This window comes from Simiduia sp. (genome assembly GCF_058345725.1).
The window spans coordinates 1-45050 of sequence record NZ_JBTUOC010000027.1; the positions used below are offsets into that span (position 1 = coordinate 1).

The 45050-nt window shown below is 53.6% G+C and carries 44 protein-coding genes; 40 read left to right on the forward strand and 4 right to left on the reverse strand.

Annotation, left to right across the window (positions count from 1 at the left end):
• From fliF to ACW8F6_RS06210, 33 genes are all read left to right on the forward strand, one after another.
• Positions 1 to 1003 (forward strand): flagellar basal-body MS-ring/collar protein FliF (gene fliF, locus ACW8F6_RS06050; protein ID WP_491574956.1); only part of this gene is annotated, 1003 nt, incomplete at its 5' end.
• Positions 1000 to 2043: a flagellar motor switch protein FliG gene (fliG, locus tag ACW8F6_RS06055; RefSeq protein WP_491574957.1), complete on the forward strand. Its 1044-nt coding sequence runs from the start codon at positions 1000 to 1002 to the stop codon at positions 2041 to 2043. The genes fliF and fliG, both read left to right, overlap by 4 nt.
• A 29-nt stretch (positions 2044 to 2072) precedes the next feature.
• A complete protein-coding gene (locus ACW8F6_RS06060) occupies positions 2073 to 2936 on the forward strand; it encodes a FliH/SctL family protein (RefSeq protein ID WP_491574958.1) in 864 nt (287 codons plus the stop codon).
• Positions 2926 to 4293, forward strand: coding sequence for a flagellar protein export ATPase FliI (fliI, locus tag ACW8F6_RS06065; RefSeq protein ID WP_491574959.1), 1368 nt, complete (start codon positions 2926 to 2928; stop codon positions 4291 to 4293). The genes ACW8F6_RS06060 and fliI overlap by 11 nt, the downstream gene beginning before the upstream one ends.
• Positions 4290 to 4721, forward strand: coding sequence for a flagellar export protein FliJ (locus ACW8F6_RS06070; RefSeq protein ID WP_491574960.1), 432 nt, complete (start codon positions 4290 to 4292; stop codon positions 4719 to 4721). Before fliI ends, ACW8F6_RS06070 begins: the two co-directional genes overlap by 4 nt.
• Before the next feature lie 425 nt (positions 4722 to 5146).
• Positions 5147 to 5452, forward strand: a complete 306-nt coding sequence (locus ACW8F6_RS06075; RefSeq protein WP_491574961.1) for an STAS domain-containing protein — start codon at positions 5147 to 5149, stop codon at positions 5450 to 5452.
• A gap of 22 nt (positions 5453 to 5474) precedes the next feature.
• Positions 5475 to 7178: a SpoIIE family protein phosphatase gene (locus ACW8F6_RS06080; RefSeq protein ID WP_491574962.1), complete on the forward strand. Its 1704-nt coding sequence runs from the start codon at positions 5475 to 5477 to the stop codon at positions 7176 to 7178.
• 73 nt (positions 7179 to 7251) lie between these two features.
• Complete coding sequence (locus ACW8F6_RS06085) at positions 7252 to 7584, forward strand: Hpt domain-containing protein (protein ID WP_491574963.1); 333 nt, start codon at positions 7252 to 7254, stop codon at positions 7582 to 7584.
• Positions 7585 to 7802: 218 nt separating this feature from the next.
• Positions 7803 to 9224: a flagellar hook-length control protein FliK gene (locus tag ACW8F6_RS06090; protein ID WP_491574964.1), complete on the forward strand. Its 1422-nt coding sequence runs from the start codon at positions 7803 to 7805 to the stop codon at positions 9222 to 9224.
• Between the two features lie 228 nt (positions 9225 to 9452).
• Positions 9453 to 9974, forward strand: a complete 522-nt coding sequence (locus tag ACW8F6_RS06095; RefSeq protein ID WP_491574965.1) for a flagellar basal body-associated FliL family protein — start codon at positions 9453 to 9455, stop codon at positions 9972 to 9974.
• A 9-nt stretch (positions 9975 to 9983) separates the two neighbouring features.
• Positions 9984 to 10979: a flagellar motor switch protein FliM gene (gene fliM, locus ACW8F6_RS06100; protein ID WP_491574966.1), complete on the forward strand. Its 996-nt coding sequence runs from the start codon at positions 9984 to 9986 to the stop codon at positions 10977 to 10979.
• Positions 10980 to 11012: 33 nt separating this feature from the next.
• Complete coding sequence (fliN, locus tag ACW8F6_RS06105; protein WP_491574967.1) at positions 11013 to 11459, forward strand: flagellar motor switch protein FliN; 447 nt, start codon at positions 11013 to 11015, stop codon at positions 11457 to 11459.
• A gap of 3 nt (positions 11460 to 11462) precedes the next feature.
• Positions 11463 to 11942, forward strand: a complete 480-nt coding sequence (gene fliO, locus ACW8F6_RS06110; protein ID WP_491574968.1) for a flagellar biosynthetic protein FliO — start codon at positions 11463 to 11465, stop codon at positions 11940 to 11942.
• A gap of 35 nt (positions 11943 to 11977) precedes the next feature.
• Entirely contained in the window at positions 11978 to 12724 is a 747-nt protein-coding gene (fliP, locus tag ACW8F6_RS06115) for a flagellar type III secretion system pore protein FliP (RefSeq protein WP_491574998.1), read from the forward strand.
• Between the two features lies 1 nt (position 12725).
• Positions 12726 to 12995 carry a flagellar biosynthesis protein FliQ gene (fliQ, locus tag ACW8F6_RS06120; RefSeq protein WP_491574969.1) on the forward strand — a complete coding sequence of 90 codons (270 nt, stop codon included), beginning with the start codon at positions 12726 to 12728 and terminating at the stop codon, positions 12993 to 12995.
• Positions 12996 to 12999: 4 nt separating this feature from the next.
• Complete coding sequence (gene fliR, locus ACW8F6_RS06125) at positions 13000 to 13773, forward strand: flagellar biosynthetic protein FliR (RefSeq protein WP_491574970.1); 774 nt, start codon at positions 13000 to 13002, stop codon at positions 13771 to 13773.
• Between the two features lie 9 nt (positions 13774 to 13782).
• Entirely contained in the window at positions 13783 to 14919 is a 1137-nt protein-coding gene (flhB, locus tag ACW8F6_RS06130; protein ID WP_491574971.1) for a flagellar biosynthesis protein FlhB, read from the forward strand.
• 36 nt (positions 14920 to 14955) lie between these two features.
• Complete coding sequence (locus ACW8F6_RS06135) at positions 14956 to 16047, forward strand: SMP-30/gluconolactonase/LRE family protein (RefSeq protein ID WP_491574972.1); 1092 nt, start codon at positions 14956 to 14958, stop codon at positions 16045 to 16047.
• 77 nt (positions 16048 to 16124) lie between these two features.
• Complete coding sequence (gene flhA, locus ACW8F6_RS06140) at positions 16125 to 18299, forward strand: flagellar biosynthesis protein FlhA (protein WP_491574973.1); 2175 nt, start codon at positions 16125 to 16127, stop codon at positions 18297 to 18299.
• Between the two features lie 37 nt (positions 18300 to 18336).
• Positions 18337 to 19725, forward strand: coding sequence for a flagellar biosynthesis GTPase FlhF (gene flhF / locus ACW8F6_RS06145; protein ID WP_491574974.1), 1389 nt, complete (start codon positions 18337 to 18339; stop codon positions 19723 to 19725).
• A 45-nt stretch (positions 19726 to 19770) separates the two neighbouring features.
• Positions 19771 to 20595 (forward strand): MinD/ParA family protein, encoded by an 825-nt coding sequence (locus ACW8F6_RS06150; RefSeq protein ID WP_491574975.1) that lies wholly within the window; start codon positions 19771 to 19773, stop codon positions 20593 to 20595.
• 2 nt (positions 20596 to 20597) lie between these two features.
• Positions 20598 to 21350 (forward strand): RNA polymerase sigma factor FliA, encoded by a 753-nt coding sequence (locus tag ACW8F6_RS06155; RefSeq protein ID WP_491574976.1) that lies wholly within the window; start codon positions 20598 to 20600, stop codon positions 21348 to 21350.
• A gap of 107 nt (positions 21351 to 21457) precedes the next feature.
• Entirely contained in the window at positions 21458 to 21841 is a 384-nt protein-coding gene (cheY, locus tag ACW8F6_RS06160; protein ID WP_253361504.1) for a chemotaxis response regulator CheY, read from the forward strand.
• 24 nt (positions 21842 to 21865) lie between these two features.
• On the forward strand, positions 21866 to 22639 hold the full coding sequence (locus tag ACW8F6_RS06165; RefSeq protein WP_491574977.1) for a protein phosphatase CheZ: 774 nt from the start codon (positions 21866 to 21868) through the stop codon (positions 22637 to 22639).
• Between the two features lie 31 nt (positions 22640 to 22670).
• A complete protein-coding gene (locus ACW8F6_RS06170) occupies positions 22671 to 24920 on the forward strand; it encodes a chemotaxis protein CheA (protein ID WP_491574978.1) in 2250 nt (749 codons plus the stop codon).
• Positions 24921 to 24995: 75 nt separating this feature from the next.
• Complete coding sequence (locus tag ACW8F6_RS06175; RefSeq protein ID WP_491574979.1) at positions 24996 to 26015, forward strand: protein-glutamate methylesterase/protein-glutamine glutaminase; 1020 nt, start codon at positions 24996 to 24998, stop codon at positions 26013 to 26015.
• Positions 26016 to 26017: 2 nt separating this feature from the next.
• Positions 26018 to 26758 carry a flagellar motor protein gene (locus ACW8F6_RS06180; protein WP_491574980.1) on the forward strand — a complete coding sequence of 247 codons (741 nt, stop codon included), beginning with the start codon at positions 26018 to 26020 and terminating at the stop codon, positions 26756 to 26758.
• A gap of 17 nt (positions 26759 to 26775) precedes the next feature.
• Positions 26776 to 27786 (forward strand): flagellar motor protein MotD, encoded by a 1011-nt coding sequence (motD, locus tag ACW8F6_RS06185; RefSeq protein ID WP_491574981.1) that lies wholly within the window; start codon positions 26776 to 26778, stop codon positions 27784 to 27786.
• A 35-nt stretch (positions 27787 to 27821) separates the two neighbouring features.
• Positions 27822 to 28616 (forward strand): ParA family protein, encoded by a 795-nt coding sequence (locus ACW8F6_RS06190; protein ID WP_491574982.1) that lies wholly within the window; start codon positions 27822 to 27824, stop codon positions 28614 to 28616.
• Positions 28613 to 29695: a chemotaxis protein CheW gene (locus ACW8F6_RS06195; RefSeq protein WP_491574983.1), complete on the forward strand. Its 1083-nt coding sequence runs from the start codon at positions 28613 to 28615 to the stop codon at positions 29693 to 29695. Before ACW8F6_RS06190 ends, ACW8F6_RS06195 begins: the two co-directional genes overlap by 4 nt.
• A 92-nt stretch (positions 29696 to 29787) precedes the next feature.
• Complete coding sequence (locus tag ACW8F6_RS06200; RefSeq protein ID WP_491574984.1) at positions 29788 to 30273, forward strand: chemotaxis protein CheW; 486 nt, start codon at positions 29788 to 29790, stop codon at positions 30271 to 30273.
• A 43-nt stretch (positions 30274 to 30316) separates the two neighbouring features.
• The gene (locus tag ACW8F6_RS06205) at positions 30317 to 30751 is read left to right on the forward strand and encodes a DUF2802 domain-containing protein (protein ID WP_491574985.1); all 435 of its coding nucleotides are present in this window, start codon (positions 30317 to 30319) and stop codon (positions 30749 to 30751) included.
• A 2-nt stretch (positions 30752 to 30753) separates the two neighbouring features.
• Positions 30754 to 31314 (forward strand): hypothetical protein, encoded by a 561-nt coding sequence (locus ACW8F6_RS06210; RefSeq protein WP_491574986.1) that lies wholly within the window; start codon positions 30754 to 30756, stop codon positions 31312 to 31314.
• Positions 31315 to 31316: 2 nt separating this feature from the next.
• On the opposite strand, the gene ACW8F6_RS06215 is transcribed toward ACW8F6_RS06210, so the two are convergent.
• The 4 genes from ACW8F6_RS06215 to ACW8F6_RS06230 are packed head-to-tail and all read right to left on the reverse strand — an operon-like array spanning position 31317 to position 34814.
• On the reverse strand, positions 31317 to 32063 hold the full coding sequence (locus ACW8F6_RS06215; RefSeq protein ID WP_491574987.1) for a YciK family oxidoreductase: 747 nt from the start codon (positions 32061 to 32063) through the stop codon (positions 31317 to 31319).
• Positions 32064 to 32094: 31 nt separating this feature from the next.
• Positions 32095 to 32763 (reverse strand): HAD family hydrolase, encoded by a 669-nt coding sequence (locus ACW8F6_RS06220; RefSeq protein WP_491574988.1) that lies wholly within the window; start codon positions 32761 to 32763, stop codon positions 32095 to 32097.
• Positions 32756 to 33481 (reverse strand): bifunctional 2-polyprenyl-6-hydroxyphenol methylase/3-demethylubiquinol 3-O-methyltransferase UbiG, encoded by a 726-nt coding sequence (ubiG, locus tag ACW8F6_RS06225; protein WP_491574989.1) that lies wholly within the window; start codon positions 33479 to 33481, stop codon positions 32756 to 32758. Before ubiG ends, ACW8F6_RS06220 begins: the two co-directional genes overlap by 8 nt.
• Positions 33482 to 33485: 4 nt before the next feature.
• Entirely contained in the window at positions 33486 to 34814 is a 1329-nt protein-coding gene (locus ACW8F6_RS06230; RefSeq protein ID WP_491574990.1) for a TRZ/ATZ family hydrolase, read from the reverse strand.
• Positions 34815 to 35108: 294 nt separating this feature from the next.
• Here ACW8F6_RS06230 and gyrA point away from each other — a divergent pair, with 294 nt between their 5' ends.
• The 7 genes from gyrA (at position 35109) to ACW8F6_RS06265 (ending at position 44775) form a co-directional block, all read left to right on the forward strand.
• Entirely contained in the window at positions 35109 to 37676 is a 2568-nt protein-coding gene (gene gyrA, locus ACW8F6_RS06235; protein ID WP_491574991.1) for a DNA gyrase subunit A, read from the forward strand.
• Positions 37677 to 37693: 17 nt separating this feature from the next.
• Positions 37694 to 38815 carry a prephenate dehydratase gene (gene pheA, locus ACW8F6_RS06240; RefSeq protein WP_491574992.1) on the forward strand — a complete coding sequence of 374 codons (1122 nt, stop codon included), beginning with the start codon at positions 37694 to 37696 and terminating at the stop codon, positions 38813 to 38815.
• A 36-nt stretch (positions 38816 to 38851) separates the two neighbouring features.
• On the forward strand, positions 38852 to 39478 hold the full coding sequence (cysC, locus tag ACW8F6_RS06245) for an adenylyl-sulfate kinase (RefSeq protein WP_491574993.1): 627 nt from the start codon (positions 38852 to 38854) through the stop codon (positions 39476 to 39478).
• Positions 39471 to 41711 (forward strand): bifunctional prephenate dehydrogenase/3-phosphoshikimate 1-carboxyvinyltransferase, encoded by a 2241-nt coding sequence (locus ACW8F6_RS06250; protein ID WP_491574994.1) that lies wholly within the window; start codon positions 39471 to 39473, stop codon positions 41709 to 41711. The genes cysC and ACW8F6_RS06250 overlap by 8 nt, the downstream gene beginning before the upstream one ends.
• 114 nt (positions 41712 to 41825) lie before the next feature.
• A complete protein-coding gene (locus tag ACW8F6_RS06255; RefSeq protein WP_491574995.1) occupies positions 41826 to 43178 on the forward strand; it encodes a phosphohexomutase domain-containing protein in 1353 nt (450 codons plus the stop codon).
• Positions 43179 to 43320: 142 nt separating this feature from the next.
• A complete protein-coding gene (galU, locus tag ACW8F6_RS06260) occupies positions 43321 to 44217 on the forward strand; it encodes a UTP--glucose-1-phosphate uridylyltransferase GalU (protein ID WP_491574996.1) in 897 nt (298 codons plus the stop codon).
• Between the two features lie 240 nt (positions 44218 to 44457).
• Positions 44458 to 44775 (forward strand): ComEA family DNA-binding protein, encoded by a 318-nt coding sequence (locus tag ACW8F6_RS06265; protein ID WP_491574997.1) that lies wholly within the window; start codon positions 44458 to 44460, stop codon positions 44773 to 44775.
• Positions 44776 to 45050 lie beyond the last annotated feature (275 nt).

Below are 45050 nucleotides of genomic sequence, written 5' to 3' on the forward strand. Positions count from 1 at the left end.
GCTGAGCACGGGTGAAGAGGACCTTGAGCTTGTGATGGCCGGCAAGCAGCGCGCCTACACCCGTAAGCTTGAAGGCGACCTGGTCGCTCGTATTAACAGTATCCTCGAGCCCATCGTAGGGGCCGGGAAATACCGAGCGGAAGTGGCCGCAGAAGTGGATTTCACCCAGGTGGAGCAGGCCGACGAAATATTTAATCCCGATCTACCCGCCGTGCGCAGTGAGCAAACGCTCGATGAAACCCAAGTGGGTAACGGTGCGGTGGCCGGTATTCCCGGCGCGCTTACCAATCAGCCGCCGAACGACGGTGCAGCGCCCGAGCAGGCAGCGCCAGGTGGCGCCGCAGACGCGGGCGGCCAGCCGCGCCGGGCCAGTAAACAAGCCACGCGAAATTTTGAACTGGATAGAACCGTAAGCTATACCAAACACCAGTTGGGCAAGCTTAAAAGACTTACCGTTGCCGTGGTGGTAGACGATAAACTGGTGCCGGGTGAGAACGGTGCCGAGCGCAAGCTGTGGACGGAAAACGAACTAGAGCGCCTGTCGATTCTGGTGCGCGATGCGGTGGGTTACTCGGCCGCCCGTGGCGACAGTGTCAATGTCCTTAATTCGCCGTTTCTCGGTGTCGAAGATATCGAGATTGTCGAGCCGGAAATTTGGCAGCAGGAGTGGTTTTTAAGTCTGGCAAAGCAGCTGGTGGGACTAATCATTGTACTGGTGTTAATCACCGGACTACTGAGACCCGTATTAAAAAGCTTGGCGGTGTCAGGCCAAAAAGCGAAAGAACTCGAGAACGCCAAAGAAATGGCGGCACTGGAAGAGGCGGGCCTAAGCGGCTTTGAAAACCTCTCCGATGAAACCGTCACCCTGACTGGCGGAGATGGTTTGGCACTGCCTAGCCCCGAAGAGAGTTACGAGCAACAAATAAACATCATTAAAGGCTTAGTTGCCGAAGACCCGGGCCGCGTTGCGCAAGTTATCAAGCGTTGGGTAAATGAAGAATGAGTGATCAGAAAACCCCAGACAAGGCTCAGGGCGACCAAAAGCCAGTACTGAAGATGTCCAAGGTGGATCAGGCTGCCATTTTGCTGATGTCCATGGGCGAAGCCGATGCCGCGCAGGTGTTAAAACATATGGGCCCGAAAGAGGTGCAGCGCGTGGGCACCTCAATGTCGCACTTAAATAACATCCAGCAGTTTGAAGTAGAGGCGGTAATCTCCAACTTTTTAGACGAAGTGCGCACCTTGACGGGTTTGGGCATGGGGGCAGACGGCTATATTCGCAATATGTTGGTAAGCGCCTTGGGCGAAGATAAAGCCAACGGCCTGATCGATCGAATTCTTTTGGGCGGCAATACCACGGGGCTGGATACGCTCAAGTGGATGGAGTCGCGCTCTGTGGCAGACATTATTCGCAATGAGCATCCGCAAATTCAAGCCATTGTTATCGCTTACTTAGACAGCGACCAGTCCGCCGAAATTCTGGGCTATTTTCCCGATAAAGTACGTTTAGACATAATGATGCGGGTGGCGTCGCTCGATACCGTGCAACCCAGTGCACTGCAGGAACTCAACGATATTCTAGAGAAGCAGTTCTCGGGCAATGCGGGCTCTCAAACCAAGGCGATGGGCGGCGTGAAAGTGGCCGCAGAAATTATGAACAACCTCGAGAGCTCCATCGAAGCCGATTTGATGGAGTCCATCAAGGAAGTGGACGAAGACCTGGGTACGCAAATCCAAGATCTTATGTTTGTGTTCGACAATTTGCGCGATGTGGACGACCGCGGTATTCAGGCGCTGTTGCGCGAGGTGTCTTCGGAAATTCTTATTGTGGCACTCAAGGGCGCAGACGAAGCGCTGCAGGAAAAAATATTCAAAAATATGTCCAAGCGTGCTGCCGAATTACTGCGCGACGATCTGGAGGCGAAAGGGCCTGTGCGGGTTTCTGAAGTTGAAGGCGCCCAAAAAGAAATTCTTACCATTGCGCGTCGCATGGCCGATGCCGGCGAAATTATGCTGGGCGGTAGTGGCGACCAGATGATGTAGCGGCAAGTCAATTCTTTGGGCGTTAATTTATGAGCGGTGCCGGTAAAAATTACATCAGCGCAGAAGAAGCCGCCAGTGCTGTGGCCTGGCAGCTGCCGCAAGTGGGGCAGGGCCAACGCATCCCCTCCGCCGAGAAGGAGGCGCGCGAACGCGAGCAGCGCGAGGCGGAAAAAGCCAAGGAGTCCGTGGAAGATGTGGAGCCTTTAGCGCTGCCAAGCGCAGAGGAAATAGCCGCCGTGTTGGAGGCGGCGCGCGAGGATGGCTACCAAGAAGGCTACCAATCTGGTTTAGACCAGGGCCTTGAAGAAGGGCGGGCGAAAGGCATAGAGCAGGGATTGGCGCAATCCTTGGCAGAGTCAGAACGCCTGCAGGCTCAGCTGCGCACGCTCATAGAGGAATTGAGCGGGCCATCCACCGAGCGACTGGGCGCTCTGGCAGAGCTGCTGGTGACGCTGGTAAAACGGCTGACGCAAAAATTAGTGCACACCGAGCTGTCTGTTCCGAGCCCCCATATTGAAAACTTAGTGCAAGCCTGTATGCAGGAACTGCCGGCCTTAAAACCGGGAGTAAAGGCAATTATTACATTGCATCCCGATGACCTGGCTTATCTGCACGGGGAATCGCTAATGTCTGAGCTTATGGATCGCTGCGATTGGCGAACCGATGAAAGCCTGCAACAAGGAGGATGCAGTGTAACCACGCCCGCGAGCCAACTGGATGCGCGCACGGAAGTGCGCCTGGCGGCCGTGTTACAGGCCTTTGAGCAGGGCCAGCTCGCCACAGGCGAGGCGCCCGAGCCGAGTGCAACGGCCAGCCAGCAGGCGATCAGCGAAACAGAAGCCGAAAATAGCTCAGGGGCGCCTACGCCGCCGGATGATCCCCATGTGGAGTGAACTGCAGGCCCAGCTGGCCACGCTAATTCCCACCGACGATTCCCCCTATCTGCCGCCGTTGGAGGGAAAGTTAACGCGCGTGGTGGGTATGACCCTGGAGGCCGAAGGCATAGATGTTTCTGTCGGTCAGGCCTGTGAGCTCATGACCAGCGCGGGGCCGGTTTCTGCGGAAGTGGTGGGCTTTAGTGGCGACAAGGTGTTTCTCATGCCTATGGCCAAAGCGTCTAATTTGCGGGTGGGTACCCGCGTCAGACCCAGTGCCACCGGCAACGGTATTCTGGTGGGGCCCGGGCTGCTGGGGCGGGTGATTAATGCGCTGGGTCAGCCGTTGGATCGAAAAGGACCGCTCGCACAGGTGCACGTGTCTGAACTGGGTCAGCAAAGTATCAACCCCTTAGACCGCCACCCTATCAGCGAGCCGCTGGATGTGGGTATTCGGGCCATCAATGGCCTGCTCACGGTCGGTAAGGGGCAGCGTATTGGCCTGTTTGCAGGTAGCGGCGTCGGCAAGAGCGTGTTGTTGGGCATGATGACCCGCTTTACCGATGCCGATGTGGTGGTGGTTGGTTTGGTGGGCGAGCGCGGACGCGAGGTCAAGGAATTTGTGGATCACATCCTCGGCGAGGCGGGCCTTAGCCGCGCGGTGGTGGTGGCATCACCCGCAGACGATGCGCCTTTGCAAAGATTGCGCGCCTCACACCTGGCAACAGAGATTGCCGAATACTTTCGCGATCAGGGTCAGAGCGTTTTATTGCTAATGGACTCCTTGACGCGCTATGCCCAGGCACAGCGCGAAATTGCCCTCGCCATCGGCGAGCCTCCGGCTACTCGGGGCTATCCGCCATCAGTCTTCGCCCGCTTGCCTCAATTGGTAGAGCGCGCGGGTAACGGTGCCAAAGGGGGCGGCTCCATTACGGCGTTTTACACTGTGTTGACCGAGGGCGACGACCTGCAGGACCCAATCGCCGACTCGGCGCGCGCCATTCTGGACGGTCACATCGTATTGTCCAGAAAACTCGCCGATGAAGGGTTGTATCCGGCCATCGACGTGGAGGCCTCGATAAGCCGGGTTATGCCAAACGTTGTGACTCCGGAGCACTTGAAAATGGCCCAGCAATTTAAAGGGCTGCAATCGAATTACACGCAAAATCGGGATTTGGTGAGCATTGGAGCTTATCAGCAGGGCGCCGATCCCGCCCTCGATCGCGCGATTCAAAAGCAACCGCACATTAAGAATTATATCCGCCAATCATTGGGTGAGCCGGTGTCCTTTACCGCTGCCAACCAGCAGTTGATGCAATTGCTACAGGATGTGCCGGATAAGGGGCGGCCGCTCGACCCGCGCAATAGTCCATGAGCCGTCTAAAACGCGCAGCACTGGTTGCTCGGCTTGCCAAGCGCAAGGAAGATCAGGCGGCCGAATTGTTGCGACTTTGGCGGCAGCGAGTGACGGCGCAAAGCGATCAATTACAGGAGTTGCACCGCTATCAGCAAGCTTACTTGGATGCTGCCAGAGCGACGCAGCAAACACTCCACGAGCTGCAGGCCAATCGCCAGTTTTTAACCCAGCTGGACAAGGTGGTGACCGAGCAAACACAGCGGCTTGCGCAGATGGAACAACAATTTTCGGCTTATTGTCAGCAGTGGCGAAGCCTGCACCAGCGGCGCAAAATGCTAGAGAGCTATCAGGATCGATTAGCCGCGGAAGCGCAACAGGCGCTGGACCGCCAGTGGGATAAGTTGTGTGACGAGCTGGCGGCCAGACCCCGCACCACCGATCATTAATAGCACCTATCACCGCGACAAATCCGGTCAGTGCGATCTGCAATCCTATTTCGTTGACGAAACAGCTCCCGGCACCTTGGTCTAAGGGGGCACTGTTGCGGTGCACATCGTTTATCGCCCGATTGGAACGGGCTTGCCAGTCATTGGCGCTACCGGCGAGTGTGGCAACTTGGTTGATGAACCATTGGATTGAGACTCTGTCTATACGTACAAGCTTGGCCTATAGTCCACTAGCTGCAATAGACGGCGTATGGGCGGGCAGGTTAATAGGGCAAATACTGATAATGGGCTATGCTTGTTATTGCATTGGCTAGCCAGCTTTACTGGCGTCCAGCGGCCCTATCATTGTACGCTGTGGCCAGCCAAGTGAACGCAGTGGCGTTAAAACAACGTGGCGCAGTATTCGTTAGAACAAGGAAACATCTATGGGTATTCGTACCAGTTACTCTGCAGACACAAACTCACTGATCATTGCCGTTGAGGGGCGCTTTGATTTTTCGGCGCACCAAGAGTTTCGCGCTGCCTATGAAGAGGCCGACCCCCAGCCTCAGAGCTATTGCGTAGATATGAAAGACACCAATTACCTAGACAGCTCAGCCCTGGGTATGTTGCTGTTGTTGCGCGACCACGCCGGCGGCGATGGCGCGCAAATTACCATTGAAAATTGCAGCGCCGATGTAAAGAAAATCCTCACCATTTCAAATTTTGAACAACTATTCACAATCAAGTAATTAGCTAACCGGGTAAGCGTCTATGAACGCCGCGACAGCGCTGACGATTCTGATTGCAGACGACACCAAAACCGATCGCATGATCCTGGAAAGCATCGTCAAGAAAGAAGGGCACCAGGCGGTGAGCGCCGTCAACGGCAAAGAGGCCGTTGAAACCTTCAAGTCAGTGCGCCCGGATATCGTACTACTCGATGTGCTGATGCCAGAACTGGATGGCATTGGAGCGGCTCGCGCGATTAAGGCGCTGGCCGGTGACGAAATGGTACCGATCATCTTTCTCACCTCGCTCAACGACACTGATTCACTGGTCAGCTGCCTGGAGGCCGGCGGCGACGATTTCCTAACGAAGCCCTATAACCGGGTTATTCTGCAAGCCAAGATAAAAGCTTTTTCCCGCATGCGCGACATGCACTCCACGATGCGCAAACAGCGCAATCAAATCCAGCGCAATAATGACCACATGTTGCAAGAGCAGGCGGTGGCCAAGCAGGTGTTTGATAATATTGCCCACAGTGGGTGCTTGCACGCGAGCAATGTGCGCCACTTTATGTCGCCGTTGGCGGTGTTTAACGGCGATGTTTTGGTGGGGGCATTGCGCCCATCCGGCAGCATGTTGATTCTGCTAGGCGATTTTACCGGCCACGGGTTGCCTGCTGCCATAGGGGCCATGCCGTTGGCCTCTACCTTTTATGGCATGGCACACAAGGGCTTCTCGCTCACTGACATACTCAGGGAAATCAATCAAAAGCTGAAAACCACCTTGCCCGTTGGTTTGTTTTGTTGTGCCACCATGGTAGAGATGAATTTTCAACGCAATTACGTGCGAGTGTGGAATGGCGGGTTACCCGACTGTTTTATCTACCGCACGAAAACCGGCAAAGTGGAAATGGTGAAATCTAGCCACCTGCCGCTGGGTGTGGTGGGTGGGAAAGATTTTAAAGACGACACCTGTTTTATCGAACTAGACCCAGGTGATCGGTTGTTCCTCTGGTCCGACGGCATCCACGAAGCGCGTAATGACCAAGGCCAAATGTTTGGCGAGGCGCGACTGTTGGACGTGTTTGAGCGCGTCGATGCAAGCGATGCAATCTTTGACGAGATACTGCAATCGGTGCAGACCTTCGTGGGTGCAGGCGAGCGCGATGACGACCTCTCGCTGGTTGAGCTGTGTATGGCAATGCCTGACAACCTCGAGCAATTGCAGGAATCCTACGGGGCCACTGCTGCGCGGGGGCTCACAGAATGGAACCTGAATTTCGAAGTGAAAGCGGCGAGTTTCCGCTATTTCGACCCATTACCACTGCTGCTTAATATTTTGCAAAGTGTGCCAGGGCTGCGCAAATACGGCGGGAATCTTTATACCATACTGGCCGAGCTGTATTCCAATGCACTGGAACACGGTGTGCTCGAGTTGGACTCCGCCCTGAAGAAGTCGGCAGATGGCTTTGTAAAATACTATGCCTTGCGCAGCCAACGACTAGAGGAAACCAAGGGCTCTGTAACATTTGGGATTGGTCATAAACTCACCAGTGCCGGTGGACTGTTGACTATCAATGTCAAAGATACAGGCAAAGGTTTTGATTACAGCCGGTATCAGCGCAAGGATGAAAACCTGACCTATTCGGGTCGCGGTATGAATTTGCTCAATGACCTGTGCCACAGTCTGCGCTATAAAGGTAAGGGTAATGAAGTAGAAGTGGAATTTGCCTGGCAAGACGACCACTGAGGTGTTTAAGGCAGGCAACTTGGCGGGGCATATCACCTGCCACTCAAGCAACAGGTAACGGGCGGAACACTAGATGAGTAACCTGGATACAGCGGCTATCGAAACCCTAAAAGAAGTCATGGAAGATGAGTTTAACCTGCTACTTGATACTTTTTTTGAAGATTCTGTCCAGCGTATTCAGGATTTGCGCAATGAGTACCAACAGCAGAATGCCGAGGCATTTCGGCGTTCAGCGCACAGCCTAAAGGGCAGCGCATCTAACCTCGGTGCCACCGGGCTTGCGGGTTTGTGTCTAAAGGCCGAAGAAATGGGGCTGAGCGGTGACCTTAATGGTGCCGAAAGCCTGCTTGAGCAAATCGACGCCGAATACCGCTCGGTGTCTACCTCGCTAGAATCCTATCGCTAACTCCCCTCGCTACTCAACCTGGCCGCCATTTTGCATTGTTTAGGTGTGTCGCGATTTCCGATTGAATAACATTGAGTTGTCACTTCGGCCTATTTTAAAAACCTCATAAAATCAATTGGTTAGCGATACATAGAAACCCGTGCTGGGAGCCCTTTGGCGGGCGCTGGCCAGGATTTGTCGATTGCCGGCAACAGATTGCCGGTCTGCGGGAGAGAGATATGGCTTCGAGTATTGCGTCGGTATCAGGATTATCGCAATTGATGGGTATTGGGACGAAAAAGTCCGGCGAAAGCGAGGCTTTTAGAGCCACCTTTGACGACGTGCGCGAGGCACATGCGGCAAAGGAAAATCCCGCGTCACGCGCGCGCGGCCGCACAGTCCCTCGGAATCACGAGCAACCGCCTGCAACGCGTGGCCGCGAGCCAACGCCGCGTGCAGACGCGCCTCATCGTGCCAGCCACACAGCGGCACAGGAACAGGCGGATCAGATCCAAACACCGGCAAGGCGCAGCGAGCACGACGAGTTAGACGCGCCGGCAATGCCGACAATAAGTGAAAATGCTCAAGGACGCGAAACTGAGCCAGTGGTGGCACAGGGTCTTATCCCCGTGTCCAACATGCAGCCCGAGCTCACTGAAAACCTGGTTCCGGCGCTGGCGGCAGGCGCGCTGCCTATGGCTGAAACAGACGCTGCGTTCACCTCTCAGCCCGCGGATGTGCAGGCGGCAGCGTCGATAACTGCGTTAGTTGCCGCGCCCGCTGCCACCGGCGGACTGGCCTCGGCCGAGCAGGTGATACTCGCCCCCCAAGGCGCCGACACCTTAATACTGCCCACGGGCGCCATGGCCACATTGGCGACGCCGCAGTCGGCCGGTCTCGTTGGGAATAACACACGCGCTATTAAGGTGGACGAGCTATCCACGCTAAGTGTCACTGTGTCGGACGTTGACGCATTGGCCGAAACACTTGATAGCGGTTTACTAAAGACTGCCTTAGCCACCGACAAGCCGGGCGCTGTGGCCACGGCTGTCAATATCCAGACCGTGGATGGGGGTAAAACATTATTACCAACTGTAAACGCCAATTTGTTGGCAGAGGCGGCCTTGCTGGACAAACCAAAAACAGAGGGCGGCTCCTTGGTGCAGCCGGAGCTGCGTAGCGGCACCGGCTTGGCCACGGGCAGCGCGATAAATTTCCGGGCGCCGCCATTGGAAGGGGCCGCTAAAAACTTGCCTGTCACAGTTCCTGTGAGCCAGCCGAATTGGGGGCAGGCGACGGGCGAACGAATACTCTGGATGGTGTCGCAAAAGCTGCAATCGGCCGAGCTGCAACTAGACCCACCGGAGCTGGGGCCCTTACAGGTGCGCATCAGTGTGCAAAATGATCAAGTGAGCTTGAGTTTTGTGAGTCACAGCGCGCAGGTGCGCGATGCCTTAGACCAACAGGCGCTGCGCTTGCGGGAAATGTTTGAGGGGCAGGGGCTGGATCTGGTGGATGTGGACGTATCTGATCAATCCTTCCAGCAACAACAAGAGCAAGCGCAGCAACAGGCCCGCACTGGCACTGATGCAGAGGATGTGGCCTTAGAGGCGCCAGTGATTACGCCGGCCAGTTTGCACCTGGTGGATCACTTCGTATAAATCCCAAGTCCCGTCTCGCCGGGCTGCCAGGCCCGGCGAAATAGCTGCCCTGCGTCTGACCTTTCGACCTGCCGACTGTTATACCTGCCCGTCTCGATTGCCGTTGCGTATTGCCACTGAACTACACTAGTGGGGAAGCAATACTGTGCCTGTTAGACTCGAATGGCACGGCCTTTGCTGGAACCCCCATAAGGGGGCTAATTCTCGCCAAACTGACGGACTTTTGACATGGCAGAAGAAGAAGCGACGGATGTAGCCGTCGAAGGTGGTAGTAAAAAGAAACTGATCCTTTTAATTGTGCTGGGCATGGTATTGGTGGGTCTCTCAGTAGGAGGAACGCTGTTTGCCTTGCAAATGTTTAACGAACCGACTGTGGCCGTGGAGGGAGAAGAAGGGGAAGAGGGCGAAGTCGAGCCCGCGGCACCCAAGTTACCTGCCGTTTACTTTCCGCTCAAGCCTCCCATTATCGTCAACTTTCAGTCGCGTGGACGACAGCGTTACTTACAGGCGGAAATTTCTCTAAAAATTCGCGACCCAGAGGTGGTGGCGGCAGTGGAGTTGCATATGTCCATGATTCGCAATGCGCTGGTTATGTTGCTAAGTGGACAGGTATACGAAGATTTACAGACGCCAGAGGGTCGCGAATTGATGCGTCAGCAGGCGTTGGAAGAAATTCAACGGCTTGTGGAAAATGAAATCGGCAAGCCAGGGGTGGAGCAGGTACTGTTCACTAATTTTGTCATGCAGTAGGGGTTGGCTGTGCAAGACTTACTCTCACAAGACGAAATCGATGCGCTCCTTCACGGTGTAGACGATGGCGACATAGATACCGATTCGGATGAAGATCCGGGTTCGGTTAAATCCTATGATCTTACCAGCCAGGACCGTATCGTTCGCGGCCGGATGCCCACCCTTGAAATGATCAATGAGCGCTTTGCACGCTACACCCGAATCAGCATGTTTAATTTGTTGCGTCGCACGGCGGACGTTTCCGTTAGCGGTATACAAATTCAAAAGTTTGGCGAGTATGTTCACACCCTGTACGTGCCAACCAGTTTGAATATGGTGAAATTTCGGCCGTTGCGGGGCACAGCACTGCTTATTCTCGATGCGAAATTAGTATTTAAACTGGTTGATAATTTTTTCGGTGGCGACGGTCGCCATGCCAAAATCGAGGGGCGCGAGTTTACACCCACCGAATTGCGAGTTGTGCAAATTGTGTTGCAGCAAGCCTTTATCGACTTGCGAGAGGCCTGGAAAGCGGTGATGCCCATAGAGTTTGACTACATCAACTCGGAGGTTAACCCCTCCATGGCGAACATCGTCAGCCCCAGTGAAGTGGTTGTGGTGAGCACCTTTCATGTCGAGCTGGATGGCGGCGGCGGTGAGTTTCACATTACCTTACCCTATTCAATGATTGAACCCATTCGCGAAGTACTGGATGCGGGGCTTCAAAGTGATTCAGACGATCAGGATGAGCGTTGGGTCAAATCCCTACGCGAAGATGTGATGGGTGCCAAGGTTCAGCTCGAGTGCGATATAGCGCGCCGGCAGATTACCTTGCGCGATATTGTCGAGCTGAAAGCCGGCGATGTAATCCCTATCGATCTCCCAGAAAGTCACATTATCACTGCGAATGGCGTCCCAATTTTTAAAGCAAAGTTTGGTCAGTCTCGAAAAAATTTGGCCTTCTCTGTGCAGGAATTTATTGACAGAAGTAAACCCGGCTATCTCAGTGACATTGGTTTTGAGTAGTTGCAAAACGTTTAGGTAAAACAGGATCTAGCCATGAACGACGAATTACCCCCCGAAGACGACGATACCGAACCCGATCAAGAGGCTATGGCCGATGAGTGGGCGGCAGCCATGGCGGAGCAGGGCGACGAAGAAGAGGATGAGGCCGAACCTGAGCAGCCGGCGGCCAAGTCGATGCCACTTGATGAGTTAGAGCCTGTTGTCTCTCCCAGTGCACATAGCCAGGATCTGGATACCATCCTGGATATTCCCGTCAGTATTTCGATGGAGGTAGGGAGTACCTCTATTACAATCCGCAATCTACTGCAGCTTAATCAGGGATCGGTTATCGAGCTGGATCGGCTGGCCGGGGAGCCACTTGACGTACTGGTGAACGGCACGCTGATTGCTCACGGAGAAGTGGTGGTTGTCAACGAAAAATTTGGTATTCGCATGACGGATGTAGTCAGTCCATCTGAACGCATTAAACGCTTGAGGTAAGCCATGCAGTGGCTATGGATTAGTGCAGAAACCGCGGTGCCAAAGGCCACGGCAGGTGTCTTGGTAAAGGGCCAGTCAGCTGCCGATATGGCAGTACAATTGGTGCAAGTACTGTTTTCCTTGGGTCTTGTGGTTGGATTGATTTTTGCGATTGCGTGGTTTATCCGTCGCAATCGCCATTTCACCCAGACAGACAGACAGATTCAGTTTGTCGAGCGTATGTCGCTGGGAACCAAAGAACAATTGGTATTGGTGGAAGTGGCAGGCGAGCGATTACTGCTGGGCGTCAATGCCGGCGGCATCAATACACTACACCATTTTTCAGCGCCTTCCAGCGCACCATCTTCTAGCACAGTTGCCGCTGCAGCCAATGGCAAATGTGCAGTCGAACCCGAAAAGCCGGCGGGTTTGAAGGCTTCTGGCGAGGGGCCCTCCTTTGCCAGTTTTCTGTCGGGTATGCTTAATCAGAAGGTCTCTGGCTGATGTGGCGAGCTTGTTTAATTGCGATCCTATTGGCAATGTTAAGTGGCCTGGCGGCCGCCGATGATTCAGGTGCCGGGAACAGCCTACTGAATAATTTAAGCGGTAAGGGTATACCTGCTGTGTCGTTGACTACCAATCCCGACGGTAGTCAGGAGTACACGGTTACCATTCAGATTTTGGCGATTATGACGTCGTTGACGTTATTGCCCGCCATTCTCATGATGATGACCAGCTTTACCCGTATCATCATTGTCTTTGCGATATTGCGACAGGCATTGGGGCTCCAGCAGTCGCCTTCAAATCAAATTCTTATTGGTTTAACGTTATTTTTAACGCTTTTTATAATGATGCCGGTGTTTACTCAGGTGCACGAACAGGCCGTTACCCCTTATTTAGAGGAGCAGGTGACATCGTCTCAGGCGTTAGATCTGGCCATTAAACCTTTTCGGGAATTTATGCTCGGACAAACCCGCGAGTCTGATTTGGACTTGTTTTTAGACATTGGTCGCTACGGCGATGTGGCAAGTGTGGACGACGTACCCATGTCGGTATTGATTCCGGCCTTTGTCACAAGCGAATTGAAAACAGCCTTTCAAATTGGCTTTATGCTGTTTATTCCTTTTCTGATTATCGATTTAGTGATCGCCAGTGTATTAATGGCCATGGGTATGATGATGTTGTCCCCGCTCATTATTTCACTGCCCTTTAAAATCATGCTGTTTGTTCTAGTTGATGGCTGGGCCATGGTTATTGGTACCTTAGCCGCAAGTTTTGGAGTCTGACATGACGCCAGAAGTGGTGATGGACCTCTACGCCGACGCCTTCTTTTTGGCGGTGATGGTTATCGCCGTCATTGTGGGGCCGAGCCTCATTGTGGGCTTGATTGTGAGTATGTTTCAGGCTGCCACCCAGATTAACGAACAGACGCTGAGCTTCTTGCCGAGATTATTGGTCACTTTAATAACGATCATGATTGCCGGTGGCTGGCTTTTATCTGAATTTATGGATCTGTTTAATCGAACATTCCAGCAAATCCCCTTGTTAATTGGTTGACATAGTGGACTTCTCCGCAGATTTGTTAACCGGCTATATTCTGCAGTATTTCTTACCATTAGTGCGGGTATCCGCCTTTCTGTTGGCGGCGCCGGTATTCGGCTCTCGGCTGGTGAATGCCCGCGCCAGGCTACTGCTGGCAGTATTGCTAACCTTGTTGGTTGCACCGCTTTTACCTGAATTGCCCGCGGTATCGGGCTTTGGGTTGGAAACCTGGTTGCTGGTCTTGCAGGAATCGCTTATAGGCCTTACCGCTGGATTCTCCATGCAGCTTGCTTTCCAAGTGGCGGTGCTCGCGGGACAATACATTGCTATGAAAATGGGGCTCGGTTTTGCCTCTATGAATGACCCCGCGAGCGGTTTAACGGTCACCGTGGTATCGCAGTATTATTTGATGCTCGTCACCTTGTTATTTGTGGTGGGCGATGGGCACCTGATGATGTTGCAGCTGCTGGCAGAGAGTTTTTACACCACCCCAATTGGTGTCAGCATGCCGCTGGCATTGCTGTGGGATCTGGTTATGGCGGGCAGCTGGATGTTTGGGGCGGCGTTGTTGATCGCATTGCCCGTACTGACCTCGTTGATGATCGTTAATATCGGTTTTGGCGTGATGGGGCGCTCGGCGCCGCAAATGAATATCTTTACGGTGGGCTTTCCTATAACGCTAATTTTAGGCGCTTTTCTAATTTGGTTTGGCTTTACGACCTTTCTTGGTAACTACACCCAATTTATGCAGGATGGCTTTGCCATTTTGCGTCACATGCTAAATATTCCTTAGGTTGCAGTCATGGCAGAAGACAACGACAGCAGTCAGGAAAAAACGGAAGAGGCGACCCCCCGAAAACTTGAAAAGGCCCGCGAAGAGGGCCAGGTTGCCCGTTCCCGCGAGTTGACCACCACTATTTTATTGCTGACCGGTACATTGGCGCTATTGGCTAGTGCGGAGTTTTTGGGGGCTAAGCTGGTGCGTGTGTTCCGCGATTCGATGGTACTCGATCGCGAGGCCGCCTTTGATCCAGCGTTAATGTTGGCGCACATGGGCAAAGCCATGCTCGATGCCATGGTGGGATTAGCTCCGATGTTTTTGGCGTTGATGGTGGCGGCCTTTGTGGGTCCCATCGCACTGGGCGGTTGGTTAGTGAGCACCAAGGCGTTGATGCCTAAGCTTAACCGCATGGACCCGCTAGCGGGGCTCAAGCGTATGTTTTCTATGAAGTCGCTCATGGAGTTGTTAAAGGCCATTGGCAAAGTAGGCGTGATATTGACGGTCGCTGTGTTGTTATTGCAAACCCTGCGCGATCAATTGTTGGGACTGGCTACCGAGGCCTTGGTGCCCGCCATTGGCCACGCACTTTGGCTGGCCATATTGTCAGCCATTGTACTGTCTGCCAGCACCGTATTTATCGCAATAATCGACGTGCCATTTCAAATTTGGGATCACGCTAAAAAATTGCGGATGTCCATGCAAGATATCAAAGACGAGTACAAAGACACTGAGGGTAAACCCGAGGTCAAGGGCCGGGTGCGTCAATTGCAGCGGGAGATGGCCAATCGACGGATGATGGCAGAGGTGCCTGAAGCCGATGTGGTAATTACCAACCCCACGCACTTTGCGGTGGCCTTAAAGTACGACCCTGAGACCATGGATACTCCTATTTTGGTGGCAAAAGGAGTGGATCAGATTGCCCTGAAAATCCGTGAAATTGCCGTGGCTCACAAGGTCGAAATAGTTGAGTCGCCGGCGCTGGCGCGCTCTATTTTCCACACCACGGAACTGGATACCCCTGTTCCTGCCGGACTCTATGTGGCGGTGGCCCAAGTGCTTGCCTACGTCTTTCAATTGCGCAGCTTCCGCCAGGGCCAAGGGACCAAACCGAAAAAACCGGGCGGTATCCAAATTCCACCCAATCTACGCTACGATTAGCGCCAACGCGTAGTTCCAAATCAGGGTAGGACACAGATGAAGGGAAAGTTGAGTGCACTGTTGGTGTTCTTGTTGGTGTGCTATTTGGCGTTTTGGCCGGTACCTGTGGCGCCGGTGGCCTGGCAGGCGCCGGTCAATCAGGGATATGTGGCGGAATTTGCAAAAAACTCAGCGCTGTCTGCTGCCGAGGCTATGCCCTTGGGGGCCCATAGTGGTCCCGAAGCGGTGGTGTTGGATTCGCGCGGTTGGTTGTATGTCAGCACGCACGAGGGGTGGATTCTTCGCTCGAAGGATGCCGGTGAGAGCTTTGAGTCCTGGGTCAACACCGAGGGCCGGCCACTGGGGCTGGCGGTAGACGAGGCGGGTCAACTGCTGGTGGCGGACGCCTATCGCGGACTATTGCGCATTGATCAACAGGGGCTGGTCCAGATTTTGGCGGCGTCCTTTGACGAAAAGCCCTTAGGTTATGTGAACGACGTTGCCATTGCCGAAAGTGGCGCTATTTATTTCACCGACTCCTCTGAAAAGTTTCCCGCGAAGCGCAACGGCGGCACCTATCCCGCCAGCCTGCTCGATATTATGGAGCATGGCGGCCACGGTCGTCTGTTTCGTCTGGACCCCGCAACCGAGCAGTTAACTGAAGTTGCCCACGGTTTTAATTTTGCCAATGGGGTGGCTACCCTGGCAACGGGCCAAGAGGGCTTCGATCAAGTGCTGGTGGTTGAAACCGGTAATTACCGCGTGCTGCGATTTGATCTAGCCGATGGCGTGGTGATGTCTCAGCATACCGTGATCGACAATCTGCCCGGCTTTCCCGATAACATCGCCCGTGCGCCCGATGGCAGTCTTTGGCTGGGGCTGGTGTCGCCGCGCAGCGCACTTTTAGATAAGTTGGCCGATAAACCGGCCCTGCGCGCATTGGTACAGCGATTACCGGGCTTTATTCGCCCCAAAGCTCAACACTACGGTATGGTGGTTAAGCTATCGCCGGAGGGCAAAGTGTTGCGGCAGCTGCAAGACCCCAGCGGCGAATATTACACAACCACTGGCGCCGCCGAGTCTGACTCCCATGTGTTTATCAGCCGTCTGCACGGCTCAGCGTTACTGCGTTTAAAGAAAGACACATAATTTGCCGTCCAAGGTGTCATTTAGGTACGCTTTTTGCGACAGCCCTGTGAATTACAGGGGAGTGTCAAAAAAGCGTTATGGCCTTACCAGGATTAGGCAGTCTGCCGGCCTTTAATCGGCAACAATTTTTCGGCAACGTCTCGCGCATGGGCCGCGGCAATTTGGGCATTCCCTTACTGTTGCTCATGCTGCTGGGTATGATGACGCTGCCCATACCCGCCTTTTTGCTGGATGTTTTTTTCTCTTTCAATATTGCCCTCTCAATCGTTGTGTTGCTGGTGGGTGTCTATGCCCTGCGGCCACTGGACTTTGCGGTTTTTCCCACCATTTTGCTGTTAGCAACGCTGCTGCGCTTGGCGCTTAACGTGGCGTCCACCCGTGTCGTGCTGCTGCACGGTCACGAGGGTGGAGATGCCGCCGGTAAAGTGATTCAAGCCTTTGGTGAAGTGGTGATCGGCGGTAACTACGCCGTTGGTCTGGTGGTGTTTTTGATTCTCATGATCATCAACTTCGTTGTGGTAACCAAGGGCGCCGGGCGCATCTCGGAAGTGAGCGCGCGGTTTACGTTGGATGCCATGCCCGGTAAGCAAATGGCCATTGACGCCGATTTGAATGCCGGTTTGATCGATCAGGAAGAGGCCAAACTTCGGCGCTCCGAAGTGGCCAGTGAAGCCGATTTTTACGGCGCGATGGACGGCGCCAGCAAGTTCGTTCGCGGCGATGCGGTGGCGGGTATTCTGATTTTATTGATTAATGTCATCGGCGGTCTGATTGTCGGCATGGCGCAGCACCAGCTGGAGTTCCAGGACGCACTGCAAAAATACATTCTACTCACCATTGGCGACGGCCTGGTTGCTCAGATTCCCTCGCTATTACTGTCTACATCAGCCGCGATCTTAGTCACGCGGGTCAACACTTCTGAAGACATGAGCAATCAAATCATGCGTCAGATGTTTGACTCGCCCAAGGCGCTGGCTGTTTCGGCCGGCGTGTTATTCATAATGGGTTCTATTCCCGGTATGCCGCATGTGGCGTTTTTAGGCCTGGGTTCCGTGGCCGCCGGTTTGGCTTGGTATGTACACAAGCAGCGCTCCCAGGGCGAATTGGTCAACGATGGTGAAGCCCCGGCCGGTACCGTCAAAAAAGACGCCGGTGCGCCCCGAACGCCCGAGGCGCCAGCATTGGAGCACCAGGCAGAACCCGTTGAGGTCAGCTGGGATGACGTAAAACCCGTGGATGTGATCGGTTTGGAAGTGGGTTACCGCCTGATTCCAATGGTGGATAAGGGGCAGGGTGGGGAGTTGCTTGGACGAATCCGCGGAGTTCGGAAAAAAATGTCTCAGGAGGTGGGCTTTTTGGTACCCACGGTACACATCCGCGACAACCTGGATTTACAGCCCAACCAATACCGTGTGACGTTAATGGGTGTGGCGATCAGCGAAGAAGAAGTGCATCCAGACCGGGATTTGGCCATCAATCCGGGGCAGGTATTTGGCGATGTAGAAGGTATCGACGCAAAAGACCCTGCCTTTGGTTTGCCATCGGTCTGGATTAAGAAAACCGAACGCGATCACGCGCAAACTTTGGGTTATACGGTGGTGGATGCCTCCACCGTAGTGGCGACACATTTAAATCAAATATTGAGCCAGCACATTAGCGAATTGCTGGGCTTGGAAGATGTCCAGCAATTGGTGGACAAGCTGGCCAAAAATTCGCCGAAGCTCGCCGAACATCTGGTGCCTGAGAGCGTCAGTTTGAAAACGCTATTAAAAGTACTGCAGTTGTTGCTTCAGGAAAATGTCTCCATTAAGGACATGCGCAGTATTGCAGAAGCCATCGCTGCCAGCAGCGAAAAGAGTCAAGATCCCGTCGCCTTGATGACCGCAGTGCGGCAGGTACTCAGCCGGCAGATAGTGCAAAGCCTTGTGGGCAACGACTCGGACATCCCTGTGTACACCTTGGACCCCTCATTGGAACAGATCTTGCTGAAGACCTATCAGCAGAGTCAGAAAAGTGGCGATGGTGGCCCGGTCATCGAGCCGGGATTGGCGGAAAAATTGCGCGAATCTGTTCAGCAGGTGGCGAAACAGCAAGAAAGTACCGGTGCGCCGGCCGTGCTGATAGTTGCCACCCAGCTGCGCTACCAACTCGCGCGGTTTGTTAGAGCCTTTGTCCCGGATATGGTCGTATTGGCTTACAACGAGATACCGGGTAACAAGCAGATTACCATTGTGGGCAGCGTGGGTGCATAGCTGATGCATCACGCCGATCCGATGGCAGGAGTAAACGATGGCGATTAAAAAAATTGTTGCAGCAAACATGCGCAGGGCCCTGGAGATAGCGCGGGATCAGTTAGGTGCCGACGCCATTATCTTGTCTACCCGGCGCCATCCCGACGGCATCGAATTGATGGCCACCGTTGAAGCTCAGGGCCAGTTCCCGGAAGAACAGGCCGCTTTTGCCACCCAGCAGCAGGATGAGGTTGCCCCCCTCGATAGCGATAACGCCTGGCAGCATCAGCAAGTGGTGTCGAGTGCACTGGCCGATCAAACGCCGGCGGCGCAGCCCTCGCGCACGGCACTGGGTGTCCAGGGCACGGTTTTTGGCGGCAAGACCGGTCCCCAACTGGCAGCGGAAATTGAAGCGGCGCGCCAGCGCATGTTGGCCGAACGCAAACAGCAGCAAGCGCCGGCGGCGCCAATGCAAGATGTTTGGGCTTCGCAGCTGCAAAAAGGAACCAGTGCGGTAGATTCCCCTGCCTCGGCACCGACTGCACTTTCGGCGGGGCAGGAAATGGCGCGGCTGCATGCTGAGCTAGCAGAAGTGCGTCAGTTGCTCCATCAACAATTGGAGCAGGGGGCCTTTGGAGCCCATTCGGCGGCCAGTCCTCTGGCGCAAAAATTAATGGCGCTGGGGCTGCCAGCCCATCAAGCAGAGCGCTTGGTGGCTTCTGTGGACACCGATTTACCCGCAGCAAAAGCCTGGCCAGAGGCCCTGGCCTTGTTATCGCAGCGTTTGCCCGTTAGCGGTAAGGATCTGGTCGCTTCTGGGGGAGTCTTTGCATTTGTAGGGCCCACCGGTGTAGGCAAGACCACTACTCTTGCCAAACTAGCCGTGCGCCATGTGCTGGCACATGGAACTGAAGGCCTTGCGCTGGTCACCACCGATAACTTTCGCCTGGCGGCGCACGAACAGCTAACTTCGCTCGGCCGCTTACTTGGCGTACCGGTGAAAGTGGTGGGCGAGGGCGAGTCACTGGCCCAGGTGCTAACCCACCTCAGTCACAAGAAGCTCATTCTGATCGACACCGCCGGCTTGCGCCACGGCGATCCGAGGTTGAAAGCGCAATTGGAACAGCTGCGCTCGGCTGGACAGGTGCAAAGCCTGCTGGTATTGGCCGCTAATAGTCAGCGTCAGATGCTCAAAGCCAGTTGTCACGCCTACGGTACCGCAGCGCCAGTGGGGATGATTTTAACTAAGCTGGATGAAACCCCATCGCTGGGCGAGGCACTTGGCATGATGTTGCAGCACCGCCTGCCCCTGATTTACACCACAGATGGGCAGGAAATCCCGGCGGACCTTCACTTGGCCAAGGGACATCAGCTGGTGGCAAGGGCCGCTAAGGTCGCGAGTAGTGCCTCCTCAACAGACAATCGCAACACACCACTGCAGGTTTAAGCCGAGCAACTATAATCAAGGCAGGTATTATTTGTGGGAGTAGCCATGGCGCACCATCCAGTTCAGGTTATCGCCGTCACCGGTGGCAAAGGTGGTGTTGGTAAAAGCAACATTTCCGTCAATATGAGTATCGCGCTGGCACAGCTGGGGCGGCGAGTCATGCTATTGGATGCCGACCTCGGATTGGCAAATGTCGATGTTTTATTGGGTATTCGGGCCACCAAAACGCTGGCAGATGTGCTCTCTGGCCAATGTAGCCTGCGCGAGGTATTGATCAATGGGCCAGGCGGCGTGCGCATTGTGCCGGCCTCCTCGGGTGTTCAGCAGATGGCGTCCCTCAGTCGCCAACAGCACGGCGCCCTGATACGGGCCTTTAGCGACTTGTCGGATCAACTGGATGTGCTGGTGATCGACACCGCCGCAGGTATTAGCGACACAGTAGTGAGCTTTGTGCGCGCGGCCAACGAAGCACTGGTGGTGGTGTGCGATGAACCCTCTTCCGTGACCGACGCCTACGCCTTGATCAAGTTATTGCACAAAGATGCGGGGCTGCAGCGATTTCGGGTAGTGGCTAATATGACGCGCACCGCCAACGAAGGTAAGCAGCTGGTTCACAGGCTCCAGCAGGTGTGCGATAAATTTTTGGATGTGGCGCTGCAGTTTGAGGGCGCTATCCCCTTTGACGAAAGCGTACGCAAAGCCGTGCAGCACCAGCGCGCATTGATAGATTACGCACCCCATGCCAAAGCTTCGATCGCCCTTCGCTCGCTCGCCGAGCGCGTGCTTCAATGGCCGCTGCCTAAAGCGGCCACTGGCAACCTGGAGTTCTTTGTCGAACGCCTGTTGGAAACCTCAGAAGCGGGCGTCTGAGAATGGCAGCAGTAGAGGGATTAGCCATGTATGACCAGGCCAGCCGGTCACCACAGAAAACCATCTGCATAGAAGACTATGCGCCCTTGGTGAAGCGGATTGCCTATCATTTAATGCTTAAAATGCCTGCCAGTGTTCAGGTTGACGACCTGATTCAAGCGGGAATGATTGGCTTGCTAGAGGCGTCGCAGAAGTTTGACCCCAGCAAGGGCGCCAGTTTTGAAACCTATGCGGGCATTCGCATCCGTGGTGCCATCATGGATGAAACTCGCAAAGGTGACTGGGTACCCCGGTCTGTGCACCGCAACGCCCGCAAAGTCAGTCAGGCCATTGCCACGCTGGAGGCCAGCCTTGGGCGCGAGGCCAGTGAAAAAGAAATTGCCGAATCCATGGATATGACTCTCGCCGAGTATCGGGTCATTTTGCAGGACACCTCCAATGCCCGATTATTCAGCTACGAGGAGTCGGCCAGTGACGACGAGCTGACCGCTGAGAAGCCGTCTTCTATAGGGCTGGAGGCCCCCACCGATGCCTTTGAACGCCAGGCGCTAAAGCAATCCTTGGCCAGGGCGATAACACAGTTGCCAGAAAGAGAGCAGCTGGTATTGTCGCTCTACTACGACGAGGAGTTAAACCTAAAGGAAATTGGTCAAATTTTAGGCGTCAGCGAGTCGCGGGTTTCACAAATCCACTCGCAGGCCGCCGCCAGGTTAAAAGCCAAGCTGTCGGGTTGGACAGCAACCAGTGCTGATTAGATCGCACAGGAATAAATTGGTCTATTTTGTGACTAAAACTGGCTAGTAGTATTCCAGCTACTAGACTTGAAGGTAAACGGGGTCCAGCAGTTACGACGGAGGTTGCTTTGGACAAAAATATGAAAATCCTGATCGTTGATGATTTCTCAACTATGAGACGGATCATTAAAAACTTGCTACGCGATCTGGGGTTCAGCAACACCCAAGAGGCCGACGATGGGGCAACGGCGTTGCCCATGTTGAAGGCGGGCGATTTCGACTTTTTGGTCACTGACTGGAATATGCCCGGTATGACCGGTATCGAGCTATTGAAACAGGTCAGGGCCGATGAAAAGCTGGCTTCGCTGCCGGTTTTAATGGTCACTGCCGAGGCCAAACGGGACCAGATCATCGAGGCTGCGCAAGCCGGCGTGAGCGGTTACGTGGTAAAACCCTTTACCGCACAGGTACTCAAAGAAAAAATCGACAAGATTTTTGAGCGTGTGGGTTAACTGATAGCAGTAGCAAGGGTGCCCATGGACAGCCAAGCAGATGAAACGGGCAATCAAGAGTTTGTTGCAGAGTTACGCGACTGCGCCAAATTATTGATTGAAAAGCTGGAAGGCAATCACTTTGACGATGCATCTAAGCTTATCGAGCAGATCATCTCCAGCCGTGATCGCCATCTTTTTAACCGCGTGGGAAAACTGACACGCGGGCTTCACACCGCCATTAAAAATTTTAATGTGGATGCGCCGGTCACCGAATCTGAGAACCTGTCAGATGCCACTGACCGGCTTAACTATGTACTGAAGCTCACGCAGGATGCTGCGAATAAAACCATGGACAAGGTAGAGGCCTCGGCGCCTATTGCCATGGACCTGGGCAATGAGGCCAAGGCACTCAAATCGCAATGGCAGGCACTCATTCGGCGCGAATTGAGTGCCGATGATTTTCGAGATCTTTATCGGCGCATAGAAACCTTCCTGGATCAAATGGAAACCGGGGCCGGGGCGCTGAATGCCAATTTACAGGACATAATCTTGGAGCAGGGCTACCAGGATTTGACGGGGCAAGTGCTGAAAAAAGTCATAGACCTGGTATCTGACGTAGAAACCAGCCTAGTTGATTTGATGCGCTTGGCCGGCCAGGTAGAAGAAATTACAGGAATTCAGAAACCCGTCGATAACATGGGTGCCGACGGTAGAAATACCGCAGGTGAAGGGCCACAGATTCACGCCGAAAAGCGTACCGATGTGGTTTCAGGGCAGGACGATGTGGACGATTTGCTGTCCAGCCTCGGCTTCTGATAAAAAACAGCTGCCAGTTAAGGAGCGCTGAATGGGTTTTGGCGATGACGAAGATATCTTGCAGGACTTCCTTGTGGAAGCGGGGGAGATATTGGAAAAATTGTCGGAACAGCTCGTGGAGCTGGAGCGCCAGCCAGATGACAAAGATCTGCTCAATGCCATTTTCCGGGGTTTTCACACGGTAAAAGGCGGCGCAGGGTTTCTGCAGCTGGGTGCTATGGTAGATTGCTGCCATGTAACCGAAAATCTTTTCGACATATTACGTACCGGCAAACGCGCTGTGACACCCGAATTAATGGATGTGGTGCTACAGGCGCTGGATGCAGTCAATTTGCAATTTGACCAAGTGCAGCAGCGCGAATCGCCAACGCCCGCCAGTCCAGAGCTTATTCATCAGCTTGAGCGCTTGGTTAATCTCGAGGATCTCAGCGAAGCCGCTGCCGCGCCGACCCCTGCGCCGGCACCTGAGCCAGCAGCGACTCCGACAGCTGCCGCGCCGGGCGACGATATTACCGACGCCGAATTTAACGATCTGCTCGATGCCATTGATCCGCCGGGTAGTCCAAGCCCCAGCCCAGCTCCGGTGCCGACTGCAGCCAGCGGGTCCGACGACATTACCGACGACGAATTTGAAGCGCTGTTAGATGAGCTGCATGGGCAGGGCAAGGGGCCCACCGCGGTTCAAAAGGCTGCGCCCGCACCAACGCCCAATAGTGCCACGGCTGGCGACGAAATTACGGAAGATGAATTTGACGCTTTGCTGGATCAGTTGCACGGCAAAGGAAAAGGCCCAGGTGTAGGGAAGCCCGCGCCTGCCGCGCCGGCGCCCAGTGCGGGTGCGGCGGCTGGCGACAACATTACCGACGACGAATTTGAGGCACTGCTCGACGAGTTACACGGGAAAGGTAAGGGGCCCACGGCGGTCACAGCCGGCACTACTCCGGCTAAGCCTGCCAGCGCCACACCGCCGCCTGCGGCCGAGCCAACAAAACCTACACCAAAGCCGAGTCCTGCGGCGACGCCGGCTAAGGCTCCGGTGAAGCCTGCCGCCAGTGCAGCAGCGCCCATTGCCAAACCGCCCGCCAAAGATGTAGTACCACCACCTGCAGCGGAAACAACCGTGCGGGTCGATACCCAGCGGTTGGACGACATCATGAATATGGTGGGTGAGCTGGTACTAGTGAGAAACCGGTTGGTGCGCCTAGGGTTAAATACTAATGATGAGGCGCTAACGAAGGCGGTTAGCAATTTGGATGTAGTCACCGCCGACTTACAAACCTCGGTGATGAAAACCCGGATGCAACCTATTAAAAAGGTGTTTGGTCGGTTTCCCCGGGTGGTGCGCGATCTGGCGCGCACTCTGAAAAAAGAAATTAACCTGGAGCTTCAGGGCGAAGAAACTGATCTGGATAAAAATCTGGTAGAGGCGCTTGCCGATCCGTTGGTGCACTTGGTGCGTAATTCGGTGGATCACGGTATTGAGCTGCCCGATCTGCGCGAAAGTAAAGGCAAGTCACGCATTGGGAAGGTCATCTTGGCAGCCGAGCAAGAGGGCGACCACATATTACTGTCTATAACCGACGATGGCGGCGGCATGGACCCCGACAAGTTGCGTGAGAAAGCCGTGGAAAAAGGCATTCTGGATGAAGATGCCGCACAGCGACTCACGGACGCGGAGGCCTTTGCGTTAATTTTTGCGCCGGGATTTTCCACCAAAACTGAAATATCTGATGTTTCCGGCCGCGGTGTCGGGATGGATGTGGTGAAAACTAAGATCACGCAGCTAAATGGTTCGATTGAAATTCAATCGAAGCAGAATGAAGGTACGCGGATCATTATCAAGGTCCCGCTGACCCTGGCGATCATGCCCACCTTGATGATTATGCTAGGCAAGCAAACTTTTGCGTTGCCGCTGGTCAGTGTGAACGAGATATTCCATATGGATCTCACTCGCATCAACGTGGTAGATGGTCAAGAGTGTGTCACTGTTAGGGAAAAAGCAGTGCCAGTATTTCACCTTAAACGCTGGCTGGTAAAAGGCGGACGCAATGAGGTGCAGCCCAAAGAAGCGCATGTGGTTATCGTGAATGTGGGCACGCAGAGGATGGGCTTTGTGGTGGATCAGCTCATTGGCCAGGAAGAAGTGGTTATTAAGCCTCTCGGTAAAATGCTACAGGGAACGCCTGGAATGGCCGGCGCCACCATAACCGGTGACGGTACAATAGCTTTGATTTTGGATGTGCCCAGTATGCTCAAGCGTTATGCGGGACAAAAGCGCTAAATGCCGTATGCACATTTCTGGCGACAGGTTGTACATTGCCAGTGCCCGTTTGCACGCAAAGTGAAGTGAGGGCGCATGACAATCAAAGTGCTCATAGTGGACGATTCCAATTTCTTTCAGCAGCGCCTGAAGGAAATTATTAGCGCTAACCCACAGCTTAGTGTGGTGGGTATTGCCGCTAACGGTCGCGAAGCCATTGAAAAAACCTTGGCCTTGAAGCCCGATGTCATCACCATGGACTATGAAATGCCCATGATGGATGGCGTGACCGCGGTGCGTAATATCATGCGCGACAGGCCAACACCCATATTGATGTTTTCGTCGCTTACCTACGAGGGCGCCCGTACCACGCTGGATGCCTTGGAAGCCGGTGCCGTTGATTTTTTGGCAAAGAATTTTTCGGAAGTCTCGCGCGATTCAGAGTCACTCAAGCAAAAGCTTTATCAGAAAATTATTGCCGTTGCCAAGCCAAAACGTACGCACATAGAGCCTCAGCAAGCACAGCCAAAGCCGGATGTGCCCTTAAAGGGACGGATAAAACTTGTTGTTATTGGGGCGTCAACCGGTGGTCCGCTCGCCATCACGGATGTGTTAAAGCGACTGCCAGCAGATTTTCCCGTACCACTTTTACTGGTATTGCATATGCCAGAAAATTTCACACGCGCTTTTGCCGAGCGTCTCGATAAGCAATGCAATATTTCGGTCAAGGAGGCCAGCAGTGGCGACGCGCTGATGCCTGGTCGCGCACTGTTGGCGCCCGGCGGGAAGCAAATGATTCTAGATGGCACTGGTGGTCGTACGGTACAGATTATCGATGGCGACGATCGTGTGAATTACAAGCCCTGTGTGGATGTTACCTTTGCCAGTGCCGCCAAAGTAAAGGGCGAGTCTGTACTGGGGATAGTGTTAACAGGGATGGGCAGTGATGGCAAAGATGGCGCTCGACTGTTGAAGCGAAGTGGCGCACGCATATGGACCCAGGACGAGGCCAGTTGTGTCATTTATGGCATGCCACAAGCAGTGGTGAAAGAAGGCTTCTCCGATCGCACTGTTAAGTTGCGTGAAATGAGCCAGCTATTGGTGGAGGAGCTCTGACGGTGGATATGTTATCCATACTGGGCGTCATCATCGGTTTTGCGGCGCTACTCGGTGGCAATTTTCTAGAAGGCGGCAGTTGGGCAAGCTTACTCAACGGGCCGGCGGCATTAATTGTGATTGGCGGTACGCTGGGCGCCGCCATTTTGCAAACGCCAAAATCGCGCTTGGCGCGCTCGCTCAAGCTTTTGCCATGGGTATTTACGCCGCCGCCCACACCTTTTGGTCTGGGCGTGAAGCGAGTTGTAAAGTGGGCGATGGCGGCCAGAAAGGAAGGCCTGTTAGGGTTGGAGACATTATCTGAAACCGAAAAGGATGCGTTTTCGCGTAAAGGTTTACAGTTGTTAGTGGATGGTTCCGAGCCCGATGATATCCGGCGCGTGCTGGAAAACGATTTAATTCTTATGGAAGGCCGCGATGTGGATGCCGTGCGCTTTTATGAAAGCATGGGCGGTTACGCGCCCACCATCGGTATTTTGGGCGCAGTTATGGGGTTAATTTCCGTTATGCAGAACCTGGCTGATCCCTCGCAGCTGGGGCCTGGTATTGCCGTGGCCTTTGTGGCGACCATATACGGTGTTGCGTTGGCCAACCTGCTTTTAATACCTGTGGCCAATAAATTGTCGATGTGTATTCAAGAGCAAAGCCGCTATCGCGAGCTCATCCTCGAAGGCATAGTTGCAATCGCAGAAGGCGAAAATCCTCGAGCCATTGAGATGAAGCTCAATGGCTATGTGCAATAGGGGGCGTTGGGCGGCTTATGGCGCGGCGGCGGGCGGTGCACCTCACCATCAATCACGAACGTTGGCTGGTGTCCTATGCGGATTTCATCACCCTGCTATTTGCATTTTTCGTGGTGATGTATTCTGTATCTCAGGTGTCTGAAACTAAATATCGGGTTTTGTCGGACACCCTGGTCAGTACATTTAAGTTTCAATCCCAAACGTTGAACCCTATTCAGGTGGGCCAGCCAAGTCTGAGTAGCGACCCTTCTGTGATTGATTCGGCGCAGCCTAAAACCGGAGAGCAAATGGGTGATGGCGCTTTTACCCAGGAGACTGAGCTGCCCCATATGGCAGAAAACCTGCGTCAGTCCCTAGCCGATTTAATTGAACGAGACCTGGTCAACATCCAAAGTAATGAATTTTGGCTTGAGATTACGCTGAATAGTGCCGTGCTGTTCCCCTCCGCCAGCGCGACACCGAATGCCGATGCTCAATTAATATTTGCGGAAGTCGCGCGCCATTTAAAGGGGGCCAATAACCCTATTCAAGTGGAAGGCTATACCGATGATCAGCCTATCCAAACAGATCGATTTCCCAGTAATTGGGAGCTTTCGGCCGCCCGGGCCAGCGCCGTCGTTAAACTATTGCAGGCGCAGGCAATTGAGCCCAGCAGATTGTCGGCTGTGGGCTATGGAGAATTCCAGCCAATTGCCGATAACACGACACTTGAGGGGCGTACGCAAAACCGCCGAGTAGTTTTGATGGTGGCTAAAGAGCGCATCGAACGCCCTTCGCAAGAGTCTCTCCAAGCTGTCGAGACATTGAGCGATGCTAGAGGCTTTGGGCCGGTGGTTAACACTATGTCCGAAGCGCCCACAGCGCCGGTGCTTAGCGGGGCGTCAGATGTCGGCGGCGACGCGACGGATGGCGGCGCTATAAGTACAGCCAGGGGTTTGCGAGCGATTAAACTGGAGAATGGTGGTCTGTTATTCACCAGTGATCCAAACCGTCAACCGGACGACAGTGATGTAAATGGCAGTGAATAACTGTCAGTATTTTGACAAGTAATTTTGGATGCGATGTGGAGATTTGGAGTGTTGCCAATCAAAAGGGTGGCGTCGGTAAAACCACCACCGCGGTGTCTTTGGCTGGTTTGCTAGCAGCCCAGGGCAAGCGCGTATTGCTTGTGGATCTCGATCCCCATGGTTCGCTCTCCAGCTATTTTGGCAAAGACCCCGATCATCAGTCCGAAGGCGCCTACAGCCTATTTCTGCATAAAGATACGTTGCGTCAGCCGCAACTGCAGAATTTATTTTGCGCGACCACGCAGCCTCGCGTCTCGCTTTTACCGGCATCTACGGCCTTGGCCACCTTAGAAAGGCAGGCCATAGGCCGCGACGGTATGGGATTGGTGGTGAGCAAGGCCATGAAATTGTTAGATTCAATAGTTGATATTGCAATAATAGATAGCCCGCCATTGTTGGGAATCCTGTTGGTTAACGCGCTGGCGGCCTGTGACAAATTAATCATCCCCGTGCAAACCGAGTTTTTGGCGCTTAAGGGGCTTGAACGTATGACGCACACTCTGAGTATGATGTCGCGCTCGCGCAGCAAGGCATTGCCCTATTATATTTTGCCCACCTTGTACGACCGCAGAACCCAGGCGTCTGTGACCAGCCTGCGCCATTTGCGCAATCACTACGGTGATGCGGTATTTCCCGGTCGTATACCCGTGGATACCAAATTTCGCGATGCGTCTAAAGCGGGCGAATTTCCCCATATCCTGGCGGCCGATAGCCACGGTGTCGCCGCTTATATGCAGTGTTTAAAATGGTTGCAGGGGCAGTCAGCAGAAGGTTTGGGGCAAGTGTCATGAGTATCAATACGCCCGAAGACTCGGTCTGCGATTACCTGGCCGAGTTATTGTACGAAGGCAATTTGAATGAGCAGGCCTCGGAGCACACAGATACACAAACACAAGCGGCTGAAGCTGGGCCCGCAATAGCAAAGCCGGTTGTGCCAGTGGCGGCAACCGCAACACAGTCACCGAGCAGGGCAGGTGACAAAAGGCCGGCGTACAAAGACGCGCCCAGCACAACAGCGCCAAGGCAGCAAAAGGCGACCGGTGAGAAACTGGAGGCCCCAGTAATTTGTTCGGTCAGCAGGCCCGCTCTGCCAGTAGAGCCACAGGGTACAAAGATTCAATCGCCCTTGCCTGACAAAAGCCCAGAGCTGGCGGCACGGGTTCAGAAAACAGCTGAACCGGCCCCGTTGGCCGGCGAAGATGTGGCGTCGGTGGATCGAGACAAGCTGACCAGGTTGCTTAATACGGCCAGGCCCACAGTGGCTGTTGAGCCAGCGGTGGTTGCCAAAGCCGCAGCCCCGAGCTTGTCGCCGGTGGCGCCAGTGGTTGAAAAGCCGCCAGCGAAAGACAACTCGACAACTCTCGCGACACCGCTTGACCCCTACAGTGAAATAGCATGGTTGGAAAATGGCCGGCCCGCCTGGGCACAAGAGCGTTTCGATGTCCTGCTGTTTAAGGTGTACGGGCTGACGCTGGCCGTGCCGCTGATCGCGCTGGGGCAGATACAGCCAATTACCGAAGAGTTGACCCCAATTTTTGGGCAAGCCAAATGGTTTATGGGGCTGCAGCCAACACCCATGGGGCAAATCAAAACGGTCAATACGGCATTGTTTGTTATGCCTGAGCGCTATAACCCTGAGTTTCTAGAGACAGCAAAATACGTGGTGTCTATCGACGGGCTGGAATGGGGCTTGGCAGTGGATTCCGTTCAGCAGCCAAAATCCCTCGATCCCGATGATGTGAAATGGCGTACCGCACGCGGGCAGCGGCCCTGGCTTGCCGGTACCATCAAAGCGCATATGTGTGCCTTGATTGACGTTGCAAATATGGGGCGAATGTTGGCTGCTTCGGACCGCAACCGCAAACAATGACCCAAGGTTAGTACTGGCATAGAAGCTGCTTTAATCTATATTAAAGAGGCCGCCGCTAATAATTTGACGCTGCTTAGCCCGAGGAATGAAGAATGGCCACAAGCTCAACGAAAAGTAAGTCCAGCGATGATCCTATCCTCCAATGGGTGACGTTTAAGCTCGCCGGTGAAACCTACGGCATTAATGTCATGCAGGTTCAAGAGGTGCTTCGCTATTCGGAAATTGCCCCCGTGCCGGGTGCGCCTTCCTATGTTTTGGGCATTATTAACTTGCGCGGCAACGTCGTCACAGTTATCGATACCCGTCACCGCTTTGGGTTGGAGTCTGGCGAGATCAGCGACAATACACGTATCGTCATAATTGAGGCCGACAACCACGTGGTGGGGATATTGGTTGACAGCGTCGCGGAGGTCGTCTACTTGCGGCAGTCCGAGATTGAGACAGCCCCTAATGTTGGCAACGATGAAAGTGCCAAGTTCATCCAGGGCGTTTGCCATAAAAACAATGAACTGTTGATTCTTATTGAATTGAATAAATTGCTCTCCGATGGCGAATGGGCAGACCTTGAAAGCATCTGACCCAGTGCGACCACCGCAGGCAGCTAAACCATAAAGGTATGTCATGGAAAATTTACTCGCGCAAATGACTTCTTTAGAGGCCGTATTGGTGGGCGTAGTGGTGTTGAGCTGGGCTGCAGTGGCGCTGTCGCTGCTGAGCTTAGTCAAAGTAAAGCGCCAAGAAGCGGCGGTTCAAGAGGCCATGCACGAATTGAAACGCACGGTGGATATTGGCAACACCGGTCTCATGGGGATGGGGCGCAAGCTCGTGAGCATCGAAAGGAATATGCAGCGCAACAAGCGCCAGGCGGTCAATGCCTCGGCACCTAAGCCAGTACCCGAAGCAGCGGCGGATAATGGCCGCTACGGACAGGCGGCCGTGATGTTGGCGCAGGGGCTCAGCGCGGCACAAGTGGCGAGCGCCACTGGGATGTCTCAGGCAGAGGTGCGGCTGCTGGCTATGCTCAAACAAGGCACAGCCGCGGCTGTTCAACCCTAATTATGCGCGCCGTATTTGGCCCAGTATCCATCGCGCTGTTGGTGTCGGCCTGCAGTCTAGTGGAGCTCAATGACACATCGGGCTATGAACTCAACAACAAGCCCTTCGATTCGCTGCTCTTTAACGCCATAACGCCCGAGCAAACTCACAAACAATGGCTGCTGAGTCACTTGGGGCACCCAACCCAAATCGTGCCCATAGGTCAAGATGAAGTGCAGTATCTCTACACCCTGAAAAAGATCGATACGCAGGGCAAGCGTGTTTTTTTAATTTATGAAAAGAATACCCACGCAGTTAGCGTAGAGGTGCATGTGGTGCAGTTAAAGGGCGACAAGGTTACCGACTACTGGGTTAATCGGCCCGAAGCGCTAACACGTCAAGAGAAGGTGGTCAGCCCTGCATCGGCCGCCACGGATACCAAAGCGTCTGCGCCCGTCCCCGATATGCCGAAGGCTGCGCCGCCTGCTGCGAGTCCGCCAAACAACAGCAGCCCCGCCAACCCACCCGAGGTTGAAAAGAAAGGCGAGGCCGTCGTCGATGATAGAGTGATGCCTGCTGCTTAGGATCAGGCCGCGTTAATTTGCTGTCCATTAATGTGGCGCGAATCTCTTCCCATAAGATACAGGTAGGCGGGCATGAGCGCGTCGGCGGTTTTCACGGTGCCCGGGTTTTCAGCAGGGTAGGCCTTGGCCCGCATTTTTGTGCGCGTGGCGCCCGGGTTGATACTGTTGGCGCGCACAGTGCTGGTGCCGCCTTCCTCGTCGGCCAGTGTTTGCATTAAGTTTTCCGCGGCCGCTTTGCTGACGGCGTAAGCCCCCCAGAAAGCACGGCCTTTATAGCCCACACTGGAGCCGGTAAACAGCACGCTGGCAGCTTCCGATTTTCGCAGCAGTGGCAACAGGTGTTTACACATGAGAAAGGGAGCTGTCACATTGACTTGCAGTAATTTTTGCCAGGTTTCAACGGCATAGTTTTCCAGTGGCGTGCGATCTCCCAGATCTGCTGCATTGAACAAAATGCCATCTAGGCGGCCAAAAGCATCGTCCACTTTATTGCACATGTCGATATAGTCCGACTCGCCTGCCCCCAAAAAATTAATGGGGTAAATGGCGGGCTCTGGGCAATTTTCCGCAACAATAGTGTCGTACACTTTCTCCAGTTTTGCCGTAGTCTTACCTGCTAGAATTACCGTTGCGCCATGTCGTGCAAAGGTGAGAGCAGCCTCTTTGCCAATACCATCGCCAGCGCCGGTAATCAAAATAATGCGTTGGTCTAGCAGGTCTGCGGGCGCTTGGTAGCTAAGCGGGTCCATATAATTCTCCGTTGAATATTGGATAGGGCAGTTAACCCTCAATGTTTAAAAACGCGAGAATCTGCTGGGCGAGCAGTTCTGGCGATGAAGCGTAGGCATCGGCTTGCCATAATGAAATGTCTTCCTCTGGCCCCAGGTAGCCGTAAGTGGCTCCAATGGTGTACATGCCGGCCTTTTTCCCCGCTTCAATATCACGCTGGTGGTCGCCGCAGTAGCCAAGCTGTGTGGGATCAATGCCCAGCTTAGCCGAGGCTAGTAACAAGGCATCTGGCGCGGGTTTACTGCGCGATGTGTCATCGCCACAAATCAATACTGCCGCCGGCAGGTTTAGACGATTTACCAATTGCTCGGCAAAGCGCCGAGGTTTGTTGGTGACAATGCCCCAGGAGAATCCGTTGTGGTCAATTTGCTGCAACAGAGGTACTAGGCCCATATAAACGTGTGCGTGTTTTCCGAGCTCCGCTTCATAGCTATCCAGAAACTGTTGTTTGTATCGGCCGAAGTCGGGGTGCTGTTCTGAAATATCAAAGCTTGCCTCGGTCATGGCCGCGGCACCGGCATTCACTAAAGGTAGAAGTTGCCGAGCGGTTAATGGCGGCAATTGCTGTGAGTGGCGCAGGCCGTTTATGACTTCTGCGAAATCTTTAACGGTATCCACTAGCGTGCCATCTAAGTCAAACAAAAAGCCGCGTTTACTCATGGGATTTGCGCACGTGAACCAAATAGTTTACGGAAACATCCTGAGGATTGAGTCGATACAGACGGGTGAATGGGTTGTACACTAAGCCGGTCATCGATACCAAATCCAACTGAGCTTGCCTTAACCAATGGGCGAGTTCAGAGGGCTTAATAAATTTTTGATAGTCGTGCGTACCTTTTGGCAGCAGCTTCAATAAGTACTCTGCTCCCAATATGGCATATGCATAACTTTTGGGGTTGCGATTTAATGTTGAAAAATATAAATCGGCACCCGGCTTAGCCAGCTGAGCGCAGGCGTTAACCACTGAGGCCGGGTCGGGTACGTGCTCCAACATTTCCAGGCAGGTAACTATGTCGTAAGTCGCGGGCCGTTGTTTGGCAAATTCCTCGACAGGAATTTTTTGATAATCAATCGATAAGCCCGACTCTAGCGCGTGTAATTTCGCTACCGTCAGCGGTGCTTCGCCCATGTCGATACCGGTAACCTGCGCCCCCCGGTGTGCCAGTGCCTCTGTGAGCAAGCCGCCGCCACAACCGACATCTAAGTGGCTTTTGCCTGCAACGGGGGAGTGTAGGTCAATGAAGTTAGCCCGCAGTGGGTTTATTTGATGTAGCGGTTTGAACTCTGAAGCGGGGTCCCACCAGCGGGCGGCCAGGGCTTCAAACTTGGCAATCTCGGCTGGGTCGACATTGGCGGTCTGTTCAGTGTGTGTGTTCATGGTTTTACTCTGTGGGCTGGCTGATAGTTGCTTGCCAGTGTTTTGCGCGTTGCAGTATCTCGGCGCTATTCAGCGTCTGCAGTGCGCGGTCTTTAACCAGTGGTTTACCGTCTACCCATAGGTGGCTCACTTTGTGCCCGGAGTCCGTATAGACGAGGTGGGCAACGGGGTCGTAAACGGGGTTGGATTGTAAATCACTCATGTCTATGGCGGCGATATCGGCTTGTTTCCCCACGGCTAATGAGCCTGTTTGGTGGGCGATTCCCAAAGCTTTTGCGCCATTGAGGGTGGCCATTTCAAGTAGCTGATAGGCGCCCATTACGGCTGGGTCGCCAACGCTGACCTTGGCGAGGAGGGCGGCGCTGCGCATCTCGCCCAGCATGTTCAGGTCGTTGTTACTGGCGCAACCATCTGTACCCAACGCGGTATTTACGCCGGCCTGGAGTAGCCGGTGGCTTGGGCAGATGCCGCTGGCAAGCTTCATGTTGCTTTCAGGGCAGTGGATCACGTGGCAGCCGTGGGTTTTTAACAGGATTAGATCGCTGTCATCTACCTGTGTCATATGTACACACTGGGTTTTCGCATTGAGTACGCCCAATGCCGCCAGCCGCTGACTGGGGCGCTGGCCAGTTTCCGTCAGTGCCGCTGTTACTTCGCCCGAAGTTTCGTGTAGATGTACCTGAATTGCGCAATCGTGCCGTTCGGCTAGCGCAACCAGCTGGGTAAAGGTCGTATCGCCCACGGTATAAGGTGCGTGCGGTCCCAAGGCGATGGTAATACGTGGGTGCTTGGCGAACTGGATCAACAGTTCCTCCGCTTTGGCCAGGTACTCGTCTGGCCCGCCGGCCCAGGGCGTCGGAAATTCCATAATTGGTACGCACAATTGCGCTTTGATGCCGCTGTTATTTACGGCGCGGGCGGCGGCTTCCGGGAAGAAGTACATATCCGAAAAGCAGGTTGTGCCCGACAGCAACATCTCGGCAATGGCCAGGTTGGTGCCATCTTCGACAAACTGATCGGAAACATGCTGACCTTCAGCGGGCCAAATATGATCTTCGAGCCAGGGTTTTAAGGCCAGGTCGTCGGCAAAGCCCCGCAACAGGCTCATGGCTGCATGCCCGTGGGCATTAATCAGACCAGGTATAATCAGGTGGTCAGCAAGGTCAATCTGTTCGTTGGGGGTATATCGCTGCGCCAGCTCGGTTGTTGGCCCCACGGCAACGATTTTGCCCTGGTCAATGATCAAGCTGTGGTGGTGCAGTAGTTTATCAGGCCCTTCAACCGGCGCAATCCAACGCGCGGCTAAATGGGTATCTACGGCGATTTTGGTCATGCTCATTCCTTTCACTTGTTAGCCGGCGCCATCTCTGCTTGGTTTGTCGCCACCTTGGTTAAAAAGTGAGCTGAAAGAGGGCGGGTTTGCTTGCGCATTTGGTATCGGGCGCCAGTATAACGCGCTTGAATGCATCCTCGCAGTGACAGTGCCTATGTCGTTGAAAATATGGTAGTATCCGGCGCTTATGTGCGGCTGGCGCCAGGCTGTTTCTCGGGCTTGGCGCCTGCGTGACCGAGTTTGATTGTGGGGCTCGCCCCCAGGTTAAAACAACAAAAAGGAAAGCTGTATTCCATGGGTGAATTAGCCAAAGAAATTTTGCCTGTCAACATTGAAGATGAGTTGAAGCAATCGTATTTGGATTACGCCATGAGCGTGATCGTCGGTCGCGCGCTGCCGGATGTACGCGACGGCCTTAAGCCGGTACACCGGCGAGTTCTGTTCGCGATGAGCGAACTGAATAACGACTGGAATAAGGCCTATAAAAAGTCTGCGCGCGTTGTGGGTGATGTGATCGGTAAGTACCATCCTCACGGCGACTCAGCGGTATACGATACCATCGTACGGATGGCTCAGCCTTTTAGCTTGCGCTATATGTTGGTGGACGGCCAGGGAAATTTTGGTTCCATTGACGGTGACTCAGCCGCCGCCATGCGTTACACCGAAATTCGCATGGCCAAGATTGCTCACGATCTGCTGGCTGACCTCGACAAAGAGACAGTTGACTATGTGCCAAACTATGATGGCACAGAACAGATTCCGGCGGTGCTGCCCACGCGCATACCTAATTTGTTGGTCAACGGCTCCTCGGGCATTGCCGTGGGTATGGCCACTAATATTCCCCCCCACAATCTCACAGAAGTGGTTAAAGGCTGCCTGGCATTAATCGATAATGAAGACATCACGATTGATGAGCTGATGGAATATATTCCAGGGCCAGACTTCCCCACTGCAGCCATCATTAATGGTCGTGCGGGTATTATCGAAGCCTATCGCACCGGCCGTGGCCGCATCTATATTCGCGCCCGCGCCGAAGTTGAAACAGATGAAAAGACCAATCGCGAACGCATTGTAATTTCTGAAATTCCCTATCAGGTAAACAAAGCGCGTCTGATCGAAAAAATTGCCGAGTTGGTCAAAGAGAAAAAAATCGAAGGCATCAGTGAATTGCGCGACGAGTCTGATAAGGATGGCTTGCGCGTGGTGATTGAGCTGAAGCGCGGTGAGGTGGGCGACGTTATCCTCAACAATCTCTACGCCCAAACGCAGCTCGAAAATGTCTTTGGTATTAATATCGTTGCGCTGGTGGATGGCCAACCCAAAATCCTGAACCTGAAAGAGTTGCTGGAGCACTTTGTACGTCACCGCCGCGAGGTGGTAACACGCCGCACAGTGTATCTGCTCCGCAAAGCGCGCGAGCGCGGTCATATTCTAGAGGGGCTGGCGGTCGCTATCGCCAATATCGATCCGGTTATCGAGCTGATCAAAGCCTCCGCAACACCCGCTGATGCTAAAGAGGCGCTATTGGCACGAGGCTGGGAGTCCGGCAATATCAGCGAGTTTCTCGAGCGCGCCGGTAGCGACGCCTGCCGTCCGGATGGATTGCCGGAACAGTTTGGTATGCGCGATGGTCGTTATTACCTGTCGCCCGAGCAGGCACAGGCCATTTTGGAGCTCCGTTTACACCGCTTGACCGGTATGGAGCACGACAAGCTTCTGGGCGAATACAAAGAAAAGCTGGAACTGATTGCGGGTTACTTGGAAATCTTGGGGTCTTCTGAGCGCCTAATGGCGGTTATTCGCGAAGAACTGGAGCAGGTGATTGTCGATTTTGGCGACGAGCGTCGCTCGGAAATTGTCACCTCGCGCCGCGATTTGACCATTGAAGATTTGATAACTGAAGAAGACCGTGTGGTGACGATTTCACACGGTGGTTATGCCAAGAGTCAGCCACTCAGCGATTATCAGGCACAAAAACGCGGTGGGCAGGGCAAGTCTGCCACAGCGGTGAAGGATGAAGATTTTGTCGAGCATCTGTTGATCGCCAATACCCACACAACCCTGCTGATGTTTACCAATGCCGGTAAAGTGTATTGGCTGAAGGTCTACCAAATACCCCTGGCTGGCCGGCAATCGCGTGGTCGTCCAGTGGTGAACTTGTTGCCGTTGGACGAAGGTGAGCGCGTGACCTCTATTCTGCCGGTGCAGGAGTATGATGACGATCACTTTATTTTCATGACCACCGCAAATGGCACGGTAAAGAAAACAGCGTTAACCCAATTCTCCCGTCCGCGCAGTGTTGGTCTGCGCGCCATTGAATTGGATGAGGGTGATCAGCTGGTTAAAACTGCCATTACTAACGGTGAGTGCGACATTCTATTGCTGGCCAGCAGTGGCAAGGCCGCTCGCTTCAAGGAATCCGATGTTCGCGCTATGGGGCGTACATCGCGCGGTGTGCGCGGCATCAAGTTGCAAGATAAACAGCAGGTGGTCGGCATGATTGTGCCGGAGCCTAACGGTTATGTGCTCACGGTCAGTGAAAATGGCTATGGCAAGCGCACGGAAGTGGCGGAGTTTCCCACCAAGGGGCGCGGCACGCAGGGCGTGATCGCGATGGCCACCAGCGATCGCAATGGCGAGCTAATAGGCGCCGTACAAGTGTTTGATGGTGAAGAAATTATGCTGATTTCCGACCAGGGCACGTTGGTGCGTACGCGCGTCAACGAGGTGTCAGTGCTAAGCAGAAATACCCAGGGTGTTCGCTTGATTAAAGTGAAAGGCGGCGAGCAATTGGTAGGTGTTGAGCGCATTGAAGAGTCGGATGAAGACGAACAAGACGCGGAGGCGTCCGGCGAAGAATAAGCCGGACTGATGTAACCATGAGTTCAGAGAAGAACGGTGGTATGGCGCAAAATGCCCAGCACAAATTAGCTGCACTGCGCGATCGGATTGATGCCATCGACGAAAAGATAGGCGAGCTCATCAGTGAGCGCGCGCGCTGTGCGCAGCAAGTCGCTGAAGTCAAAAAAGCTTCGGGCGAATCGCTGGTTACTTACTATCGACCAGAGCGCGAGGCGCAGGTGCTGCGCAAGGCAATGGCGCGCAATCAAGGGCCGTTGGACGACGAGGAAATGGCGCGCCTGTTTCGCGAAATTATGTCGGCTTGTTTGGCGCTCGAAGAGCCCATTAAAGTCGCGTTTTTGGGGCCAGAGGGTACGTTTACCCAGCAGGCGGCCATGAAGCACTTTGGCAACAGTGCAGTTACCCGCCCCATGTCAGTGATTGATGAGGTGTTTCGCGAAGTTGAAGCCGGCGCCGTCAATTACGGTGTGGTGCCTGTAGAAAACTCTACTGAAGGTGTTGTGACACACACACTGGATAATTTTCTAGGCTCGAATTTAAAAATATGTGGCGAGGTGGAGCTGCGTATACACCATCACCTGATGGTTTCGGATGTGACGCACACTGAGTCTATCACTCGGATTTATTCCCACAGCCAGTCGCTGGCGCAGTGTCGCAAGTGGTTGGATGCGCACTACCCAAAGGCCGAGCGGATTGCGGTTAGCTCCAACGCGGAAGCGGCCAAGCGCATTAAGGGCGAGTGGAATGCAGCGGCCATTGCCGGCGAAATGGCAGCCGAGCTATACGGATTGACTGTTTTGTCTGAAAAAATAGAAGACGAACCCGATAATTCAACCCGTTTTCTGATTATCGGTACCGAGCAGGTACCACCCAGCGGGGAAGATAAAACGTCGATAGTGGTGTCGGTTCGCAACTCGCCTGGAGCACTGCACGATTTGTTGGAGCCATTCCAGCGGCACAAGGTGGATTTGACGCGCGTTGAAACCCGGCCATCCAGAACCGGTAATTGGACCTATGTTTTCTTTATAGATTTCAAGGGTCACATAGAGACCGAACAAGTGCAAAAAGCCCTGAACGACGTGTCTGAGCGGGTTTCCGATTTAAAAATTCTGGGCTCCTACCCAAAGGGTGTGCTCTAGGTGGGTACACCCTTTTTACGTTGGCACGATCACAGTGTGAACCAGCAAATGCACGCCGAACAAAAGGCGCAGCGCCCTTGCATGATCTGGTTTACAGGCTTGAGTGGCGCTGGAAAATCGACCCTGGCCAATGCGCTAGAGAGAGAATTATTGGTGCATGGTAAGCACAGTTACCTACTTGATGGCGATAACGTGCGGCTTGGCCTGAATCGCGATTTAGGCTTTTCCGATGCCGATCGCACAGAAAATATTCGTCGCATCGGTGAAGTGGGGCGTCTTATGGCCGATGCCGGCCTTATCGTTATCAGTGCCTTTATCTCCCCCTTTGAAAGCGACCGCCAGTTGGTGCGTGCGCTTTTTCCCGAAGATCAATATTTCGAATTTTATGTAAAGGCTCCGTTATCTGTGTGTGAAGAGCGTGACCCGAAGGGGTTGTATGAAAAAGCGCGTCGTGGGGAAATTCGCCAGTTTACCGGCATTGATTCGGAATACGAGGTGCCAAATAGACCGGATTTAGTTATTGATACGCACCAGAATAGTATTGCTGAATGTACCCGTGCGATGTTGGATTTTTTAAAAACTGCAGGTATTTTTTCACCACTTGGTTCGGCTGGCGATGGCGGTGGGCCTGCAGCAGTGGGTGAGGGAATGGGTCATGGCTAGTGGTGCGCCGATCATCCGTAATTTGGTGGTTATCGGTGTGGGTCTGATAGGCGCGAGCTTGGCTGCCGGGCTGAAAAAGGCCGGTGCCTGTGAGCGTGTAATAGGTGTTGCGCGGCGGCAGCAAACGCTGGATCAAGCCATTGCCGCTGAGGTAATCGACGAGGGTGTCTTAACACTTGCAGCCATTGCACCTCGATTAAACCAGGCAGATCTGGTGTTTATCGCGGTGCCCACGCTCAGTGTCGAGGCCATTTTGCAGGAGTGCCATGCGCTGCTGAATGAGGCGGTAACCATAACCGATGGTGCCTCTGTAAAGGGCAGTGTCGAGGCTGCTGCTGTGAAGGTCTACGGGTGTATGCCTGCTCAATTGGTATTGGGTCACCCCATCGCCGGGTCGGAAAAAAGTGGTGTGAGCGCGGCAAACCCCGATTTGTACCAAAATCACCGAATAATTCTGACGTTGTCTGAAGCCAATACGGCCCATCATATCCAAAAAGTGACGCAGGTTTGGCAGGCCGTGGGTGGCGACGTTGTTCATATGCCAGTGCAGCTGCACGACGAGGTGCTGGCGTCCACCAGTCATTTGCCGCACGCCATTGCCTTTTCGCTCGTGGATACTTTGGCACACGATGCGGAAAACGAAGATATTTTTAAATACGCCGCCGGTGGCTTTCGGGATTTCACCCGGATTGCCTCAAGTGATCCGGTGATGTGGCACGACATAATGCGCGCTAATCAGCGGTCGGTCATTGCTGCGATTGATTTGTTTACCGACAACCTCAATCGACTGCGCAGCGCCATCGCTGCCGATGACAGCGAATACCTGTTGGGCGTCTTTACCCGCGCAAAAGAGGCGCGAGACCAGTTTACTCGATTACTTACTAAGCAGGCTTTTGTACCTAAAATGCAATCATCTAATATTGAATACCTCATGCAGCCCGGCGGACAAGTGCGTGGCACAATCCGCGTGCCCGGTGATAAGTCCATATCCCATCGCTCTATCATGCTGGGTTCCTTAGCTGAAGGTGTAACCGAAGTGGAGGGTTTTCTCGAGGGCGAGGATGCGCTCGCAACATTGCAGGCGTTCCGCGATATGGGCGTGGTTATCGAGGGTCCCAATAATGGGCGTGTAAAAATCCACGGTGTGGGTTTGCACGGTTTGAAGAAACCGGCAGCGCCCTTGTACGTAGGGAATTCTGGAACTTCCATGCGGCTGCTGGCGGGAATATTGGCGGGGCAGCCCTTTGACAGCGTACTTACCGGGGATGACTCTTTGTCTAATAGGCCCATGAATCGCGTTGTGAAACCGCTTCAGGCCATGGGCGCCCGTATCACAGCGGAGGGCGAAAAAGGGTTGCCGCCAGTGCGGATCGAGGGCGGCGCAACGCTAAAGGCCATCGATTACCCGTTGCCCATGGCCAGTGCGCAGGTGAAGTCCTGTGTATTGCTCGCCGGCCTCTACGCCAAGGGCGAAACCCGCGTTACTGAACCCGCGCCAACTCGGGACCATACCGAGCGTATGCTGCGCGGTTTTGGCTACGATGTTCGCACAGAGGGGCCGGTGGCAAGTCTTACCAGTGGTGGCACGCTTACGGCGGGTAAAATTGACGTGCCGGCCGATATTTCCTCGGCTGCGTTCTTTCTGGTGGCTGCGGCAATTACCCCTGATAGCGATTTAACCCTAACCCACGTAGGCATGAATCCTACGCGGGTGGGTGTGATTAATATTTTGCGGGCCATGGGCGCCAATATCACCATCACCAATGAGTCTGTGGTAGGTGGCGAGCCGGTGGCTGATTTAAGGGTGCAGTACGCACCATTAAAGGGCATAGACATCCCCGAAGATCAGGTGCCTTTGGCCATCGATGAGTTTCCGGTATTGTTTGTGGCGGCTGCCAGTGCCGAAGGCACAACGGTATTACGCGGCGCAGAAGAGTTGCGGGTGAAGGAAAGTGATCGTATTCAGGTGATGGCAGATGGCTTGCAGGCGTTAGGTGCCAATGCTACCCCTACGCCGGATGGCATTGTAATTAAGGGTGGTTCTTTGGGGGGCGGTAAGGTGGAGAGCCATGGTGATCATAGAATTGCAATGGCTTTTGCGGTCGCATCACTCAGAGCTAGCGCGCCAATTCATATCTTGAATTGCGCTAATGTGGCCACGTCTTTTCCCAATTTTGCCGAGTTGGCACAAAAAGTGGGTATAAATCTACAGGTCAACCAGGTCGCTGGCTAAATTTAGAACAAATTTTTTGTCGGTACTGAAAATTTAGCTATTGGCAGCGCCGCCCAATTGGCGGGTGGCTCACTTTGCCGCTTGGGCGGGTGCTTTGAAAAGGAATTGTATAAAGTGGAACAGCTCACTTGTTTTAAAGCTTATGACATACGCGGCAAGCTCGGTAGCGAGCTAAACGAAGACATTGCCTACCGTATTGGGCGCGCTTACGCTCAGTTTTTAAAGCCGCAAAAAGTTGTGGTGGGTGGCGATGTGCGCCTCACCAGCGATACGCTGAAACTGTCCTTTGCCGCGGGGTTGATGGACGCCGGCGTGGATGTTTTAGATATAGGAATGTGCGGCACAGAGGAAATCTATTTTGCCACTAGTCATTTGCAGGTTGATGGAGGGGTGGTTGTCACCGCCAGCCACAACCCCATTGATTACAATGGCATGAAAATGGTGCGTAAAAATTCAAAGCCAATCAGTAATGATACAGGTTTGCTGGATATCAAGCGCCTTGCCGAAACAGGCGCATTTGATCCGGTGGTAGAAAAACCGGGCAAGTTGTCTCGTGTTTCAATTATCGATGCATACATTGCGCATTTGTTGAGCTATGTGGATGTGGCTAAGTTAAAACCCTTGCGGCTGGTAGTGAATGCAGGGAATGGCGCGGCTGGGCATGTAATAGATACGCTGGAAAAACACCTCCCCTTTGAATTTATAAAAATTCAACACGAACCTGATGGCACCTTCCCCAACGGCATTCCCAACCCGCTGGAATCGCATAATCGACAGGCCACAATAGATGCCGTGCGCGCTCATGGCGCGGATATGGGTATCGCTTGGGACGGCGATTTTGACCGTTGTTTTCTCTTTGATGAGACCGGCGCCTTTACTGAAGGTTACTATATTGTCGGTCTCCTGGCTGAGGCATTCCTGGCTAAAAATCCTGGCCAAAAAATTATCCACGACCCGCGTCTGTTATGGAATACGCAAGATATCGTGCAGGCCTCTGGTGGGGTAGCGATTCAGTCCAAAACCGGTCACGCGTTTATTAAAGAAAAAATGCGCGAAGAAGACGCAGTCTATGGGGGCGAGATGAGCGCGCACCATTATTTTCGCGATTTCTTCTACTGCGACAGCGGTATGATTCCTTGGTTGCTAGTTGCGGAGCTGCTATCGCTTAAAGGTGAGCCCTTGTCGGCATTGCTCGCGCAACGCATAGCGCGCTATCCGTCGCCGGGAGAAATAAACAGCAAGGTGCAAGATGCCAAAGCTGCTATTGAGCGCGTATTCAGTCATTACCAGCAGAGCGCTGTAGCCATTGATCACACCGATGGCGTCAGCATGGCGTTTGAGGATTGGCGTTTTAATCTGCGCATGTCTAACACGGAGCCTGTGGTCAGGTTGAATGTTGAGTCGCGTGGCGACATAGCGTTAATGCAAGCGAAAACCGAAGAGGTATTGGCGCTGGTGCGCGCCTAGCGAAATTGAAATGGTTTGTGCCAGCGAGCTGTGACTTTTAGCCATGAACGCCAGTCCGCAACTCAGGCCGTAGAGGCAATGATTCAGAAATACGACTGATTTCTGTTGAACCAGTTAAATCTATTCACCCAAGGAGACAAGGATGGCAAGCGCAGAACGAAAGCCGATTACTAAGGCAATATTTCCCGTGGCGGGTATGGGTACACGGTTTTTGCCTGCCACCAAGGCGATCCCCAAAGAAATGTTGCCAATTGTCGATCGCCCGCTGATTCAATACGCCGTTGAAGAGGCTTATGCAGCGGGTATTCGTGAGATGATTTTTGTGACGGGGCGCCACAAACGATCTATCGAAGACCACTTTGATACGGCCTTTGAGCTTGAGCACGAGCTAAACCTTGCCAATAAACACAAAATGCTGGAGATGGTGCGTTCCGTTAAGCCTGCAGATATGCAATGCGTTTATGTGCGTCAACCTCAAGCGCTGGGTTTGGGGCATGCAATTTTATGTGCTGAGTCATTGGTGGGGGACGAGCACTTTGCTGTACTACTTGCAGATGATTTAATGGTGGGCAAAACGCCAATACTAAAGCAAATGGTAGGCGTTTATGAGGCGACAGGTGGCTCTGTAATGGCTACCCAGGATGTACCTAAGGCGCAAACTTTTCGGTACGGTATATTAGATGTAAAAGGCAGTACTGAGCAAACCGCACAAATTTACGGCATGATTGAAAAGCCCGATCCCGAAGAGGCGCCATCAACCTTGGCGGTTGCCGGTCGTTACATATTATCCCCCAGCGTATTTAACAAAATTCGTACACAACCGAAAGGTGCTGGCGGCGAAATTCAACTAACAGACGGTATTGCAGCGCTGTTAAATGACGAGCCGGTGTACTCCTATCGCTACAATGGTCGCCGTTACGATTGTGGCAGTAAGGAGGGGTATATTCAGGCAACGATCGATATGGCACTGGATCGGGCTGATTTATCGGATGCGGCACGTAGCCACATTAAAAATCTGGTGGCGAATAATATCCTGTAACTGTTGTATGAGGCGCCAGTTTTAATAGGACGCTGGCGCCAATTGTTTCTCGAAGCATTGACTATGTGGAAACAGTTGTTACTTGGTACGATTGACGTAAGCAATATCACACACGTTTTACAGATATTTGCCACATGTTTTTAGGCGGGTGAGGGCTTAGTCTGTAGGTGCTGGTTGGGAATACAGCGACGAATAAAGTTTAACTAAAAGCTCGATTCAATCATCACATGGAGGTGTTCAATGCGAAACTTTCGCGCATCCTATCTGTTTGCACTGGCGCTAGTAGCCGGTGTTCTTACTCTCCCATTAACCCATGTTGGTTACGCAGACACGGGCAAGCAAATTGCCGCGGCGCAAACGCAAACAGTCAATATTAATACGGCCAACGCGCAACAGTTGGCAGATGCCCTTAAAGGTGTTGGACTGAAAAAAGCCGAGGCCATTGTTGCCTACCGTAAAACCGTGGGTAAATTTATTAGTATCGATCAGCTCACTGAAGTAAAAGGCATCGGTAAGGCGACTGTTGAGAAAAACAAAGCGCTTATCACGCTGAAGTAGCGATGCCCTGGCGACTCTACCGGTCAGGTGCTTTGAGTGCGGGCAGGGAGCCATTGCCAGTACAGGATGTGACGGCAGCACCCAGGCACCTGTCCCGTAGAGTCGCTTTTGAGTTTACAGCACCTTTACTAGCCCTCCTTTCGCTGTAAACTCTTTTTCCTCTGTCCCCTAACATCTTGTTATTACTGGTATAATCTCGCTTTTGAGGTTCTTTCCAGTGTCCCACCCCCTAGTAATTACCATAGATGGCCCAAGTGGCTCGGGAAAAGGCACGA

Bases quoted from the DNA above. Each gene is read 5' to 3' on its own strand.
- ACW8F6_RS06165 (WP_491574977.1), top strand. From the start codon at position 21,866: ATGGACAGCCAAGCAGATGAAACGGGCAATCAAGAGTTTGTTGCAGAG.
- motD (WP_491574981.1), top strand. From the start codon at position 26,776: ATGGCGCGGCGGCGGGCGGTGCACCTCACCATCAATCACGAACGTTGG.
- ACW8F6_RS06210 (WP_491574986.1), top strand. From the start codon at position 30,754: ATGCGCGCCGTATTTGGCCCAGTATCCATCGCGCTGTTGGTGTCGGCC.
- ACW8F6_RS06070 (WP_491574960.1), top strand. From the start codon at position 4,290: ATGAGCCGTCTAAAACGCGCAGCACTGGTTGCTCGGCTTGCCAAGCGC.
- fliN (WP_491574967.1), top strand. From the start codon at position 11,013: ATGAACGACGAATTACCCCCCGAAGACGACGATACCGAACCCGATCAA.
- ACW8F6_RS06150 (WP_491574975.1), top strand. From the start codon at position 19,771: ATGGCGCACCATCCAGTTCAGGTTATCGCCGTCACCGGTGGCAAAGGT.
- ACW8F6_RS06080 (WP_491574962.1), top strand. From the start codon at position 5,475: ATGAACGCCGCGACAGCGCTGACGATTCTGATTGCAGACGACACCAAA.
- ubiG (WP_491574989.1), bottom strand. From the start codon at position 33,481: ATGAACACACACACTGAACAGACCGCCAATGTCGACCCAGCCGAGATT.
- ACW8F6_RS06230 (WP_491574990.1), bottom strand. From the start codon at position 34,814: ATGACCAAAATCGCCGTAGATACCCATTTAGCCGCGCGTTGGATTGCG.
- ACW8F6_RS06095 (WP_491574965.1), top strand. From the start codon at position 9,453: ATGGCAGAAGAAGAAGCGACGGATGTAGCCGTCGAAGGTGGTAGTAAA.
- flhF (WP_491574974.1), top strand. From the start codon at position 18,337: ATGGCGATTAAAAAAATTGTTGCAGCAAACATGCGCAGGGCCCTGGAG.
- ACW8F6_RS06195 (WP_491574983.1), top strand. From the start codon at position 28,613: ATGAGTATCAATACGCCCGAAGACTCGGTCTGCGATTACCTGGCCGAG.
- fliI (WP_491574959.1), top strand. From the start codon at position 2,926: ATGTGGAGTGAACTGCAGGCCCAGCTGGCCACGCTAATTCCCACCGAC.
- galU (WP_491574996.1), top strand. From the start codon at position 43,321: ATGGCAAGCGCAGAACGAAAGCCGATTACTAAGGCAATATTTCCCGTG.
- ACW8F6_RS06220 (WP_491574988.1), bottom strand. From the start codon at position 32,763: ATGAGTAAACGCGGCTTTTTGTTTGACTTAGATGGCACGCTAGTGGAT.
- ACW8F6_RS06075 (WP_491574961.1), top strand. From the start codon at position 5,147: ATGGGTATTCGTACCAGTTACTCTGCAGACACAAACTCACTGATCATT.
- ACW8F6_RS06155 (WP_491574976.1), top strand. From the start codon at position 20,598: ATGGCAGCAGTAGAGGGATTAGCCATGTATGACCAGGCCAGCCGGTCA.
- ACW8F6_RS06170 (WP_491574978.1), top strand. From the start codon at position 22,671: ATGGGTTTTGGCGATGACGAAGATATCTTGCAGGACTTCCTTGTGGAA.
- fliQ (WP_491574969.1), top strand. From the start codon at position 12,726: ATGACGCCAGAAGTGGTGATGGACCTCTACGCCGACGCCTTCTTTTTG.
- ACW8F6_RS06215 (WP_491574987.1), bottom strand. From the start codon at position 32,063: ATGGACCCGCTTAGCTACCAAGCGCCCGCAGACCTGCTAGACCAACGC.
- pheA (WP_491574992.1), top strand. From the start codon at position 37,694: ATGAGTTCAGAGAAGAACGGTGGTATGGCGCAAAATGCCCAGCACAAA.
- ACW8F6_RS06090 (WP_491574964.1), top strand. From the start codon at position 7,803: ATGGCTTCGAGTATTGCGTCGGTATCAGGATTATCGCAATTGATGGGT.
- ACW8F6_RS06175 (WP_491574979.1), top strand. From the start codon at position 24,996: ATGACAATCAAAGTGCTCATAGTGGACGATTCCAATTTCTTTCAGCAG.
- ACW8F6_RS06200 (WP_491574984.1), top strand. From the start codon at position 29,788: ATGGCCACAAGCTCAACGAAAAGTAAGTCCAGCGATGATCCTATCCTC.
- fliG (WP_491574957.1), top strand. From the start codon at position 1,000: ATGAGTGATCAGAAAACCCCAGACAAGGCTCAGGGCGACCAAAAGCCA.
- ACW8F6_RS06205 (WP_491574985.1), top strand. From the start codon at position 30,317: ATGGAAAATTTACTCGCGCAAATGACTTCTTTAGAGGCCGTATTGGTG.
- ACW8F6_RS06135 (WP_491574972.1), top strand. From the start codon at position 14,956: ATGAAGGGAAAGTTGAGTGCACTGTTGGTGTTCTTGTTGGTGTGCTAT.
- ACW8F6_RS06265 (WP_491574997.1), top strand. From the start codon at position 44,458: ATGCGAAACTTTCGCGCATCCTATCTGTTTGCACTGGCGCTAGTAGCC.
- ACW8F6_RS06085 (WP_491574963.1), top strand. From the start codon at position 7,252: ATGAGTAACCTGGATACAGCGGCTATCGAAACCCTAAAAGAAGTCATG.
- ACW8F6_RS06250 (WP_491574994.1), top strand. From the start codon at position 39,471: ATGGCTAGTGGTGCGCCGATCATCCGTAATTTGGTGGTTATCGGTGTG.
- flhB (WP_491574971.1), top strand. From the start codon at position 13,783: ATGGCAGAAGACAACGACAGCAGTCAGGAAAAAACGGAAGAGGCGACC.
- flhA (WP_491574973.1), top strand. From the start codon at position 16,125: ATGGCCTTACCAGGATTAGGCAGTCTGCCGGCCTTTAATCGGCAACAA.
- fliO (WP_491574968.1), top strand. From the start codon at position 11,463: ATGCAGTGGCTATGGATTAGTGCAGAAACCGCGGTGCCAAAGGCCACG.
- ACW8F6_RS06060 (WP_491574958.1), top strand. From the start codon at position 2,073: ATGAGCGGTGCCGGTAAAAATTACATCAGCGCAGAAGAAGCCGCCAGT.
- fliP (WP_491574998.1), top strand. From the start codon at position 11,978: ATGTTAAGTGGCCTGGCGGCCGCCGATGATTCAGGTGCCGGGAACAGC.
- gyrA (WP_491574991.1), top strand. From the start codon at position 35,109: ATGGGTGAATTAGCCAAAGAAATTTTGCCTGTCAACATTGAAGATGAG.